Annotated in this window: 55 protein-coding genes (1 of these 55 running past the window's edge); 28 read left to right on the forward strand and 27 right to left on the reverse strand. The window is 68.9% G+C overall.

The annotated features are described in order from the left end of the window. On the reverse strand, positions 1-356 hold a 356-nt coding region (locus tag BLA15945_RS32230), incomplete at its 3' end, for a hypothetical protein (RefSeq protein ID WP_174994267.1). Between the two features lie 60 nt (positions 357-416). Next, a complete protein-coding gene (locus tag BLA15945_RS32235; RefSeq protein WP_059233391.1) occupies positions 417-1262 on the reverse strand; it encodes an aldo/keto reductase in 846 nt (281 codons plus the stop codon). Between the two features lie 166 nt (positions 1263-1428). On the opposite strand from BLA15945_RS32235, the gene BLA15945_RS32240 reads away from it, so the two are divergent. Next, the gene (locus BLA15945_RS32240; protein WP_011546029.1) at positions 1429-2175 is read left to right on the forward strand and encodes a GntR family transcriptional regulator; all 747 of its coding nucleotides are present in this window, start codon (positions 1429-1431) and stop codon (positions 2173-2175) included. Positions 2176-2196: 21 nt separating this feature from the next. Here BLA15945_RS32240 and BLA15945_RS32245 read toward each other — a convergent pair whose 3' ends face one another. Next, positions 2197-3588 carry a CoA transferase gene (locus BLA15945_RS32245; protein WP_174994268.1) on the reverse strand — a complete coding sequence of 464 codons (1392 nt, stop codon included), beginning with the start codon at positions 3586-3588 and terminating at the stop codon, positions 2197-2199. A 138-nt stretch (positions 3589-3726) separates the two neighbouring features. On the opposite strand from BLA15945_RS32245, the gene BLA15945_RS32250 reads away from it, so the two are divergent. Then, entirely contained in the window at positions 3727-4959 is a 1233-nt protein-coding gene (locus tag BLA15945_RS32250) for a citrate/2-methylcitrate synthase (protein ID WP_059233389.1), read from the forward strand. Here the strand turns inward: BLA15945_RS32250 and BLA15945_RS32255 are convergent. After that, positions 4932-5255, reverse strand: coding sequence for a DUF2917 domain-containing protein (locus BLA15945_RS32255; RefSeq protein WP_174994269.1), 324 nt, complete (start codon positions 5253-5255; stop codon positions 4932-4934). The two genes, BLA15945_RS32250 and BLA15945_RS32255, sit on opposite strands and share 28 nt — an antisense overlap. Before the next feature lie 224 nt (positions 5256-5479). Here BLA15945_RS32255 and mdtD point away from each other — a divergent pair, with 224 nt between their 5' ends. Together mdtD and BLA15945_RS32265 are read left to right on the forward strand one after the other, a co-directional pair. Beyond that, on the forward strand, positions 5480-6916 hold the full coding sequence (mdtD, locus tag BLA15945_RS32260; RefSeq protein WP_166963224.1) for a multidrug transporter subunit MdtD: 1437 nt from the start codon (positions 5480-5482) through the stop codon (positions 6914-6916). Between the two features lie 180 nt (positions 6917-7096). Beyond that, positions 7097-8371 (forward strand): EAL domain-containing protein, encoded by a 1275-nt coding sequence (locus BLA15945_RS32265; protein ID WP_059233386.1) that lies wholly within the window; start codon positions 7097-7099, stop codon positions 8369-8371. 19 nt (positions 8372-8390) lie between these two features. Here the strand turns inward: BLA15945_RS32265 and BLA15945_RS32270 are convergent, their stop codons facing one another. The 3 genes from BLA15945_RS32270 to BLA15945_RS32280 form a co-directional block, all read right to left on the reverse strand. Next, positions 8391-8996: a class I SAM-dependent methyltransferase gene (locus BLA15945_RS32270; RefSeq protein ID WP_174994270.1), complete on the reverse strand. Its 606-nt coding sequence runs from the start codon at positions 8994-8996 to the stop codon at positions 8391-8393. Between the two features lie 94 nt (positions 8997-9090). Continuing rightward, positions 9091-10137 carry a 2-dehydropantoate 2-reductase gene (locus tag BLA15945_RS32275; protein ID WP_174994271.1) on the reverse strand — a complete coding sequence of 349 codons (1047 nt, stop codon included), beginning with the start codon at positions 10135-10137 and terminating at the stop codon, positions 9091-9093. Beyond that, entirely contained in the window at positions 10130-10654 is a 525-nt protein-coding gene (locus tag BLA15945_RS32280) for an Mpo1 family 2-hydroxy fatty acid dioxygenase (RefSeq protein ID WP_059233384.1), read from the reverse strand. Before BLA15945_RS32280 ends, BLA15945_RS32275 begins: the two co-directional genes overlap by 8 nt. An 81-nt stretch (positions 10655-10735) precedes the next feature. On the opposite strand from BLA15945_RS32280, the gene BLA15945_RS32285 reads away from it, so the two are divergent. Further along, on the forward strand, positions 10736-11443 hold the full coding sequence (locus BLA15945_RS32285) for a Crp/Fnr family transcriptional regulator (RefSeq protein ID WP_059233383.1): 708 nt from the start codon (positions 10736-10738) through the stop codon (positions 11441-11443). 87 nt (positions 11444-11530) lie between these two features. Continuing rightward, positions 11531-12742: a chromate efflux transporter gene (gene chrA / locus BLA15945_RS32290; RefSeq protein ID WP_174994272.1), complete on the forward strand. Its 1212-nt coding sequence runs from the start codon at positions 11531-11533 to the stop codon at positions 12740-12742. A gap of 43 nt (positions 12743-12785) precedes the next feature. On the opposite strand, the gene BLA15945_RS32295 is transcribed toward chrA, so the two are convergent. The 3 genes from BLA15945_RS32295 to xseA form a co-directional block, all read right to left on the reverse strand. Continuing rightward, positions 12786-14006 carry an ISL3 family transposase gene (locus tag BLA15945_RS32295; protein ID WP_174994273.1) on the reverse strand — a complete coding sequence of 407 codons (1221 nt, stop codon included), beginning with the start codon at positions 14004-14006 and terminating at the stop codon, positions 12786-12788. Between the two features lie 151 nt (positions 14007-14157). Then, positions 14158-14736, reverse strand: a complete 579-nt coding sequence (sodB, locus tag BLA15945_RS32300) for a superoxide dismutase [Fe] (protein WP_011352986.1) — start codon at positions 14734-14736, stop codon at positions 14158-14160. 227 nt (positions 14737-14963) lie between these two features. After that, entirely contained in the window at positions 14964-16346 is a 1383-nt protein-coding gene (gene xseA, locus BLA15945_RS32305; RefSeq protein WP_059233381.1) for an exodeoxyribonuclease VII large subunit, read from the reverse strand. A gap of 449 nt (positions 16347-16795) precedes the next feature. Here xseA and lpxK point away from each other — a divergent pair, with 449 nt between their 5' ends. The 5 genes from lpxK (at position 16796) to BLA15945_RS32330 (ending at position 20981) form a co-directional block, all read left to right on the forward strand. Continuing rightward, the gene (gene lpxK, locus BLA15945_RS32310) at positions 16796-17824 is read left to right on the forward strand and encodes a tetraacyldisaccharide 4'-kinase (protein ID WP_059233380.1); all 1029 of its coding nucleotides are present in this window, start codon (positions 16796-16798) and stop codon (positions 17822-17824) included. Beyond that, positions 17805-17999: a Trm112 family protein gene (locus BLA15945_RS32315; protein ID WP_006482216.1), complete on the forward strand. Its 195-nt coding sequence runs from the start codon at positions 17805-17807 to the stop codon at positions 17997-17999. Before lpxK ends, BLA15945_RS32315 begins: the two co-directional genes overlap by 20 nt. A gap of 123 nt (positions 18000-18122) precedes the next feature. Then, on the forward strand, positions 18123-18914 hold the full coding sequence (kdsB, locus tag BLA15945_RS32320) for a 3-deoxy-manno-octulosonate cytidylyltransferase (protein WP_059233379.1): 792 nt from the start codon (positions 18123-18125) through the stop codon (positions 18912-18914). Positions 18915-19122: 208 nt separating this feature from the next. Beyond that, positions 19123-19785 carry an adenylate kinase gene (gene adk / locus BLA15945_RS32325; RefSeq protein WP_059233378.1) on the forward strand — a complete coding sequence of 221 codons (663 nt, stop codon included), beginning with the start codon at positions 19123-19125 and terminating at the stop codon, positions 19783-19785. A gap of 437 nt (positions 19786-20222) precedes the next feature. Beyond that, positions 20223-20981 carry an SDR family NAD(P)-dependent oxidoreductase gene (locus BLA15945_RS32330; RefSeq protein ID WP_059233377.1) on the forward strand — a complete coding sequence of 253 codons (759 nt, stop codon included), beginning with the start codon at positions 20223-20225 and terminating at the stop codon, positions 20979-20981. Positions 20982-21046: 65 nt separating this feature from the next. Here BLA15945_RS32330 and BLA15945_RS32335 read toward each other — a convergent pair whose 3' ends face one another. Beyond that, positions 21047-21889, reverse strand: coding sequence for a SirB1 family protein (locus tag BLA15945_RS32335; protein WP_059233376.1), 843 nt, complete (start codon positions 21887-21889; stop codon positions 21047-21049). Positions 21890-21897: 8 nt separating this feature from the next. Continuing rightward, entirely contained in the window at positions 21898-23448 is a 1551-nt protein-coding gene (gene murJ / locus BLA15945_RS32340) for a murein biosynthesis integral membrane protein MurJ (RefSeq protein WP_059233375.1), read from the reverse strand. A 305-nt stretch (positions 23449-23753) separates the two neighbouring features. Here murJ and rpsT point away from each other — a divergent pair, with 305 nt between their 5' ends. Next, positions 23754-24026 carry a 30S ribosomal protein S20 gene (gene rpsT, locus BLA15945_RS32345; RefSeq protein ID WP_059233374.1) on the forward strand — a complete coding sequence of 91 codons (273 nt, stop codon included), beginning with the start codon at positions 23754-23756 and terminating at the stop codon, positions 24024-24026. Positions 24027-24174: 148 nt separating this feature from the next. Here the strand turns inward: rpsT and BLA15945_RS32350 are convergent, their stop codons facing one another. Further along, on the reverse strand, positions 24175-24495 hold the full coding sequence (locus tag BLA15945_RS32350; RefSeq protein ID WP_048245154.1) for a DUF3579 domain-containing protein: 321 nt from the start codon (positions 24493-24495) through the stop codon (positions 24175-24177). 413 nt (positions 24496-24908) lie between these two features. Here BLA15945_RS32350 and argF point away from each other — a divergent pair, with 413 nt between their 5' ends. Then, on the forward strand, positions 24909-25838 hold the full coding sequence (gene argF / locus BLA15945_RS32355; RefSeq protein ID WP_059233373.1) for an ornithine carbamoyltransferase: 930 nt from the start codon (positions 24909-24911) through the stop codon (positions 25836-25838). A gap of 88 nt (positions 25839-25926) precedes the next feature. Here the strand turns inward: argF and murB are convergent, their stop codons facing one another. Then, a complete protein-coding gene (murB, locus tag BLA15945_RS32360) occupies positions 25927-26976 on the reverse strand; it encodes a UDP-N-acetylmuramate dehydrogenase (protein WP_174994274.1) in 1050 nt (349 codons plus the stop codon). Between the two features lie 137 nt (positions 26977-27113). Between murB and BLA15945_RS32365 the strand changes: the two genes are divergently transcribed. Beyond that, positions 27114-27599 carry a YajQ family cyclic di-GMP-binding protein gene (locus tag BLA15945_RS32365; protein WP_059233371.1) on the forward strand — a complete coding sequence of 162 codons (486 nt, stop codon included), beginning with the start codon at positions 27114-27116 and terminating at the stop codon, positions 27597-27599. 79 nt (positions 27600-27678) lie between these two features. Here the strand turns inward: BLA15945_RS32365 and plsY are convergent, their stop codons facing one another. Together plsY and ybaK are read right to left on the reverse strand one after the other, a co-directional pair. Then, positions 27679-28317: a glycerol-3-phosphate 1-O-acyltransferase PlsY gene (gene plsY / locus BLA15945_RS32370; RefSeq protein ID WP_059233370.1), complete on the reverse strand. Its 639-nt coding sequence runs from the start codon at positions 28315-28317 to the stop codon at positions 27679-27681. A gap of 116 nt (positions 28318-28433) precedes the next feature. After that, positions 28434-28925, reverse strand: coding sequence for a Cys-tRNA(Pro) deacylase (gene ybaK, locus BLA15945_RS32375; protein WP_059233369.1), 492 nt, complete (start codon positions 28923-28925; stop codon positions 28434-28436). A 242-nt stretch (positions 28926-29167) separates the two neighbouring features. On the opposite strand from ybaK, the gene BLA15945_RS32380 reads away from it, so the two are divergent. After that, the gene (locus tag BLA15945_RS32380) at positions 29168-30730 is read left to right on the forward strand and encodes a class I adenylate-forming enzyme family protein (protein ID WP_174994275.1); all 1563 of its coding nucleotides are present in this window, start codon (positions 29168-29170) and stop codon (positions 30728-30730) included. Between the two features lie 78 nt (positions 30731-30808). Here the strand turns inward: BLA15945_RS32380 and xerD are convergent, their stop codons facing one another. The 3 genes from xerD to queG form a co-directional block, all read right to left on the reverse strand. Continuing rightward, on the reverse strand, positions 30809-31759 hold the full coding sequence (xerD, locus tag BLA15945_RS32385; protein ID WP_174994276.1) for a site-specific tyrosine recombinase XerD: 951 nt from the start codon (positions 31757-31759) through the stop codon (positions 30809-30811). Next, positions 31759-32226 (reverse strand): methylated-DNA--[protein]-cysteine S-methyltransferase, encoded by a 468-nt coding sequence (locus BLA15945_RS32390; RefSeq protein ID WP_059233366.1) that lies wholly within the window; start codon positions 32224-32226, stop codon positions 31759-31761. Before BLA15945_RS32390 ends, xerD begins: the two co-directional genes overlap by 1 nt. A gap of 64 nt (positions 32227-32290) precedes the next feature. Then, positions 32291-33526 (reverse strand): tRNA epoxyqueuosine(34) reductase QueG, encoded by a 1236-nt coding sequence (gene queG / locus BLA15945_RS32395; protein WP_174994277.1) that lies wholly within the window; start codon positions 33524-33526, stop codon positions 32291-32293. A gap of 17 nt (positions 33527-33543) precedes the next feature. On the opposite strand from queG, the gene tsaE reads away from it, so the two are divergent. Continuing rightward, positions 33544-34098: a tRNA (adenosine(37)-N6)-threonylcarbamoyltransferase complex ATPase subunit type 1 TsaE gene (tsaE, locus tag BLA15945_RS32400; RefSeq protein WP_059233364.1), complete on the forward strand. Its 555-nt coding sequence runs from the start codon at positions 33544-33546 to the stop codon at positions 34096-34098. Continuing rightward, positions 34080-35606, forward strand: a complete 1527-nt coding sequence (locus BLA15945_RS32405; protein WP_059233363.1) for an N-acetylmuramoyl-L-alanine amidase — start codon at positions 34080-34082, stop codon at positions 35604-35606. The genes tsaE and BLA15945_RS32405 overlap by 19 nt, the downstream gene beginning before the upstream one ends. A 45-nt stretch (positions 35607-35651) precedes the next feature. On the opposite strand, the gene BLA15945_RS32410 is transcribed toward BLA15945_RS32405, so the two are convergent. Then, complete coding sequence (locus BLA15945_RS32410) at positions 35652-36530, reverse strand: EamA family transporter (RefSeq protein ID WP_174994297.1); 879 nt, start codon at positions 36528-36530, stop codon at positions 35652-35654. A 228-nt stretch (positions 36531-36758) separates the two neighbouring features. On the opposite strand from BLA15945_RS32410, the gene BLA15945_RS32415 reads away from it, so the two are divergent. Together BLA15945_RS32415 and trxA are read left to right on the forward strand one after the other, a co-directional pair. Then, positions 36759-37640, forward strand: a complete 882-nt coding sequence (locus BLA15945_RS32415; RefSeq protein ID WP_174994278.1) for a pirin family protein — start codon at positions 36759-36761, stop codon at positions 37638-37640. Positions 37641-37692: 52 nt separating this feature from the next. Next, positions 37693-38541 carry a thioredoxin gene (trxA, locus tag BLA15945_RS32420; RefSeq protein WP_174994279.1) on the forward strand — a complete coding sequence of 283 codons (849 nt, stop codon included), beginning with the start codon at positions 37693-37695 and terminating at the stop codon, positions 38539-38541. 103 nt (positions 38542-38644) lie between these two features. On the opposite strand, the gene BLA15945_RS32425 is transcribed toward trxA, so the two are convergent. Further along, positions 38645-39502: a tRNA threonylcarbamoyladenosine dehydratase gene (locus BLA15945_RS32425; RefSeq protein ID WP_059233359.1), complete on the reverse strand. Its 858-nt coding sequence runs from the start codon at positions 39500-39502 to the stop codon at positions 38645-38647. A 128-nt stretch (positions 39503-39630) separates the two neighbouring features. Between BLA15945_RS32425 and pdxH the strand changes: the two genes are divergently transcribed. The 3 genes from pdxH (at position 39631) to BLA15945_RS32440 (ending at position 42933) form a co-directional block, all read left to right on the forward strand. Next, positions 39631-40275: a pyridoxamine 5'-phosphate oxidase gene (gene pdxH, locus BLA15945_RS32430; protein ID WP_174994280.1), complete on the forward strand. Its 645-nt coding sequence runs from the start codon at positions 39631-39633 to the stop codon at positions 40273-40275. Positions 40276-40396: 121 nt separating this feature from the next. Further along, on the forward strand, positions 40397-41617 hold the full coding sequence (locus BLA15945_RS32435) for an SAM-dependent methyltransferase (RefSeq protein ID WP_059233357.1): 1221 nt from the start codon (positions 40397-40399) through the stop codon (positions 41615-41617). A 23-nt stretch (positions 41618-41640) separates the two neighbouring features. Then, a complete protein-coding gene (locus tag BLA15945_RS32440; RefSeq protein WP_174994281.1) occupies positions 41641-42933 on the forward strand; it encodes a DUF72 domain-containing protein in 1293 nt (430 codons plus the stop codon). A 34-nt stretch (positions 42934-42967) separates the two neighbouring features. Here the strand turns inward: BLA15945_RS32440 and msrA are convergent, their stop codons facing one another. Next, complete coding sequence (gene msrA, locus BLA15945_RS32445; RefSeq protein ID WP_059233355.1) at positions 42968-43528, reverse strand: peptide-methionine (S)-S-oxide reductase MsrA; 561 nt, start codon at positions 43526-43528, stop codon at positions 42968-42970. Positions 43529-44106: 578 nt separating this feature from the next. Between msrA and BLA15945_RS32450 the strand changes: the two genes are divergently transcribed. The 3 genes from BLA15945_RS32450 (at position 44107) to BLA15945_RS32460 (ending at position 46986) form a co-directional block, all read left to right on the forward strand. Then, a complete protein-coding gene (locus BLA15945_RS32450; RefSeq protein ID WP_059233353.1) occupies positions 44107-45513 on the forward strand; it encodes a selenium-binding protein SBP56-related protein in 1407 nt (468 codons plus the stop codon). Beyond that, positions 45510-46175 (forward strand): hypothetical protein, encoded by a 666-nt coding sequence (locus BLA15945_RS32455; protein WP_059233352.1) that lies wholly within the window; start codon positions 45510-45512, stop codon positions 46173-46175. Before BLA15945_RS32450 ends, BLA15945_RS32455 begins: the two co-directional genes overlap by 4 nt. A gap of 301 nt (positions 46176-46476) precedes the next feature. Further along, positions 46477-46986, forward strand: a complete 510-nt coding sequence (locus BLA15945_RS32460; RefSeq protein ID WP_059233351.1) for a flavin reductase family protein — start codon at positions 46477-46479, stop codon at positions 46984-46986. Here the strand turns inward: BLA15945_RS32460 and BLA15945_RS32465 are convergent. After that, positions 46973-47473: an Lrp/AsnC family transcriptional regulator gene (locus tag BLA15945_RS32465; RefSeq protein WP_006477992.1), complete on the reverse strand. Its 501-nt coding sequence runs from the start codon at positions 47471-47473 to the stop codon at positions 46973-46975. The genes BLA15945_RS32460 and BLA15945_RS32465 overlap by 14 nt on opposite strands. 130 nt (positions 47474-47603) lie before the next feature. On the opposite strand from BLA15945_RS32465, the gene kynB reads away from it, so the two are divergent. From kynB to kynA, 3 genes are all read left to right on the forward strand, one after another. Then, the gene (gene kynB, locus BLA15945_RS32470) at positions 47604-48245 is read left to right on the forward strand and encodes an arylformamidase (protein ID WP_174994282.1); all 642 of its coding nucleotides are present in this window, start codon (positions 47604-47606) and stop codon (positions 48243-48245) included. 25 nt (positions 48246-48270) lie between these two features. Next, entirely contained in the window at positions 48271-49524 is a 1254-nt protein-coding gene (gene kynU / locus BLA15945_RS32475; protein ID WP_407045122.1) for a kynureninase, read from the forward strand. A 78-nt stretch (positions 49525-49602) separates the two neighbouring features. Then, entirely contained in the window at positions 49603-50526 is a 924-nt protein-coding gene (kynA, locus tag BLA15945_RS32480; protein WP_174994299.1) for a tryptophan 2,3-dioxygenase, read from the forward strand. A 20-nt stretch (positions 50527-50546) separates the two neighbouring features. Here the strand turns inward: kynA and BLA15945_RS32485 are convergent, their stop codons facing one another. The 4 genes from BLA15945_RS32485 to mdlC all read right to left on the reverse strand — a co-directional run. Further along, on the reverse strand, positions 50547-51944 hold the full coding sequence (locus BLA15945_RS32485) for an MFS transporter (RefSeq protein ID WP_174994283.1): 1398 nt from the start codon (positions 51942-51944) through the stop codon (positions 50547-50549). Between the two features lie 255 nt (positions 51945-52199). Continuing rightward, the gene (locus tag BLA15945_RS32490; protein ID WP_174994284.1) at positions 52200-53144 is read right to left on the reverse strand and encodes a ketopantoate reductase family protein; all 945 of its coding nucleotides are present in this window, start codon (positions 53142-53144) and stop codon (positions 52200-52202) included. A gap of 14 nt (positions 53145-53158) precedes the next feature. After that, positions 53159-54610, reverse strand: a complete 1452-nt coding sequence (locus tag BLA15945_RS32495; RefSeq protein WP_174994285.1) for an aldehyde dehydrogenase — start codon at positions 54608-54610, stop codon at positions 53159-53161. A 31-nt stretch (positions 54611-54641) separates the two neighbouring features. Further along, positions 54642-55436: the final stretch of a benzoylformate decarboxylase gene (gene mdlC, locus BLA15945_RS32500; protein WP_059233344.1), read on the reverse strand. Its footprint extends 813 nt past the window's final position; 795 of the gene's 1608 nt are visible here — the last part of the coding sequence; its start codon lies off the right edge, out of view — the gene reads right to left on this strand; the stop codon is at positions 54642-54644.

A 55436-nucleotide genomic window follows, 5' to 3' on the forward strand; every position in this document is an offset into this window, starting at 1 on the left:
ATGGCGGCGGCAACGGCGGTGGAAACGGCGGCGGAAACGGCGGTGGCAACGGCGGTGGCAACGGCGGTGGCAACGGCGGCGGCAACGGCGGCGGCAACGGCGGCGGCAACGGCGGCGGCAACGGCGGCGGCAACGGCGGCGGAAACGGCGGCGGCAACGGCGGCGGAAACGGCAACGGCAACGGCAACGGCAACGGCGGCGGAAACGGCAACGGCAATGGCGGCGGAAACGGCAACGGTGGCCACGGCAACGGCGGCGGCAACGGCAATGGCAACGGCAGTGGCGGCGCCGGCAATGGCGGTGCCAACGGCGTCGGCAATGGCCACGGCACTGGCAACGGCAATGGCGGTGGTCACGGCAACGGCGGATCGTCCGGCGGCAACCACTGACCGGAAGCGTTGCCCGGCCAGGTGCGATCAGAGCATCTCGAGCGCGCGCTTGCTGCGTGGCGGACGGAAATACGCGTCAAGCTGCGCGCGCTCGTCATCGCTCAACTCGAAATCGAGCGCGGCGCGATTGTCGCGCACGTGCTCGATCCTCGACGCCTTCGGGATCGCGAACACACCCGGCTGCGCGAGCACCCATGCCAGCGCGACCCGCATCACCGACACGCCGCGCAGCCGCGCAATCTCGTCGAGCGGCGAGCGTTTCGGCAACCGCCCGTGGTCGACCGGGCTATACGCCATCGCCGGCATCCGGTGATCGGCGAGCCACGGCAGCAGGTCGAACTCCGGGCCGCGCCGCGCGATGTTGTAGAGGATCTGGTTGGTCGCGCACGCACTGCCGCCCGCTTCGCGGACGAGTTCGTCCATGTCGGCCGTATCGAAGTTGCTCACGCCCCAGTGACGGATCTTGCCGGCGCGCTGCAACGCCTCGAAACCCTCGACCGTCTCCTCGAGCGGCACCGAGCCGCGCCAGTGCAGCAGGTACAGGTCGAGACGGTCGGTACGCAGGCGCTTGAGACTCGCGTCGCACGCGGCGATGACACCGCGCCGGCTCGCATGATGCGGATAGACCTTGCTGACGAGGAACACGTCGTCGCGCAGGCCTGCGAGCGCTTCGCCGACGAGCGCTTCGGTCGCGCCGTCGCCGTACATCTCGGCCGTATCGACCAGCGTCATCCCGAGTTCGATGCCCTCGCGCAGCGCGGCGATTTCGTCCGCGCGCCGGGCCGGCCGCTCGCCCATTTCCCAGGTACCCAGGCCAAGCTTCGGAATCGTCTCACCGTCCGGCAGGACGACCGTGGCGATCGTGTCTGTCATGCGTTCCTCGTTGTGGATTCGCGGCCGCACACTGCGGCCGGAGCATGGAATACGACGCGTCAGTGTAGTCAATCGATGCGCCCGCGACCTATTACACGGCAAAAACCGGCTATAACGGCGCGGCATGATGACTTAGAATGGCCGCAACCTGATCGATACCCATTCCATGAAGGCACCCACGGACGACCGGTGGCAGGACCTGCGCCCCGACCCCGACAACGATACGCCGCTCTACCTGCAGCTCGCTCGCAAGCTCGGTGACGCAATCCACGACAACCGCTGGACGGCCGGCGAGGCGCTGCCTTCCGAGCGCGTGCTGTCCGAAGCGCTCGGCGTATCGCGCATCACCGCACGCAAGGCGATCGCGCTGCTCGTCGAGCAGGGCTTGATCCGCCGCACGCAAGGCGCGGGCAACTTCATCCAGCCGCGCTACGAGGATCCGCTGTCGCGACTGTCGAGCTTCAGCGAAATGCTCGAGCGCCGCGGCTTCAAGCCGAGCTCGCAATGGCTCGCGCGCGAAATTCAGCCCGCGAACCGCGACGAAGTGATCCAGCTCGGGCTGTCGCCGGCCGCATCCGTTACGCGCCTGAAACGCCTGCGTCTCGCCGACGGCATCGTGATGGCCGTCGAGAACTCGACGTTCCCCGCGACGCTGATTCCCGATCCGCAGGCGATCGCCGGCTCGCTGTACAGCTATCTCGAAGCGCGCGGCACGCCGATCGTGCGCGCGCTGCAGCATTTCCGCGCGGTCAACGCGACCGACGAGATCGCCGAACAGATGGGCATCGCGCCGCACGATGCGCTGCTGCTGATCACGCGGATCGGCTATACGTCAGACCAGCGCGCGATCGAACTGACCGATACCTACTGCCGCAACGACTACTACGATTTCGTCGTCGAACTGCGCAAGTAACGCACGTCGCGCCGCCGGCGCTCACAGCCAGCGTGCGTCGTCGGTGCCGAGCGGCACGGGCGGCCGCGCGAACGACGGCGGCGTCACCGACAAGCGCTCGGCCGGCCGCACGGTGTCGAGCGCCCCGAACGGCGACGCGATGCGCTCGATCCGGTCGCGCACGTCGGCAGGCGCGAGATCGGGTGCCCGCAGCCCGTCCGGCACGACGCCGAACGACTGCAGCCAGCGTCCCGTCTGCGCGAGCGACGTCCGCACGTGCCAGCTTCCCCCTTCACGCGCCCGCCGCGCGAGCGCAATCATCGCGCCGAACGCCGCGAGATAACCCGTCGCATGATCGAGCGCCTGGCACGGCAGATGGCGCGGCGCGTCCGCATGCGCGGCCTGCTGCTCCTGCCATGCGATACCGCTCGCCGACTGTACGAGACTGTCGAAACCGCGCCGCTTCGCCCACGGCCCCGCGTGCCCGTACGCCGACACCGACACGCACACGATGCCGGGCCGCAGCGCCGCGAGTGCCTGCGGCGCGAAACCACGTGCCGTGAGCGCGCCAGGCCGGTACGCCTGCAGAAAGACGTCGGCATCGCTCGCGAGTGCCTGCAGCGTATCGACGCCCGCCGCGTCGCGCAGATCGATCCACGTCGAACGCTTGCCGCGCCCGTTGTCGATCACGAGCGGCGCGATGTTCGGCAGATGCGGACCGTTGACGAGCAGCGTCTGCGCACCGTGCGATGCCAGCGTGCGGCCCGCGACCGGCCCCGCGATGATGCGCGTGAGATCGAGCACGCGCACGCCGGCAAGCGGCTGGCCGGCGTCGCCGCGGCCGACCGGCTCGGCCGGCGCATCGCCGATCCGCTCGATTTCGAACAGCGGCAACGACGCAATCGCACGCGCCTGCTCGTGTTCCGCCCATTCCTCAGGTGTTCTGATCAATGCCGCGCACAAGCCGGCCTCGGCCAGCGCGGTATCGAGCGCCACGCCGTCCCAGGTACGGATCGCCGCGGCGACATCGGCGGGTTGCGCGCCGCAGCCAAGCACGCCGAGGATGCCGTGCAAGTGATGCGGAAAGTTCGCGTGCAGCTGAATCCAGCGCCCGTCGCCGGTCTCGAAGAAACCCGTCACCGGATGACGCAACTCCGGCGGCGGGCCGTCGTCGACGCGCAGGTAGCGCTCGCTGCGGAACGCAACGAGCGCGTCGCGCACCGACACGTCGACGGCTTGCGCGACGCCCGTGCGAAGCCGGTGGCATTCGGCGGCCGCGAGCCCGGCTGCCGCGATCGTCGCGACGGCGAGCGTGCCGACCTTGAACGTCGACGGCAGCGTCGGGTCCCGGCCCGTCACGGTCGCGCGGGCCAGCGCGCCAGGATCGCCGTGTGCGAGTTGCCACAGATGCGTCAATGCGAGTTCGGGTGTCATGGTGCTGGGGAGTCGTTGAGGAGACGAAATCGAGTCTAGAATTCGCGACAGGCGCGATCAATCTTGATTGCGCGAATCAATACATAACGAATAGTTGTAGCGGGGCCGCGTTTCATGCCCCCGACAGGAGCCACCGGCATGAGATCCCTCAGTGCACCGGAAGCCGCCGGCATCCTCGGTGTCAGCGTGAGTACGCTGTATGCGTACGTGAGCCGCGGCCTGCTGCGCTCGCTGCCCGACGGCGCGACCAAGCGCCGCTGCTACGACGCGGATGAAGTGCGCCTGCTTGCGCGCCGCCGCGCCGACGCGAAACGCGCGGGCGGCGTCGCCGAACGTTCGCTCGACTGGGGCGTGCCGGTACTGGAATCGCGGATCACGCAGATCGCGGGCGGCCGCCTGCACTACCGCGGCGCCGATGCGGTCGCACTCGCCGCCGAAGCGACGCTCGAAGAAACGGCCGCGCGGCTCTGGGACTGTCCGCCCGCGCGGCTGGCACACGCCTCGCTCGCGTCGACCGGTTTCGACGCCGCGCAATGGGACGACTGGGCGCGTCGCTGGGCGCATCTCGCGCCGCTCGAACGCACGCTGGTGCTGCTGCCTGCCGCGGCCGCATCGTTGCCGCGCTTATGGGCGCAGGGGCGCGACGCGCAGCTTGATGCCGGCACGCTGCTGCTGCGCGTCGCAACGGCCGCACTCGCCGGCATCGCGCCGGGCGACGCGCCCGTACACCGGCAGCTCGCGACTGCATGGCGCGTGCGGCGGCGCGACGAAGCCGACCTGCTGCGGCGCGCGCTCGTGCTGTGCGCCGATCACGAACTGAATCCGTCGACCTTCGCGGTGCGCTGCATCGCGTCGACCGGCACCCACCTGTTCGGCGCAATTGCGGGCGGGCTCGCGGCGCTGTCGGGGCCGCGCCACGGCGGCGAGACGTTCCGAGCCGGTACGCTGCTCGACGAAGCGGCCCGCGCCGCCGACCTCGATCGCTACCTCGCCCTGCGGCTGGCGCACGACGAACGCACGGACGGCGGCCGCACCGCCCTGTCCGGCTTTGCGCACCCGCTCTACCCCGACGGCGACCCGCGTTCGCGGGCGCTGCTCGACGCGCTGCAGGCCGCAGTGCCCGACCGGCCGGCGCTGCGGGTGGCGCACGCGCTCGCCGCGCGCGTCGAAGCAGCCACCGGCCTGCGCCCCGCGATCGATTTCGCGCTCGCGGTGCTGGAACGCACGCTCGCGCTGCCCGACGGCGCGGCGTTCACGCTGTTCGCGGCCGGCCGCACGGCAGGCTGGATCGCGCATGCGCTCGAACAGTACGCGGACGGGAAGCTGATCCGGCCGCGGGCGCGCTACGTCGGCAGCGACGCGGCCGTGTGACGCCGGCCGTCGCGCCATGCGGCGAACGGACGCCACCACGCGTGCGCGGTGTGCGCGGCCGGCGCCGCGAGCGGACCGAACGCGAACGTCGCGCCGCGCCGCCCCGCGCTGACCCACGCGCGCGTGCCGGGCAGCAACGTCAGCGACGCGCCGGCGCCCAGCCAGTGATCGTCGGGCCGGCCCTCGACGGTCACCCACACCTCGCCCTCGGCCACTTCGAGCAGCGTGCGATCGACGATCCGCCACCGTCCGGCCGGCTCGTCGCCGTCCATCACGTAAAGTCGCAGTTCGCGCATGGCAGCCTCCTGGTCGCACGGGTTCGATGACACCAGTATTTCGGACAGTGGCAGCACACGGACAGATACGGCTGCAGACACTTTTAGCTGAACTGTACTGGCCGACCGACGGGGACAGGCATCGGCCCGCCGGGCCCGGCACCGCCCGGCATGCCGCCCCGAACCTGCACGGCGCGGCGGCTTTCCCTACAATGTCGGCTGTCCCGCGCCACCGTCCCGCCCTCATGTTCCAGCGCCCGCCTGCCGCCGCCCCCGGCGAAAAGAACCTCACCGTGATGCTCTGGCTCGTTGCGACGGGCTTCTTCATGCAGACGCTCGATTCGACGATCGTCAATACGGCACTGCCGTCGATGGCCGCGAGCCTCGGCGAATCGCCGCTGCGGATGCAGTCGGTCGTGATCGCGTACTCGCTGACGATGGCGGTGATGATCCCCGTGTCGGGCTGGCTGGCCGATACGTTCGGCACGCGGCGCGTGTTCTTCAGCGCGATCCTGGTGTTCTCGCTCGGCTCGCTGCTGTGCGCGAACGCGCATACGCTGACGCAGCTCGTCGCATTCCGCGTCGTGCAGGGCGTCGGCGGCGCGATGCTGCTGCCGGTCGGGCGGCTCGCGGTGCTGCGCACGTTCCCGGCCGAACGCTACCTGCCCGCGCTGTCGTTCGTCGCGATTCCGGGCCTGATCGGCCCGCTGATCGGGCCGACGCTCGGCGGCTGGCTCGTGAAGATAGCGTCGTGGCACTGGATCTTCCTGATCAACGTGCCGGTCGGCGTCGCGGGCTGCATCGCGACTTTCTATTCGATGCCCGATTCGCGCAACCCGGCCGTCGGCCGCTTCGACCTGAAAGGCTATCTGCTGCTGACGATCGGCATGGTCGCGATCTCGCTGTCGCTCGACGGGCTCGCCGATCTCGGCATGCAGCACGCGGCCGTGCTCGTGCTGCTGATCCTGAGCCTCGCGTGCTTCGTCGCGTACGGGCTGTATGCGGTGCGCGCGCCGCAACCGATCTTCTCGCTCGAACTGTTCAGGATCCACACGTTCAGCGTCGGGCTGCTCGGCAACCTGTTCGCGCGGATCGGCAGCGGCGCAATGCCGTACCTGATCCCGCTGCTGCTGCAGGTGAGCCTCGGCTACTCGGCGTTCGAGGCCGGGCTGATGATGCTGCCGGTCGCCGCAGCCGGGATGTTCTCGAAGCGGATCATCACGCGGCTGATCACGCAGCACGGCTACCGCAAGGTGTTGCTCGCGAACACGATCATGGTCGGCGTGATGATGGCCAGCTTCGCGCTGATGCGCGACACTGTGCCGGTGTGGGTGAAGGTCGTGCATCTCGCGCTGTTCGGCGGGTTCAACTCGATGCAGTTCACCGCGATGAACACGCTGACGTTGAAGGATCTCGGCACGGGCGGCGCGAGCAGCGGCAACAGCCTGTTCTCGCTCGTGCAGATGCTGTCGATGAGCCTCGGCGTCACGGTCGCGGGCGCGCTGCTCGCGACGTTCACGGGCATGCTGCGCACCGTGACCCCCAGCAACACGCTGCCGGCGTTCCATGCGACGTTCATCTGCGTCGGGATCATCACGGCCGCGTCCGCGTGGATCTTCGCGCAGCTCGCGCCCGAGATCCGCAGCACCGCGCGCAAGACCGACCCGTCCGAGCGCGCGTGACGCGCGGCGCGCGCCGAACCGGGTCGGCGCGCACCATCGCGGTGCAGCCGGCCCCGCCGATGCGCGCCGCGATGCCCGGCTCCCCGGCCGCGACGGGCCGCCGCACGTGGCACGGTGCCGTGCATGCTTCTTGCTCGCCTATTCTCTAGGTAAACTGGCAGTCTTCCTTCGGCCGACATCATGAGCATGATCGAAATCGATCCCCCCGGCTTTCAGCCGCCCCGCCCCGTCGCCGGCGACGACGGGAACCGGCGCACCGTGCTGTACGGCGGCTACACCGTGTTCAGCGTGTTCCAGCCCGTTTTCTCGGTGTCGCACCGTCGCGCGATCGGCTATCACGCGTCGCTGCGCGCGCACGACGAGGAAAGCCGCCAGGTGGCGTCGCACGAGGTGTTCACGCAGGCGGCGCGCCGCGGCGACCTGCTCGAACTCGGCCGGCTCGCCGAATCGTTGCATCTCGGTAACTTCCACGCGTTCGACAGTCACGACGAGTGGCTCTTCCTGAGCCTGCATCCGGCCGCGCTGATGGACACCATCTACGGCGACGCGCTGCTCGCGAACCTGAAGGCGCTCGGGCTGCCGCCGCACCGCGTGGTGCTCGAGGTGCCGGAGCAGGCCGGCGGCGAGACGCCGCGCTACGCGGCGATCATCGACGGGCTGCGCAAGGCCGGCTTCCTGGTCGCGCTCGTCGGGTTCGGCGCGAAGCATTCGAACGTCGACCGCGTGTGGCACCTGCATCCGGACATCGTCACGCTCGACCGCGGCATCCTCGCGCAGGCAAGCGAGCACTCGCATCTCGAACGCGTGCTGCCGGGGCTCGTGTCGCTGCTGCACGAATCCGGACAGCTCGTGCTGATGGGCGGCCTGTCGACCGAACGCGACGCGCTGATCGCGCTCGAATGCGACGTCGATTTCGTGCAGGGCCAGTATTTCGCGGGGCCGAGCGTCGATCCCGTGCAGCCGCAGGCCGCCGCGGGCTGCATGGATACGCTGTCGGCCGCGCTGCGGCTGCGCGTCGCGCAGCGCGAGCGCACGCAGGCGGAACGGCTCGCACCGTACGTCGCCGCGCTCGAGGAAGCGAGCCAAAAACTCGGCGCCGGCGAATCGCTCACCGATGCGGCCGGCGCCGTGCTCGGGCTGCCCGAAACTGCGCGCTGCTTCCTGCTCGACGCGTCGGGCCGCCAGATCGGCGACAACGTGCTCGCGCGCGGCAGCGTGTCGCAACGCGCCAAGCGCTTCCGGCCGTTGCTGCACTCCGAAGGCGCCAGCTGGGAACGCCGTCCGTACTTCATCGACGCGATGCGCGCGCCGGGGCGCGTGCATCTGACACCGCCCTACCTGTCGATCAACGAGGCGCACCTGTGCGTGACCGCGTCGATCGCCGCACCGGCCGCAACCGGCATGCAGGTGCTCTGCGTCGACATCAACTGGGAAGCGGCGCTCAGCCGCGAGTAAGCGCGATGGCGCGCCGCCCTCACGCGGCGCCGCCCGCCTTGCGCACGATCAGCCGGTGCACGCGCTTGCCGGACGATGCGCTGACGACCTCGTGCTCGTCGATCACGTGCATGCTTGCGCCCAGCGCCGCATGCATCCGCGCCGAATCGAGTGCCGTATAGAGACGGCCGCGCTCGTCGCGCAACGTGCCGTTTCCGGCCACCCGCCAGCTCAGGTACAACGTGCCGCCCGGCATCAGCAGATCGGCCAGCCGCGCGGCGGCGGCCGCCGCGTCCGCCTGTTCGAGATGCATGACGACCGTTTCGCACAGCACGTTGCGAAACGCGCCGGACGGCACGCCGGCCAGCGCCGGCAGCGCGGCCAGCTCGAAGGTCAGGCCCGGATGGTGCCGCCGCGCCTCGTCGAGCAGCGCGGCGCTCGCGTCGTAGCCGCGCACGTCGAAGCCGCGCGACGCGAGCCAGGCCGTGTCGCGGCCCGCGCCGCAGCCGACGTCGGCGGTCGGCCCCGGCGAGAAATGCTGTTCGAGCAGCGCGTACATGTCGTCGGGCGCGGCCTGGTCGAGCCAGTCCTGCGCGTATTGCGCGGCATGGGCGTCGTAGGCGTCGAGAGTCGGGCGATCCACCATGGCGATTGCTCCGCAAAGGCGTCGTATGACGCACCCCGCATCTTAGCCGTTGCGCCCGGCCCGTGGCGTCGTGCGGGTGGCGGCGTGACGCGCGTTACGCTGGCCGCACGTGGCCTGCGCGCGGCGCGTGCGCGGTCAGCTCGGCCCACAACGCATCGCCGCGCCACGCCGGGCGCGCCGCCGCGCTTTCCGCGTCGTGAACGAGCGCGCACAGCCGCGCATTGACGGGCGCCGGCGCACCGAAGCGCGCGGCCAGCCGCACGATCTCGCCGTTGATCCACTCGACTTCCGTCGCGCGCCGCGCCGCGAGATCGTCGGACATCGACGAACGCGCGAGCGGATCGATCGCGAGCATCCGGCCGCCGAGCACGCGAAAGGCCGCATCGGGCAGATCGAGCACGGCCGGGATCCACGCGGCCGGCAGCGGCGTCACCCGCGCGGGCCGGATCGCGGCGCGCGCCAGCCAGTGCAGCGCTTCGCGCTGGGCCAGCGCGACACAGCGCCGGTACGCGCGTTGCGCGAGTTCGTCGCGCAGCGGCAGGTTCGCGAGCGCATTGACCGCGTTGTTCAGGTTGAGCAGCAGCTTCGCCCACTGTACGGCCCGCATGTCGCGATGCAGCACGAGCGGCAGCCCGGCGCGCGCGAAGGCGCCGGCGAACGGCCGCAGCGCAGGCGACGCGTCGGCCGCGAGCGCGCCGGCCGAACCCTGGTGAAACGCGCCTGGCCCGCGCTCGATCACGTTGAACGGCACCATGCCGGCCAGCACGGTCGCTTGCGGCAGCGCGTCGCGCAGCACGTCGGCGTTGTGCAGGCCGTTCTGGAAGCTGATCACGACCGTACCGGGCCGCAGCACGCCGGCCAGTTGCCCAGCGGCCTCGTGCGTGGCGGCCGACTTCACCGCGACGAGCACGAGCCGTGCGTCGGCGGCGGCGGCCGGATCGGTCGCAAACGCGACATCGGCCGGCGCGAGCGTCGCCCGATAGCCGCGCTGGTCGGTCAGCGTGAGCCCGTGCAGATGAATCGCATCGCCGATCCGCGCGCGACCGACGAGCGTCACGCGCGCGCCGGCCGCCGCGAGGCGGCCGCCGAGATAGCAGCCGACGGCGCCTGCGCCGACCACGCAGACCGGCGCGTCAGACATGCGAGTGCGCGCCGCCGTGCACGGGGCCGGCACGCCGCTCGACTTCGCGACGCACATCTCCGCGCAGCCCCGCGAAGAACGCGATTTCGGCCACGACGAACAGCGGTCCGACCATCAGGCCGACCAGATCGTCGACGAACGCGGGCTTGCGCCCTTCGAACCAGTGCCCGACGAACTGCACGATCCAGCCGACGACGAATGCGCCGATGCCGATCGCGAGCCATTGCGCGGTCGGCAGCAACGCGAGCGACTGCGCAGCCCACAGGCCGAGCGCGAACAGCGCGGCCATCACGATCCCGAACCGCAGGTCGAGACGCAGGTAGAACACGACGAACGCGACGGCCAGCAGCAGCGCCGGCGACAACGCGATGCCCGCCGCCATCCCGACCGCCGGCCGCGACAGCAGCACTTCGGCCGCGAACACGATCATCGGGATGCCGACCAGATGCGTCGCGATGTTGCGCGCGTCGCGATGGTAGGCCGCATACTGCGAAAGGTGGTCTTCGAGCGTCTTCATCGCGTCTCCTGGTCGGCTATTGAGCGCTATGATGCGCGTCACGCCCGAGAACCTCTGTCAGCTACCCGACATCGCGTGTCCATGCCCTCTCCGCTCGCCCCGTACCTGCCGCAGATCGAAGCGAACCCGTGGTTCGCCGCGCTGCCGCACGCGTTGCGCGCGGACCTGCTCGCCCGCGCGGCGCTGCGCCGCCTGCCGGCCGGCCACGCGCTGTTCCGGCGCGGCGACCCGCCATGCGGGCTGTACGCGGTCCTGGCCGGTTCACTCACGATAGGTGCGGTCGACCCGCAGGGCAAGGAAGCGCTTCTGACGGTGGCCGAGCCCGTCACGTGGTTCGGCGAAATCGCGCTGTTCGACGGCCAGCCGCGCACGCACGACGCGATCGCGCTCGACGACGCGCTGCTGCTGCACGTGCCGCAGGCCGCACTGCTCGCGATCCTCGATGCGACGCCGCAATACTGGCGGCAGTTCGCGCTGCTGATGGCGCAGAAGCTGCGCCTGAGCTTCCTGACCGTCGAATCGATGAGCGTGATGCCGGCCGCGCAGCGGCTCGCCGTGCGCCTGCTGATGATCGCCGAGGGTTACGGCGGCATCAGCGCCGGCCGCACGCGCGTGCGGCTGTCGCAGGAAACGCTCGCGTCGATGCTGTCGATCACGCGGCAGACCACCAACCAGTTGCTGAAGGCGCTGCAGGCCGACGGCGTCGTGCGGCTGCATGTCGGCGAGATCGAGCTCGTCGACATCGACGCGCTGCGCCGCGCGAGCGGGCTGGGCGACGGCACGCACTGAGCAACGCGCAACGCGCCGCTGCACGTTGCCCCGCCGCCGCCGCGTTGCGCTATCGTTGCTGCTCGTTCGTCCGCCACACACCTCGTCTTGAATACCTCGACCGCCCCCGCGCCTTCCCGTCATCCGTGGCCCGTCTTCGCCGCGTTCCTGCGGCTCGGCCTCACGTCGTTCGGCGGCCCGGTCGCGCACCTCGGCTACTTCCGCGCCGAATTCGTCACGCGGCGCGGCTGGCTCACCGAGCGCACCTATGCCGATCTCGTCGGGCTGTGCCAGTTCCTGCCGGGGCCCGCGAGCAGCCAGGTCGGGATGGCGATCGGCCTCGCGCGCGCCGGCTATGCGGGCATGTTCGCCGCCTGGCTCGGCTTCACGCTGCCATCGGCGCTGCTGATGATGCTGTTCGCGCTCGGCGTTCACGCAACGGGCGCACCGATCGAAGCCGGCGCGCTGCACGGGCTGCGCATCGTGTCGGTCGCGGTGATCGCGCAAGCGGTCTGGGGAATGGCACGCACGCTGTGCCCGGATGCGCGCCGCGTCACGCTGATGGCCGCGGCCGCTTGCGTCGCGCTGCTCGCGCCGGCCGCCTGGACGCAGATTGCGGTGATCGTCACGGCCGGCGCGGCCGGTCTCGTGCTGCTGCCGCAACCGGCACGCGACGCGCACGATCCGTTGCCGCTGCACGTGTCGCCCCGCTCGGGCATGGTGTGGCTCGCGCTGTTCGCGGCGCTGCTCGTCGTCTTGCCGGTTGCGGCCCGCGCGCTCCACTCCGATACGCTCGCCGTCGTCGATGCGTTCTTCCGCACCGGCGCACTCGTGTTCGGCGGCGGCCATGTGGTGCTGCCGCTGCTGCAGGCGGCCGTGGTCGCGCCCGGCTGGGTCGGCGATTCGGCGTTCCTCGCCGGGTACGGTGTCGCGCAGGCCGTGCCGGGGCCGCTCTTCACGTTTTCGGCGTATCTCGGCGCGTCGCTGCGCGATGCGCCGAACGGCTGGCTCGGCGGCACGATCGCACTGGTCTCGATCTTCGCGCCGTCGTTCCTGCTCATTGCCGGCACCGCACCGTTCTGGGAGCGCCTGCGCCGCAGCGCGCGCATGCAGGCGGCGCTCGCGGGCGTGAACGCGGCCGTCGTCGGGTTGCTGTTCGCCGCGCTCTATCACCCGGTCTGGACCGATACGATCGTCGCGCCGCGCGACCTGGCCGCCGCGCTCGCCGCCTACGTCGCGCTGGTGTTCTGGCGCGTGCCGCCATGGGCCGTCGTGATCGCGAGTGCCACGCTCGGCTGGGTGTTCGGCATGGTCGCCTGATCTGGCCAACTCGACGCGCCTGCGGGACAAAAACAAAAAAGGTTCATCGAGGATTGCCGGGGAACGCGGCGCGGATCTTGAGGAAGAAGTATTCCTCGTCGCGGTACCCGTAAGCCCGACGCTTGATGACCTTGATAGTGTTGTTGATGCCTTCGACGACGCTGGTATTGAGTGGGTGTCGGCAACGTGCGAGGATTCCGTGCCAGTAACCCTGTAGGCGCTGAGCAAACAGTTGCAGTGCTGCGATCCCGCTTTGCCGGGCTTGCTCAACCCATTGTTCCCAAGCCTTTTGCGCCCAAGCTGGCTTCCGGTAGAACCAGAGCCGTTTGAGTTCATCGCGTAGCACGTAGACGCACAACAACGGCTGGTTGGCGGCCAGCAGTTCCTTCAGATGCACAGCCTGTTCCTGCTTCAGGTTGCGGCGGTTGCGCAGCAGCAGCCAGCGACTGGACTTCAGAACCTTCCGGGCCGGCCGGTCATGGCGTAGCTGATTGGCCTGATCCACCCGTACCCGATCGATCACTTCGCGCCCGTACTTGGCGACGACGTGGAACAGGTCGTAGACCACCTCGGCCTGCGGACACTGCGCCTTGATCTCCAACTCGTAGGCCGTAGTCATGTCGATCGCGACCGCCTCGATGCGCTCGGCAACGCCCGCGGGTAGCTGTTCGAAGAAGGCTCGAGCTGTTTCGCGCGAGCGTCCCGCTCCAATCCAGAGCACTTGCCGGCCGATCGGATCGACCACCACCGTGGCGTAACGATGGCCTTTATGCAGCGCGAACTCGTCCATCGCCAGATAGCGGATCGTTGACCAGTCCGGCTCGGCCACGCGTGCGCGCAAGCGCATCTTGTCGATCGATTTGACCGTATGCCAGCCCAGGTCGTAGAAGGCCGCTACGGCCTGCACGCTGGCCGCTTGCAGCAACTTCTCGCAGGCCTTGGCGAATCGCTCGGTCACTCGCTGGTAGCGGCCCAGCCAGTCCAGCTTCTCCAGCCTCGGCCCGCCGCAGTGTTCGCACCAGACCCGGCGACGGGGGACATGCAGTACCACCCGATACTCGAACAGCGGCAAATCGCGCACCCGCCGCACCGTCGTTTCATGAATCTGCTGGCAACGCGCTCCGCATTGCTCGCAGTACATGACCTTGCTGACCGGCTTCAAGTGCAGTGACAGCGTGCGGCTTTCGCCCGCCGGCCACTCCACTCGCTCCAGCCGATAGCCTGTCCAGCAACCCAGTGCCTGAAGTGCCTTGCGATCGAGCAATTCTTCCTCCTGACCTCCATAAAGTCAGGCGTCAGGTTACGCAATCGCCCCCCAAGGCTCCACGGTTTCCTGCGATGAACCACAAAAAAGCCCTCGAAACGAGGGCTTTTTTTGGGGTGCTGCGCGCCGTGGCGGCGCGCCGGCGCCGGACTTACGCGAAGTTCTTCGCTGCGAAGTCCCAGTTCACGATGTTCCAGAACGCTTCGACGAACTTCGGCCGTGCGTTGCGGTAGTCGATGTAGTACGCGTGTTCCCACACGTCGATCGTCAGCAGCGCCTTGTCGGCGGTCGTCAGCGGCGTCGCTGCGTTGCTCGTCGACACGATGTCGAGCGAACCGTCAGCCTTCTTCACGAGCCATGCCCAGCCCGAACCGAACGTGCCGACTGCGGCCTTCGTGAACGCTTCCTTGAATGCGTCGTACGAACCCCACTTCGCGTTGATCGCGTCGCCCAGCGCGCCCGTCGGTGCGCCGCCGCCGTTCGGCGACAGGCTGTTCCAGAAGAACGTGTGGTTCCAGATTTGCGCGGCGTTGTTGAAGATGCCGCCCGACGACTTCTTCACGATCTCTTCCAGCGACAGGTTTTCGAATTCCGTGCCCGGGATCAGATTGTTCAGGTTCGTCACATAAGCCTGATGGTGCTTGCCGTAGTGGTACTGGATCGTCTCGAGCGAGATGGTCGGCGCGAGTGCGTCTTCAGCGTACGGGAGCGGCGGGAGCGTATGAGCCATGGCGATTCCTTCGTTGAGTATGTAGGGAGGCTGTGTTGGATGCTGCCGAGCGTCCGATTGTAGGCGAGGACGAATAACCCCGCAAACTCACGGGCCATTTATCCGCGGTATGCGGAAAAGCGATGTTTGCGCAACGTCCGTCAGGACGAGCCCGACGCTGCGCAGCATCCGTTCCCGTGCACGATGCGTCCGTTGCGACACCCTTCGCTCCGCTTGCAGCGGTTATGTCAGATCGTATCGGTCAGCCGCGGCTGCACGTCGGCGAGCGACACGTCGGCCGAGCCTTCGGCCAGATGCACGGTCAGGCGCCGCTGCGGCTTCAGCGCGTTCGGCGCCCGTACCGCACGGCCCGTCTGCGTATCGATCAGCGCCGCATAACCGCGCTCGAGCGTGCGCTGCGGGCTCAGTACCTCGAGCCTCGCAGCACAGGCTGACACACGCGCCGTGTCGCGTTCATGACGGCGCTGCAACGCAACCGCGAGACGTTGCGACAGCCCCGCGAGCGCCTGGCGCGCCTGCGACGCATCCGGCCGCGCGCGCTGCCAGCGCAGCTGTGCCAGGGCGAAGCGCGCGCGTGCGTCGCGCACCGGCCGCGACGCCGCCGACGCAAGCCGCACCGCGAGTTGCTCGACGTGCGTGCGCTGCCGCTGCAGCCGCTCGGCCGGGCTCACGAGCCGGCGCGCAAGCCAGTCGAGCTGCTGCGCACGTTGTTCGAGCCGGCGCGCCATGCCGCGCGCGAGCGCACGCTGGCGCTCGTCGACCTCGCGCAGCAGCAGCGCGCGCTGCGGGCTCGCGAGCTCGGCCGCGCCGGTAGGCGTCGGCGCGCGCAAGTCGGCCGCGAAGTCCGCGATCGTGAAATCGGTTTCGTGCCCGACGCCGCTGACGACCGGCAGTTCGCTCGCCGCGATCGCGCGCGCCAGCGCTTCGTCGTTGAACGACCACAGATCCTCGATCGAGCCGCCGCCGCGGCAGACCAGCAGCACGTCGACCTCACGGCGCGCATTCGCGGCCTCGACGGCCGCGACGAGCTTCTCGGCGGAACCGGCACCCTGCACGGGCGCCGGATAGACGATCACCGGAATGTGCGGCGCGCGCCGGGCGAGCGTGGTCAGCACGTCGCGCAGCGCGGCGGCCTGCAGCGACGTGACGATGCCGATCGCGCGCGGGTGGGCCGGCAACGGCCGCTTGCGCTCGGGGGCGAACAGGCCCTCGCCTTCGAGCTGCGCCTTCAGCCGCAGGAACGCCTCGTACAGGCGCCCCTGCCCGGTGCGCCGCACGGCTTCGACGTTCAACTGCACTTCGCCGCGCGGCTCGTACATCGTGACGACCGCGCGCACCTCGATGCGGTCGCCTTCGCGCGGCGTGAATTCCGCATATTGCGCACGGCCGCGGAACATCACGCAGCGCATCTGCGCCTGCTGGTCCTTGATCGAGAAATACCAGTGGCCGCTCGCGGCACGCGTGAAATTCGATACTTCGCCCGAAATCCACAACAGCGGAAACGAGCGCTCGAGCATCGTCGAAATCGCACGATTGAGCGCCGAAACGGGAATCACTTCGTCGCCGCCGCGCGTCGCGCCGGGTGCGGAAAAAGGAGAGTCGGAAAGCATGGACGGTCGGATGAATGCTGGCGGCGTCACGATAGTCCGACATGCGCGCGACGTCCAGCGCCGCCGCACTTGCCGTCGCGCGCGGAAGGTGTCCACACTCTGGCATTCGTCCGCCTAAAACGCTTGGAAACCGCTAAAAAAGCCAGACAATTCCTCATAACACATTGATTTTTATAGATTTTTAAACCTTTCAAAACAATTCGCCTCCGATTCGAGGCCCGCCCGGTGGGCGTTTGATGCGATCGACCGAGGAGTTTTTCACAGAGTTATCCACAGGCCGCCGCGATCCGGCCCCGCAGGCTGCGTCGGCCGGTCGCGCTTGCCGCGCCTGCGTGCGGCGCGCTAGAGTGCCGCCTTCCGCAGACCCCGCGGCATGCGCCGCCCAACGGAGAATCCGCCTTGACGAATCCGTCCCACGCCGCGGCGCACGACGCGCCGCGCCCGGCCCGATGAGCGCGCCCGGCGGCCCGCTCGCGCGACTCGAAGCGCGCCTGACTCGCGAATGGCAGCGGCGCGGCGCGCTCGCCTGGGCGCTCACGCCGTTCGCCTGCGTGTTCGGCCTGTGCGCGGCGCTGCGGCGTACCGCTTACACGCAGGGCTGGAAAAAGCCGGTCGACGTCGGCGTGCCCGTCGTCGTGGTCGGCAACGTGACCGTCGGCGGCACCGGCAAGACACCGACCGTGATCGCGCTCGTCGACGCGCTGCGCGCGGCCGGCTTCACACCGGGCGTCGTGTCGCGCGGCTACGGCGCGAACGTGACGGCGCCGACCGCCGTCACGCCCGCGTCGCGCGCCAGCGTCGGCGGTGACGAACCGCTGCTGATCGCGCGCCGCACCGGCGCGCCCGTCTGGGTGTGCCCCGACCGCGTCGCGGCCGCGCAGGCGCTGCGCGCCGCGCATCCGGACGTCGACGTGATCGTCAGCGACGACGGCCTCCAGCACTACCGCCTCGCCCGCACGGTCGAGCTCGTCGTGTTCGACCACCGGCTCGGCGGCAACGGCTTCCTGCTGCCGGCCGGCCCGCTGCGCGAGCCGTTGTCGCGGCACCGCGACGCGACGCTCGTCAACGATCCGTACAGCGGCGCGCTGCCGCCGTGGCCCGACACCTACGCGCTCGCGCTGACGCCGGGCGCCGCGTGGCACCTCGACCAGCCCGCGCTGCGCCGCCCGTTGTCGCAGTTCGCGAACGAACGCGTGCTCGCCGCGGCCGGCATCGGCGCGCCGGAACGCTTCTTCGCGACGCTGCGCGCGGCCGGTCTCGCGCCGGCGACGCGCGCGCTGCCCGACCATTACGCGTTCGCCGACAATCCGTTCGTCGACGATGCCGTCGATGCGATCCTGATCACCGAGAAGGATGCAGTAAAATTGGGCGCTTCCTGGCGCGACGCCCGACTGTGGGTTGTCCCCGTCGAAGCCGCGCTCGACCCTCGCCTCATTGCCCTCGTTGTGGAGAAACTCCGTGGACGCTCGCCTGCTTGAAATCATTGTGTGCCCTATCTGCAAAGGCCCGCTCCACTACGACCGTGCCGCGCAGGAGCTGATCTGCAACGCGGACAAGCTCGCCTACCCGATCCGCGACGGCATCCCCGTGATGCTCGTCGACGAAGCGCGCCAGACCGTCGAAGGCACGCCGGTCGATCCGGCCGGCCGCTGAGCCGCCAGGCCGCTCGCACGGCGCAACGATTCGAAACAGGCGGCCCGGCCCCGGCCGGGCCGCCGCCCCCGCCGGGCGACCGGCTCCCGGCGTCGCCCGCCCCGTCTTTCTCACCGCTCCCCGATGACTCACCCGCAACCCTTCATCGCCGTCATCCCCGCCCGGCTCGCGTCGACGCGACTCCCGAACAAGCCGCTCGCCGATCTCGGCGGCAAGCCGATGGTCGTGCGCGTCGCCGAGCGCGCGCGCGAAGCGGGCGCGCAGCAGGTGCTCGTCGCCTCCGACGCGCAGAGCGTGCTCGACGCGGCGCGCGATCACGGCTTCGAAGCGGTGCTCACGCGGGCCGACCATCCGTCCGGCACCGACCGGCTCGCGGAAGTGGCAGCGGCCTTCGGGTGGAGCGACGACACCGTCGTCGTCAACGTGCAGGGCGACGAACCGCTGATCGACCCCGTGCTGGTGCGCGACGTGGCGTCGCACCTGGCCGCGCATCCGGCCTGCGCGATCGCGACCGCCGCCCACCCGATCCACGACGCGGCCGACGTGTTCAACCCGAACGTCGTGAAGGTCGCGCTCGATGCGCAGAGCGTCGCGCTGTACTTCTCGCGTGCGCCGATTCCGTGGAGCCGCGACGCGTACCAGCCGCACTGGCCGGACGTCGCAGCCATGCCGGCGCCGGCCTTCCCGGTCTACCGGCACATCGGGCTCTATGCGTATCGCGCGCGTTTCCTGCGCACCTATCCGTCGCTCGCGCAGGCGCCGATCGAACAGGCCGAGCAGCTCGAACAGCTGCGCGCGCTGTGGCACGGCGAGCGTATCGCAGTGCTGATCACCGAGTCCGCGCCCGAAGCCGGAATCGACACGCCGGCCGATCTCGCGCGCGTGCAGGCCCTTTTTCAGCCGGGTTCAAAATAACCCGTGGCATAATCAGGCGATTGTGCGAGCCGTCCGCGACCAGCGCGTCCTCGCTTGACCCCGCCCGCGGCCCTGCCGGCAGCCGCGCGTCGCCCAAGCCGACGCGCCGCATCAGACCGGTCCGCCACGCGCCAGGCAAGCCCCGCGCCCGCCGTCGCCGACGCCTTTGTGTCTCGCCACACGAATCTACATACTTGGAGATATCACCATGCGTTTGATCCTGTTGGGCGCGCCCGGCGCGGGAAAGGGCACCCAGGCAAACTTCATCAAGGAAAAATTCGGCATCCCGCAAATCTCGACGGGCGACATGCTGCGCGCGGCCGTAAAGGCCGGCACGCCGCTCGGCGTCGAGGCGAAGGGCTACATGGACGCCGGCAAGCTCGTGCCGGACGCGCTGATCATCGGCCTCGTCAAGGAACGCCTGAAGGAATCCGACTGCGCGAACGGCTACCTGTTCGACGGCTTCCCGCGCACGATCGCGCAGGCTGACGCGATGAAGGAAGCCGGTGTCGCGATCGACTACGTGCTCGAGATCGACGTCCCGTTCTCGGAAATCATCGAGCGCATGAGCGGCCGCCGCACGCACCCGGCATCGGGCCGCACGTACCACGTCAAGTTCAACCCGCCGAAGGTCGAAGGCCACGACGACGTGACGGGCGAACCGCTGATCCAGCGCGACGACGACAAGGAAGAAACCGTCAAGAAGCGTCTCGAAGTGTACGAAGCGCAGACCAAGCCGCTGATCACGTACTACGGCGACTGGGCGCAGCGCGGTGAAGAAAACGGCCTGAAGGCACCGCAGTATCGCAAGATCTCGGGCCTCGGCGCCGTCGAGGAAATCCGCGAGCGCGCGTTTGACGCACTGAAGTAAGCAGCGCGTCGCGCACCCGCAAGCCGCCCTTTCCGGGCGGCTTTTTTTTGCGCGGACGGGATGCGCACGACCACACCGGTGTCGCCGCCGCGCGATGGCACCCCGTACAATCGGTCGAGCGCGTGCCCCGCCCTCGCGGCGCACCGGCTTTTCAGCCGATGGGGCAACATCGGACGGAACAACCGCTTTGCATGGGACCTCCCTAAACGCTGAAGCACCAAGGGCAGTCGACGCTTTGCATGGGACCTCCCTAGGCGCTGAAGCGCCAAGGGCAGTCGACGCTTTGCATGGGACCTCCCTAGGCGCTGAAGCACCAAGGGCGGTCGACGCTTTGCATGGGACCTCCCTAGGCGCTGAAGCGCCAAGGGCGGTCGACGCTTTGCATGGGACCTCCCTAGGCGCTGAAGCGCCAAGGGCGGTCGACACCGGAGAAAGTCATGGACATTCGCGGCAACGTCTTTCTGATCACCGGCGGTGCATCGGGCCTCGGCGCCGGCACCGCGCGGATGCTCGCGCAGGCCGGCGGCACGGTCGTGCTCGCCGACCTGAACGAAGCGGCGGGCACCGCGCTCGCAACCGAGCTGGGCGGCGTATTCGTCCGCTGCGACGTGTCGAGCGAGGCCGACGCGCAAGCAGCCGTCGACGCGGCAACGCACGCGGGCACGCTGCGCGGCCTCGTGAACTGCGCAGGCATCGCGCCGGCCGCGAAAACCGTCGGCAAGGACGGCGCGCATCCGCTCGACGTGTTCGCGAAGACGATCAACGTGAACCTGATCGGCACGTTCAACATGATCCGGCTCGCGGCCGCCGCAATGGCCGCGACCGCGCCGACCGCGGAAGGCGAGCGCGGCGTGATCGTCAGCACCGCGTCGGTCGCCGCCTTCGACGGCCAGATCGGCCAGGCCGCCTATGCGGCGTCGAAGGCCGGCGTCGCGGGCATGACGCTGCCGATCGCGCGCGACCTGTCGCGCAGCGGCATCCGCGTGATGACGATCGCGCCCGGCCTGTTCGAGACGCCAATGCTGCTCGGCATGCCGCAGGACGTGCAGGACGCGCTCGGCGCGATGGTGCCGTTCCCGCCGCGGCTCGGCAAGCCGGCCGAATATGCGATGCTGGTGCGCCAGATCGTCGAGAATCCCATGCTCAACGGCGAAGTGATCCGCCTCGACGGCGCGATCCGGATGCAGCCGAAGTAAGCACCCAAGCAAAACGCCCGCGATGCAGGCGTTTTTTCCGGTTCCGGCAACGGCTCGATCGCGGCTCAGTCCTCGCCGTCGCGCTGCATCCGCTGCCGCAATTCGCTCACCTGCGACTCGACGACGGTCGCGTCGTCCGCTTCCGGCCGCTCGCCGAGATACTGCTCGAGATCCTCGAGCGCGGGGCGCAGGTAATCGAGCCGCGCATACGCGAAGCCGCGGTCGCGCACCTCGTCGAGCTGCTCGGGCAACAGGATCACGAGCCGCTGCTGCACCGCGAGCAGCCGCTGCCAGCGTTCCGTCTGCAGATAGATCGTCTTCAGGTTGCGCAGCATCCGCGCGATGATCTCGCGGCTCGTCGCCGGTTGCAGCAGCGCGCGCAACGCGCTGTCGACCGCACCGGCCGCACGCGCGACGTACGGCTCGAGCATCTCGACCATCTCGGCTTCGGACAGCGAATGGCCATTGGTCGGATCGATGATCAGATCGCCGTCCGGCAGCGTCACGCGCAGCAGGAAATGGCCGGGGAACGATACGCCGCGCGCCGGCACGCCGACCTGCTCGGCGAGCTCCAGATACAGCACCGACAGCGAGATCGGAATCCCGCGCCGCCGTTTCAGCACGGCGTTCAGGTGGCTGTTATCGGGGTCGTAGTAATCGTTGTGATTGCACGCGAAGCCGAGCTCGCGGAAAAAGAAATCGTTCAGCGCGGCGACGCGGCCTTTCAGGTCCGCATCGTCAGTGAAGCGCCGGCGCAGCCGCGCCGCCAGCATGTCGAGTTCGGCCAGCGTGCCCTGCAGGTCGAGGTCGGGATACGCGTCCTGCGCCAGCGACAGCGCGGCCTCCGTGACGGGCAGGCTGTCGTCGTCCGCCACGAGCGTGCTGAAGTAGTCGAGGACGCGGGTCATTGCGGTCGTCACTTGGCGCGCCTTCTGAAGTAAGCGTATTTGAAGCCCATCACCCACAACATACCGAAATATAGTGCAGCGAACAGCACGAGGCACGCGGCCATCAGCGCAATGCGGTCGAGCGGCTGCGCGCGCATCCCGGTCCAGTCGAAGCTGATCGAGCACCAGTGCATCAGGCCCGCGAGCACGAGCGTCGCGCCGACGAGCTGCACGAAGAAGCGCAGCCAGCCCGGCGACGGCTGGTAGATGCCGCGCTTGCGCAGCCCGATGAACAGCAGCAGCGAGTTCAGGCACGCGCCGACGCCGATGCTCAGCGTGAGGCCCGCATGGCCGATCAGCGGCACGAACACGTAGTTCGAGATCTGCGTGACGATCAGCACGCCGATCGCGATCTTCACGGGCGTCTTGATGTCCTGCTTCGCATAGAAGCCAGGCGCGAGGATCTTGATCAGGATGATGCCGACGAGGCCGATCCCGTAGGTGGCGAGCGCCCGCGCGACCATCGTGACGGTATGCGCGTCGAACTTGCCGTAGTTGAACAGCGTCGCGGTGAGCGGCGTCGCGAAGAAGAACAGCGCGAGCGCGCTCGGCGCCGCGAGCAGGAACGTGACGCGCAGCCCCCAGTCGAGCAGCGCCGAATACTCGTGCGAATCGGCGTCGACGTGGGCCTTCGACAGGCTCGGCAGCAGGATCGTGCCGAGCGCGACGCCGAGCAGCGCCGTCGGGAATTCCATCAGGCGGTCGGCGTAGTTGATCCACGACACGGCGCCCTGCCCGAGCCGCGACGCGATGTTGGTGTTGATGATCAGCGACAGCTGCGCGACCGACACCGCGAACGTCGCGGGCACCATCTTCGCGAGCACGCGCTTCACGCCCGGGTGACGCAGCGCGCGCAGCGGGTTCAGGCCGATCAGCGGCACCATGTCGATCTTCTTCAGGCCCGGCAGCTGCACGAGGAACTGCAGCACGCCGCCGACGATGACGGCCCACGCGAGCGCATAGACCGGCACCTTCAGGTGCGGCGCGACGAACACGGCCGCGCCGATGAACGCGACGTTGAGCAGCACCGGCGCGAACGCGGGCAGCGAGAAGCTCTTGTACGTGTTGAGCACGCCGGACGCGAGCGTCGTCAGCGAGATGAACACGATGTACGGGAACATGATCTGCGTCATCGTGACCGCGAGCGGGAACGCCTGGCCATCCTTGTGCAGGCCGGACGCGACCGCGAACACGACCCACGACGCGCCGGCGATCCCGGCGACCGACAGCACGGCAAGCGCCCACGCGAGCACGGTGGACATCGCGTCGACGAGCGCCTTCGTCGCATCGTGCCCCTGCTGGTTCTTGAACTCGGCGAGGATCGGCACGAACGCCTGCGAGAACGCGCCTTCGGCCGACAGGCGGCGCAGCAGGTTCGGAATGCGGAAGGCGACGTAGAACGCGTCGGTATATTGACTGGCACCGAACGCACGGGCGATCAGCGTCTCGCGGGCCAGTCCGGTCACGCGCGACAGCAGCGTGAAGCCGCTGACCGTCAGCAGGGCTCGGAATAGATTCATGGGGCGCTTATTATACGGACGTTGCGCGACCCGGCCAGCGGCGTGATGCCGAAAAGCGCGCACGCCGCCGGCACTCCGTCCGGCGAATGTCACTTCGAACTTGCCACTCGCTTGATTTTGTTGCTATAATCGCCGGTTTCTGGGCTCGTACATGCACGGCAACTGCCGTTTTCATGTCCCTGCCTCGGTTAAAATCACCGTTTTTTTATGCGCCCCTGGGCAATCGTTCTCAGGGGACGGATCGAAAAGCAGCGCTTGGCCGTCAGGCTCCAAGCTCTGGAAACAGGACAGGATAAGGAACCGTCATGGCTAACTCCGCACAAGCACGCAAGCGCGCCCGCCAGGCCGCGAAGGCAAACTCGCACAACTCGGCGCTGCGCTCGAAATTCCGTACCGCGATCAAGTCGGTTCGCAAGGCTGTTGACGCCGGCGACCAGGCAAAGGCTGCCGAGCTGTTCAAGGCTGCCGTTAAGACGATCGACACGATCGCCGACAAGAAGATCGTTCACAAGAACAAGGCCGCTCGCAGCAAGAGCCGCCTGGCCGCAGCCGTCAAGGGTCTGCAGGCAGCAGCGTAAATCCGGTGCGCCCGCTCGCGCGGGCGTTCCTGTTTCCTGCGATCGCAAAAAAGCCCGCCTAGGCGGGCTTTTTTGTTGCCTGTCGCCTGCGCATCACGCGGGCGACGGGTTTTGCCGCGGCGAGCGCATGCGCCCTCGCCGGCCGGCCTTACTTCTTCGCGCTGTAGTCCGGCAATTCGCACGCCTCGGTGACGACGAGGTTGTTGTCCTTCGCGAAATTCAGCACGAAATCGAAAGCCATCGGTTCGATGTCGCGCAGCCGCGAATCGAGGATCACGCATTTCAGGTCGCCGAGCATCGTCGGGCGCACGTACAGCGAATACTTGAGACGCGCATTCGGCCCGCTCGCCCCCGGCCCGAAGCAGGCCATCACACCGGCCAGACGTTCCGACCAGTCGCTCGGGCGAAACTTTTTCCCGTCTTTCGTGATGCCCTGGATGAAGAATTCGGTCGGAGGGGTTTCAGCCATGTGGTTACCCAAGTGACGGCCCGGCGATGTCCAGGCAACGGCGCCTGGATACGCGAACACAAAGCTGGAACGGACGGCGGCACAAGCATTCCGATATCCCCAAAACGGGACGTCGATGCGCGCCGCCGGTAGACTGCACCGGATTTGTGCAGCGCACGGCTTGTGTCCGGCAGAGCGCGAAAAGCCTTGCCTGCCGGGCTGGAGAAAACTTTCGAATTATACCGCAGCGCGCCATCGCGCGTCGTCCCGACGGCCTCCTTCCCGCGCCGTCCGCCCCCTGTCGCGATCGTGCCCCGCTTCGTGCCACGGCTCGTCAAAGCACAGAAAATCCTTTATGCTGCTTTGAGTTATCCACACCCGACGGCGGCGCCGTCCGGCCTCGCTGCCGGGTGAAACCCGCCGTATTTCGCTTCATGACCGCCAAAACCATTCGTCACTACCTGCAGTTCAAGGATTTCTCGCTGGAAGACTACGAGTACGTGCTCGAACGCACGGGTATCCTGAAGCGCAAGTTCAAGAACTACGAGACCTATCACCCGCTGCACGACCGCACGCTCGCGATGATCTTCGAGAAGAGCTCGACGCGCACGCGCCTGTCGTTCGAGGCCGGGATCTTCCAGCTCGGCGGCCACGCCGTCTTCATGAGCACGCGCGACACGCAGCTCGGCCGCGGCGAACCCGTCGAGGATTCCGCGCAGGTCATCTCGCGGATGGTCGACATCATCATGATCCGCACGTTCGAGCAGGAGGTCATCACCCGCTTCGCGGAAAACTCCCGCGTGCCGGTGATCAACGGCCTGACGAACGACTACCACCCGTGCCAGGTGCTCGCCGACATCTTCACGTACTACGAGCACCGCGGCCCGATCGCCGGCAAGACCGTCGCGTGGGTCGGCGACGCGAACAACATGCTCTACACGTGGATCGAAGCCGCGCAGATCCTCGGCTTCAAGCTGCGCCTGTCCACGCCGCCCGGCTATGCGCTCGACATGAAGCTCGTGTCGCCCGGCAGCGCGCCGTTCTACGAGGTGTTCGACGATCCGAACGAAGCCTGCAAGGGCGCCGATCTCGTCACCACCGACGTGTGGACGAGCATGGGTTTCGAGGCCGAGAACGAGGCACGCATGCAGGCGTTTGCCGACTGGTGCGTCGACGAGGAAATGATGGGTCACGCGAACCCGGACGCGCTCTTCATGCACTGCCTGCCCGCACACCGCGGCGAGGAAGTGACGGCCGGCGTGATCGACGGCCCGCAGAGCGTCGTGTGGGACGAAGCGGAAAACCGCCTGCACGTGCAGAAGGCGCTGATGGAGTTCCTGCTGCTCGGCCGCCTCAAGCACTGACGCGCCGGAACGCACACGCGTAAAAAAAGCGCCGATCGACGATCGGCGCTTTTTGTTTGGGCGCGCGGAAAACGGTGCCGTGCCCGCGCTACAGGCAGACCGGTTCCGCCTCCAGTTCGACGCCGAAGTGCGCGCGCACGTCGGCCTGGATCGCCTGCGCCAGCGCGAGCACGTCGGCGCCCGTCGCGCCGCCGCGATTGACGAGCACGAGCGCCTGCCGGTCGTGCACGGCCGCCGCGCCGAGTGCGCGGCCCTTCCAGCCGCAGCGGTCGATCAGCCAGCCGGCCGCGAGCTTGACCCGCCCGTCCGGCTGCGGATACGACACGACTTCGAGGGCGCGGGCGCGCAGCGCCTCGAACTGCGCGGCGTCGATCACCGGATTCTTGAAGAAACTGCCCGCGTTGCCGAGCACGAGCGGGTCGGGCAGCTTCGCGCGGCGAATCGCGACGACTGCGTCGAACACGTCGCGCGGCGTCGCCGCATCGGGTGCGATGCCGCGCGCGTCGAGCTCGCGCGTGACGTCCGCGTAGCCGAGCCGCGGCGTCCATTGTTTCGGCAGACGGAACGTCACCGATACGATCGCGAACCGGCCACGCCCGTCCCGCTTGAAGAAGCTGTCGCGGTAGCCGAACGCGCAGCGCGCGGCGTCGAAGCGCTCGCTGCGCCCCGTCGCCAGTTCGACCGCGACCAGCGAATCGAAATACGCCTTCATTTCGAGGCCGTATGCGCCGATGTTCTGGATCGGCGCGGCGCCGACGGTGCCTGGGATCAGCGCGAGGTTCTCGAGGCCCGGCATCCCGTGCTCGAGCGTCCATGCGACGAATGCGTGCCAGTTCTCGCCGCCGCCGGCCTCGACGTACCACGCGTCGCCGTCCTCGCGCACGACGCGGCGGCCGGCGATCTCGTCGAGCAGCACGACGCCGTCGAAATCGCGCGTGAACACGACGTTGCTGCCGCCGCCGAGCACGAGCTGCGGCAGGTTCGCGACGCGCGGGTCGCGGTGCAGCGCCTCGAACTGCGCCGCGTGCGTGACGCGCGCGGCAAAGCGCGCGCGCGCGGCGATGCCGAACGTGTTGTGCGCGGCAAGCGCATGGTCGGGAAGCAGCGACAGGGTGGAATCGTCAGGAGGCATCGGCATTCGCGGTCACGTCGGCCCGGTCCGGCAAACGGCCGGTCTTGGGCAAACGGAGGGGCATCGGTAAAATGGCAAACAGTCCGCAATTATAGCGAGTGCCCGCGCGCGAGCCGGGTGCCCGCATCTCAAGGGAGAATGCCATGCCATCGTTCGACGTCGTTTCCGAAGCGAACATGATCGAAGTGAAGAACGCCATCGAGCAGTCGAACAAGGAAATTTCGACGCGCTTCGACTTCAAGGGCTCCGACGCGCGCGTCGAGCAGAAGGAACGCGAGCTGACGCTGTTCGCCGACGACGATTTCAAGCTCGGCCAGGTCAAGGACGTGCTGATCAGCAAGCTGGCCAAGCGCAACGTCGACGTGCGCTTCCTCGACTACGGCAAGGTCGAGAAGATCGGCGGCGACAAGGTCAAGCAGATCGTCACCGTGAAGAAGGGCGTGAGCGGCGATCTCGCGAAGAAGATCGTGCGCCTCGTGAAGGACAGCAAGATCAAGGTGCAGGCGAGCATCCAGGGCGACGCGGTGCGCGTGGCCGGCACGAAGCGCGACGACCTGCAGAACGTGATCGCGATGCTGCGCAAGGACGTGACCGACACGCCGCTCGACTTCAACAACTTCCGCGACTGATCGCCAGCCGATCCGTCACGTCATTCGGCCGGGCCCCGCATGCGCGGCGCGCCCGGCGCGCGGCAAGCGCCGCGCTTTCTCAGGCTTTCCCGCCGTCCTGCGCGCCGCCGTCCGCGGCCGCCTTCTTCTTGTCGCCGATCCGGCTCTCCTGCCCCGCGAGCAGCTTCGAAATGTTGCCGCGGTGACGCCACACGAGCAGCACGCTCATCGCGAGCACGGCCCACGCGACCGGGTTGTGGCCCGTGCCGAACAGGAACACGTCGAACACCGGCGCGAACACGGCTGCCACCAGCGCCGCAAGGGACGAATAGCGGAAGAAGAACGCGACGATCAGCCAGGTCAGCGCAGTCGCGAGCCCGAGCACCGGGTGCACGGCGAGCAGCACGCCGGCCGCGGTCGCGACGCCCTTGCCGCCCTGGAAGCGGAAGAACACCGGATACAGGTGGCCGAGGAACACGGCGATCGCAACCCACGCGACCGCGACGTCGGGCAGGCCCAGGCGTCGTGCGAGCCAGACGGCAAACCAGCCCTTGAACGCGTCGCCAACGAGCGTCAGGATTGCGGCCTTCTTGTTGCCGCTGCGCAGCACGTTGGTCGCGCCGGGATTCTTCGACCCGTACGAACGCGGGTCGGCCAGGCCCATCGCAGAACTGACGACAACGGCGAACGACACCGAACCGATCAGGTAGGCAACGAGGGCGGCGAGCAGGATCTGCATGCGGAGGACTCTTCTTTCAACGTATCGGTAAAGGGACGGCCGTGCGCGGCAAGCCGGCAAGCCGAAACGGCGCCCATTCTACCGAACGGGCGCGGGGTGCCACGAAGGTGAAACCCTCAGTCGACACTCGCGCACTGCACGGGCTGCGCGCCGAGCAGCGATACGAGTACCGCCGGCGCGAGGCTGACGAGGTAGCCGCGGCGGCCGCCGTTCAGGTAGATCGTCGGCAATTCGAGGATCGTCGCCTCGACGTAGACGGGCATCGTCTTGCGCGTACCGAACGGCGACGTGCCGCCGACGAGATAGCCCGAATGGCGGTTCGCGACCTCGGGCTTGCACGGTTCCACGCGCTTCGCGCCGATCTGCCGCGCAAGGTTCTTCGTCGACACGGTACGGTCGCCGTGCATCAGCACGATCAGCGGCTTCGCGTGTTCGTCTTCCATCACGAGCGTCTTCACGACGCAGTGCTCGTCCGCGCCGAGCTGGCGCGCCGATTCGCCGGTGCCGCCGTGCTCGACGTAGTCGTACGGATGCTCGCCGAACGCCACGCCATGGCGGCGCAACAGCTGGGTCGCGGGGGTTTCGGACACGTGTCTGGATTTGCTCATGGCGGCATTTTAATGGCGAACGACCGGCAGGCGGGCGGCGACGTGCGCAGGCCGGCGGTATACTCGCGGCCCGTTTTCCGCCGGACGGCCGCCTGAGCCGCCGCCCCGATTCCGCCCGCCATCATTGCGGACATCGCGAAGGGCTATTGCCCGATTGGCCGATTGTCGCGCGCGCGACGTCATGGCACGATCGTTCGCAAACAACGTCGCGCCGCCGCCCGGCGCCCTTTTCTGGAGACGCCATGTCCTCGCCCATTCGTTCGTCCGAGTCGCTCGACGTCGACGCCCTGCTCGCCGCGCTGCCGCGCCGCATCGCCGACGTGCCCGCGCGCTGGGCCGCACAGGCGCCCGCGCACCCGGCGCTGATCGAAGACGCGCGCCGCCTGACGTACGGCGAGCTGGCGCAGGCCGTCGATGCGGCGGCCGCGCGGCTCGCGAGCCTCGGCGTGCAAGGCGGCGACCGCGTCATGATCGTCGCGGAAAACTGCGTCGCGCAGATCGTGCTGCTGTTCGCGGTGGCCCGCCTCGACGCGTGGGCGCTCGTGTCGAACGCGCGGCTGTCCGCCGGCGAACTCGATGCGATCGCCGCGCATGCGCGCCCGAAGCTGGCCGCATTCGCGACGGACGCATCGCCCGACGCGCGCGCGCATGCCGCGCGGCTCGGCGCGACACCCGCCGGCGCGCTGCCGGTCGACATCGGCGCGTGGTCGTATCGCGTCGACGCGAGCGCGCCCGCCGAACCGGTCACGGCAGACGGCGCCACACAATGCGCGGCGCTGATCTACACGACCGGCACGACGGGCACACCGAAAGGCGTGATGCTGTCGCACCGCAACCTGCTGTTCATCGCCGCAACGTCGAGCACGCTGCGCCGCGTGTCGCCCGACGACGTCGTCTACACGGTGCTGCCCGTGTCGCACGTGTACGGGCTCGCGTCGGTCTGCCTCGGCAGCCTGTACGCAGGCGCGACGCTGCGGCTCGCGCCGCGCTTCTCGCCGGAGGCCGTGCGCGTCGCGCTCGCCGACGAAGGCGTGACGATCTTCCAGGGCGTGCCCGCGATGCACGCGAAGCTGCTCGAGCACCTGCACACGCACGGCCACACGTGGCATGCGCCGCGCCTGCGCTTCGCGTATTCGGGCGGCTCGCCGCTCGACGCGAACCTGAAGGCGCGCGTCGAGCGTCAGTACGGCGTGCCGCTGCACAACGGCTACGGGATGACCGAAAGCAGCCCGACGATCACGCAGACGCCGCTCGGCGCGCCGCGGGCCGACAGTTCGGTCGGCGTGCCGATTCCGGGCGTCGACATGCGGATCGTCGCGCCTGACGGCACCGACGTGGCGCCGGGCGACGTCGGCGAGATCCGCGTGCGCGGGCCGAACGTGATGCTCGGCTACTACCGCAACGCGGACGCGACGCGCGCCGCCGTGTCGCCGGACGGCTGGCTGAGCACCGGCGATCTCGCGCGGCAGGAGCCGGACGGCGCGGTGACGATCGCCGGCCGCAGCAAGGAACTGATCATCCGGTCGGGCTTCAACGTGTATCCGGTCGAGGTCGAGCAAGTGCTGAATGCGCATCCGGACGTCGTGCAGGCGGCCGTGATCGGCCGCGCGGTCGAGGGCAACGAGGAAGTGCTCGCGTTCGTCGAGCTGGTGCCGGGCGCGACCGCGGACGAAGCCGCGTTGCACGCGTGGTGCGCGGAGCGGCTCACGCCTTACAAGCGCCCTGCGTACATCCGCGTGCTCGATGCGCTGCCGGCCGCATCGACCGGCAAAGTGCTGAAGCACAAGCTGCGCGAGCTGGTCTGACGCCGGCCGCTGCGCGCCTGCGTACGCGTCGAGCGCGTACCGGCGCCCGCGCGGCGCCGGATGCGCGCGCCCCGCGTACTAACCGCGCGGGTGGTGCTGCGCGTGCAGCGTCTTCAGCCGCTCGCGCGCGACGTGCGTATAGATCTGCGTGGTCGAGATGTCGCTGTGGCCGAGCAGCAGCTGCACGACGCGCAGGTCGGCGCCGTGGTTCAGCAGGTGTGTCGCGAATGCATGCCGCAGCGTATGCGGCGACAGGTGCGCGCGCACGTCGGCCTGCTGCGCGTGACGCTTGATGATGTTCCAGAACTGCTGGCGCGTCATCCCGTCGCCGCGCGCGGTCACGAACAGCGCGTCGGCCGCGCGCGCGCCGAGCAATGCCGGCCGTGCACCGCGCAGGTAGCGCTCGATCCAGCCGTGCGCCACTTCGCCGAACGGCACGAGCCGCTCCTTCGAGCCCTTGCCCATCACGCGCACGACGCCTTCGTTCAGGCCGACCTCGACCGTCTTCAGCGTCACGAGCTCGCTCACGCGCAGCCCGCTCGCGTACATCAGCTCGAGCATCGTGCGGTCGCGCAGGCCGAGCGGCGTGCCGACGTCGGGTGCGCCGAGCAGCGCCTCGACCTGCGCCTCCGACAACGTCGACGGGAACCGCGCCGCCTGTTTCGCGGACGTGATCCGCAGTGTCGGGTCGGCGCTCGCGCGATGCTCGCGCACGGCCCAGCCGTAATAGCGACGGAACACCGACAGCCGCCGGTTCGACGACGTCGCCTTGCCGTCGCTGCGCGCGGCGATGTAGCCCGTCACCATCGCTTCGTCGGCCGCATCGAGCGGCGCATCGTGCGTCTCGGCCAGCCATTGGGAAAACAGCACCAGATCGCGCCGGTACGCGTCGAGCGTGTTGCGCGCGAGCCCGTGCTCGAGCCACAGCGCATCGCAGAACACGTCGATCGACGCGCGGCTCGCGAGCAGCGCGGGTGACGCCGCGGCGGCATCGCCGTCGGCTTCGGGGGAAATCATGGGTTCACTCATCAGTACGGCACGCCTTCGTGCGCCAGCAGCCAGCGCTTCACTTTCTGGTAATAGCCGTTGTCGTCGTGGTTCGCGAAGCCGCCGAGGCCGCCCGCCGCGACGACGCGATGGCACGGAATCACGAGCGGGAAGTAGTTCGCGCCGCACGCCTGGCCGACCGCGCGCGGTGCGCTGCCGATCCGCTTCGCGACCTGGCCGTAGGTCAGCACGGTGCCGGGCGGGATATCGCTGATCACGTCCCACACGCGGTGCTGGAATGCGCTGCCGACTTCCGCGAGCGGCAGGTCGAAGCGCGCCGACGCACGCTCGAAATAACGCTCGATCTGCTTGACCGCGCGCTTCGCGAGCGCCGAATCCGGATCGACCGACTTCACCGATTCGGGCAGATAGACGATCTCGCGCACCACCGCGGCATCCGTACGGATGCCGACCTTGCCGAACGGCGCGTCGATGACTGCGTTGAACATTGCCTTCTCCTGACCGGGGGATGCGCGCGGCCCCGCCACGCGCCGACGACACTTTACGCCGCCTTCACGCGGCACGCAGCGCCCATTCGACATGCTCGCGCACAACCGGCGACGGGTCGTCGGCCCGCGCGCGCAACGCGGCGACGATCGCGTCGCGCGCCGGCGGCGCGAGCCGGTCCGGACCCACGCGCAGCGCATTGCCGAGCCCGACCGCGAGATTGCGCAGCCAGCTTTCGTAGCCGATGCGCCGGATCGCGCTGCCCTGCATCCGCGTGTCGAATGTGTCGGCATCCCATGCAAACAGATCGACGAGCGTCGCGCGGTCGAGACCGTGCCGCACGTCGAAATCGGCGACGGGCGCGGCCTGCGCGAACTTGTTCCACGGACACACGAGCTGGCAGTCGTCGCAGCCGTACACGCGATTGCCGATCATCGGCCGCAACGCTTCGGGGATGCTGCCTTTCAGTTCGATCGTCAGATACGAGATGCAGCGGCGCGCGTCGACGCGGTACGGCTCGACGATCGCACCGGTCGGGCACGCGTCGATGCAGCGCGTACAACTGCCGCAGTGCGCGCCGGGCGTCTCGGGTGCGGTGTCAGGCGACGTGTGCGCGTCGGCCGGCAACGGCAGGTCGACGTAGATCTCGCCGAGGAAGAACAGCGAACCGGCATCGCGCTGCAACAGCAGCGTGTGCTTGCCGCGCCAGCCGACGCCCGCCTTCTGCGCGAGTTCGACCTCGAGCACGGGCGCCGAATCGGTGAACACGCGGTAGCCGAATGCGCCGATCTCGCCCTCGATGCGCTCCGCGAGCGTCTGCAACCGGTTGCGCAGCACCTTGTGATAGTCGCGGCCACGCGCATAGATCGACACGACGGCCGCCTGCGGATCGTCGAGCCGCGCCCGTTCGCGTGCGCGCCAATCGTGCGGCACGAGCGCGCCGGGCTCGCCGCCCGGTGCATCGCCGGCGAGCGTTTGGGCCGGCAAATAGGCGAGCCGCACGGAAATCACGCGTCGCGTACCGGCCACAAGTTCGGCCGGACGCGCGCGTTTCATCCCATGTTTCGCCATATAATCCATTTCGCCGTGGTATCCGGCTTCCAGCCAGGCGGCGAGGCCTGCTTCGGCATCCGAGAGATCGGTATCGCTGATGCCGATCGCCCCGAAACCCAATTCGCGCCCCCACGCCCTGATGCGAGCGGCAAGCGCAGTCAACGCCGCATCATCGAGCGCGCACGGCGCCGCGCCTTCGGCTTGAGTCGAAGGCCTGTCGGATGCGGCGAGTTCCGGTAATCGGTTCATCGCACTATTTTACGAGAATGCCAGCCACGTCCAGCCAATCGCCTCATGACGCCATGCTGCCCGCCCCGCTCGCGGAGCGCGTGATCGCGCTCGCCGACGAAGCGGCGACCGAGGCCTTCGGCACCCGCTTCGCGCACGCGCTCGACGCGGCGCGCATCGAACTCGACCGCGCGCATGCGTTCGACGGGCTGCAAATCCAGCTGGTCGGCGATCTCGGCGCGGGCAAGACGACCCTCGTGCGCGCGATCCTGCGCGGCCTCGGCCACCCGGGACGCGTGCGCAGCCCAACCTATACGCTCGTCGAGCCATACGCGCTCGAACGCGACGATGGGGAACTCGAGGTCTATCACTTCGATCTGTATCGATTCAACGATCCGGCCGAATGGTCCGATGCAGGCTTTCGCGAATATTTCAATTCCAGCGCGATCTGCCTCGTCGAATGGCCGCAACAGGCGGGCACCCTGCTCGGCGTGCCCGATCTGGTTTTCTCGCTCGACGTGGATGGCGACGGCCGCGCCCTCACCGTCCGGGCGTATAGCGCTTCAGGAAAGGCATGTCTCGAAAGATGTTGATCAAACCGTTCCGCTCGATCGAATCGGCGGCCACCGCGACGCACAACTGGCGCCGCCGCCAGATTCTGTGCGCGGGCGCGTCGACGCTGGTGCTCGGTCTCGTCGCGCCGCGGCTCGCGCACGCGTCGTCGGTGCTCGGCGTGCGCGTGTGGCCCGCGCGCGATTACACGCGCGTCACGATCGAATCCGACCAGCCGCTGCAGAATAGCCAACAGCTGCTGCAGGGTCCCGACCGTCTCGTCGTCGACCTGACCGGCCTCGACCTCGACCAGGCGCTGCGCGACCTCGTGTCGAAGATCGCGCCGAACGATCCGCAGATCCAGTCGGTGCGCGTCGGCCAGTATCAGCCGCACGTCGTGCGGATGGTGTTCGACCTGAAAGGCTCGGTGAAGCCGCAGGTGTTCACGCTGCCGCCCGTCGGCACCTACAAGTACCGGCTCGTGTTCGACCTGTATCCGGCCGTGGCGCCCGATCCGCTGTCCGACCTGATCGCGCAGACGGAACGCAAGGAGCAGGCGCTCAACGATACGGCGCGCGCGCAGCAGATGCAGCCGCCGACCACGCTGGCCGGCCCGGGCACGCCGCCGCCCGGCGCGGGCGACAACAGCGACGCGTTCTTCCAGCGTTTCGCGCAGAACACGCCGGCCACGCCGCACACGCCGCCGGCGGCCGGCACGCCTTCGACGCCCGCGAAGCCGGCCGTCAAGCCGCCGCCCGTCATCGCGCGCCGCGACGACAGCGACGACGACGGCGACACCTACAAGTTCACCGCGCCGAAATCCGGCAAGGGCAGCACCGTGCGCCTGCTGACGGTCGCGATCGATCCGGGCCACGGCGGCGAGGATCCGGGCGCGATCGGCGGCGGCGGCACCTACGAGAAGCACATCGCGCTCGACATCGCGAAGAAGCTGCGCGCGAAGATCGACGGCGCGCCGAACATGCGCGCGATGATGACGCGCGACGCCGACTTCTTCGTGCCGCTGAACGTGCGCGTGCAGAAGGCGCGCCGCGTCGGCGCCGACCTGTTCGTGTCGATCCACGCGGACGCGTTCACGACGCCGTCCGCGCGCGGGTCGTCGGTGTTCGCGCTGTCCGACCACGGCGCAACGAGTGCCGCGGCGCGCTGGATGGCGAACAAGGAGAATTCGTCCGACCTGATCGGTGGCATCAACATCAAGACGGCGGACGCGGCCGTGAACCGCGCGCTGTTCGACATGTCGACGACCGCGCAGATCCGCGACTCGCTGCGCTACGGCAACTACGTGCTGAAGGAAGTCGGCGGCATCAACAAGCTGCACAAGGGCTCGGTCGAGCAGGCCGGGTTCGCGGTGCTGAAGGCGCCCGACATTCCGTCGATCCTCGTCGAGACCGCGTTCATCAGCAACCCGGACGAAGAGCGCCGGCTCAACGACGACAGCTATCGCGACGAGATGGCCGACGCGATCTTCCGCGGCATCAAGCGTTACTTCTCCGCGAATCCGCCGCTCGCGAAGAACCGGATGGCCTGACGGCCGCCCGTTCCCTGCCGCCGGCACGCGCTGCGTGCCGGCGCGTCACGACGCCGCGAAGCGGCGCACCAGTTTCCCGCCGAACACGTTCACCGCGAGCCCGCCCATCACGAGCGCGGTGCCGATCAGTTGCGTGCGCGTCAGATGTTCGTCGAGCAGCAGCGCCGACGACGCGAGCCCGACGACCGGCACCAGCAGCGAGAACTGCGCGACCTGCGCGGCCGGGTAGCGCGACAGCAGCCGGCTCCACAGCCCGTAGCCAAGCAGCGTCGCGACGAACGCGAGATAGACGACCGCGAAGATCGACGCGCCGTTGAGCCCGGCGAGCGCGGTCGCGATGCGCTGCGGCCCTTCGAACCACAGCGACAGCAGGAAGAACGGCACGGGCGGCACGAGGCTCGCCCACACGACGAGCGACACGAGATTCGCCTTCCCGACCTTCTTCGTGACGATATTGCCGAACGCCCACATCGCGGCCGAGCAGATCGTCAGCAGGAAGCCCGCGAGCGTCATCGCGCGGCCGCCCTGCGCGGCGATCACGACGAGGCCGCCCGCGGCGATCGCGAGCCCGATCAGGTTCTGCACGTGCAGCCGCTCGCCGAGGAACAGCATCGCGAACACGAGCGTGAAGAACGCCTGCGACTGCAGCACGAGCGACGCGAGGCCGGCCGGCATGCCGACGTACATGCCGGTGAACAGGAACACGAACTGGCCGAGCTGGATCGTCGCGCCGTACAGCACCAGCAGGCGCCACGGAATCTGCGGCCGGCGCACGAAGAACACGGCGGGCACGGCCGCGAGCGTGAAGCGCAGCGCGCCGAGCAGCATCGGCGGCATGCCATGCAGGCCGACCTTGATCACGACGAAGTTCACGCCCCACGCCAGGATCACGACCAGCGCGAGCAGCAAGTCCTTCGGGGCCATCATCGGCGTCTCCTCGATTCGAATCATTGTGCCAGGCCCCCACCCTGTCGCTTCGCGCCAGGCACTCCGAGGGGGTCAGGAAAACTTGGGGCGGCCCGGCGTTTTCCCGAGAAGCGCGTCAGTCTACCGGGTTTCGCCGGGGGCCCGATACCCGCGCGGCGCGCATGGAATCGGCGGCGGGCGGCCAGTACAATGACCGGCATCCCCCGCCGCCCCACTGGAGCCGCCATGACCGACTCGATCAAAGCCCTGCTGAAGCCGCACGTGCGCGACATCGGCAACCTGCAGGTACGCCGCACGCTGCCCGCGCTCGCCGCACGTCTCGTCGGCCCGTTCATCTTCTTCGATCACATGGGCCCCGCTACGCTGCCGGCCGGCACGGGGCTCGACGTGCGCCCGCATCCGCACATCGGGCTCGCGACCGTCACCTACCTGTTCGACGGCGCGATCCTGCACCGCGACAGCCTCGGCTCGCTGCAGGCCATCGTGCCGGGCGACGTGAACTGGATGACGGCCGGCCGCGGGATCGTCCACTCCGAACGCACGCCCGACGCGCAGCGCGCCAGCGGCCATACCGTGCACGGGATCCAGACCTGGGTCGCGCTGCCGCAAGCGCACGAGACGACCGAGCCGTCGTTCGAGCACCATCCGGCCGACACGCTGCCGAAGCGCAACGAAGACGGCGTATCGCTGACGGTGATCGCGGGCGACGCGTTCGGGCTGCACTCGCCCGTCACGACGTTCTCGCGCACGCTGTACGTCGCGGCCGAATTCGCGGCCGGCGGCCGGCTCGAACTCGACGCGTCGCACGAGGAGCGCGCGGTCTACGTGGTCGACGGCGAGCTTGCGATCGACGGCACGCCGGTGCCGGCCGAACAGATGGCCGTGCTCGCACCGGGCGCGACGGTCACGCTGACGAGCGGTAGCGGCGCACGCGCGATGCTGCTCGGCGGCGACAAGATCGACGGCGAACGCTTCATCGAATGGAATTTCGTCGCCAGCAGCCGCGACGCGATCGAGCGCGCGAAAGCGGCCTGGACGCGCCAGGAAATGGGCAAGGTGCCGGGCGAGACCGAGTGGATCCCGCTGCCCGAGTCGAAACCGCGTTGAAAAAGGGGCGCACCGCCCCCATCCTGACGATATTCGAACCGAAGAGAACGACATGGACACCACGCTTGCCACTTTCGAGAAAGACGTCATCGAGGCGTCGCTGGACACGCCCGTGCTGGTCGACTTCTGGGCGCCGTGGTGCGGCCCCTGCAAGACGCTCGGCCCGCTGCTGGAAAAGCTCGAAGCCGACTACGAAGGCCGCTGGAAGCTCGTGAAGGTCAACGTCGACGAGAACCAGGAACTTGCCGCGCACTTCCAGACGCGCAGCATCCCGCACGTGATCGCATTCGCCGACGGGCGCCCGGTCGACCAGTTCGTCGGCGTGCTGCCCGAAGGCCAGTTGCGCGCGTTCCTCGACCGGCTGCTGCCGGCGCCCGAGGAAGCCGAGCGCCGCGCCGCGCAGTACGCGATGGCCGAGCAGCGCTTCGACGATGCGCTCACGCACCTCGAAGCGGCGCTCGCGCTGAACCCCGGTTTCGACGACGCACGCCTCGACCTGATTGAACTGCTGCTCGCGAGCAACCAGGTCGATGCCGCCCGTGCGGAGACCGAACGCCTGTCGCCGCAGACCGTGCAGAACGGCGATCCGCGCTACCAGGCGATCAAGACCCGTTTCGACGCGCTCGAAGCCACGGCCGACCTGCCGCCGACCGACGCGCTCGAAGCACGCATTGCGGCGAACCCGGCCGATCTCGACGCGCGCTTCGACCTCGCGCAGAGCCTGATCGCGCGGCGCGCGTACGAAGGTGCGGTGGAGCAGTTGCTGGAAATCGTCACGCGCGACCGCGCGTACGGCGACGATCTCGGCCGCCGCACGCTGATCTCGGTGTTCGAACTGGCCGGCGATCGCCCGGACCTCGTCGCCGGGTGGCGACGCAAGCTGAGCATGGCGCTCAACTGACGCGCGGCACGCCGGGCCGCAATGGCCCGGCCGGGCCGCCGTCTCGCTTGCGGCGCACTACCCGCGCCGCAGCCTCATCCCGCTACGCCCGCGCGGCGCGGGCTCAGCCGGCCGCCTGCGCCGCGATCGCGCGCAGCGCATGCGCGGCGGCCGCGAACCCGAAGCTCGCGGTCACGCACACGCTCGAACCGAATCCCGCACAGTTGAGCCCCGCGACATGCGCCGCGGCGGACGGCTCCGCACCGTCCTCGATGTCGCACGCGGCGGCTTCCGGATAGATCAGCGGCTCGTCCGAATACACGGCGCTGACCTTGAAGCGCGCCTTCGGCCCGCGCGGAAAGCCGTGCTGCTTGCGCAACTGCGCGCGCACCTTCGACAGCAGCGGATCCTGGATCGTCAGCGCGAGATCGTCGATGCGGATGCGCGTCGGGTCGAGCTGCCCGCCCGCGCCGCCGACGACGACGAGCGGCTGCCGCTTCGCGACGCACCACGCGATCAGCGCGACCTTCGTGCGCACACTGTCGATCGCGTCGATCACGTAGTCGAAGCCGCCGCCGAGCAGCGCGTCGAAGTTGTCGGGTTCGACGAAATCCTCGATCCGGTTCACGCGGCACGCGGGATCGATCAGCGCGATCCGCTCGGCCATCGCGTCGACCTTCGGCTTGCCGTAATTGCCGTCGAGCGCGTGGATCTGCCGGTTCGTATTGCTTTCCGCGACGTTGTCGAGATCGATCAGCGTCAGCGTGCCGACCGCGTTGCGCGCAAGCGCCTCGGCCACCCACGACCCGACGCCGCCGATCCCGATCACCGCGACGTGCGCACGCTCGAACGCGGCGGCGGCCGGCGCGCCGTACAGGCGCGCGACGCCGCCGAAGCGCCGGGCGCGATCCACGTCAAGCTGGATTTCCGGGGTCGGGGTAAGATCAGAAGAACTGGGCGGGGAAGCTTCGGCAGCGGACATGGCAGCAAGGAAAACGTAAGTCGTGCAGCCCTCTATTTTGCCTGAACTCCCCGCTCGCACGCGCCACTGTGCACGCACGATTCTCGCGCGTTCGCTATACTGGCCCCAGATTGAAGCGTTTGCATAACATGACGACTCTCGCCGATCTCCGCATCAACTATTCACGTGCTTCGCTCGACGAAGCCGATGCTGCCCCCGACCCCCTCGCCCAGTTCGATCGCTGGTTCAAGGAGGCGCTCGCCGCCAAACTGCCCGAGCCGAACACGATGACGCTCGCGACCGTCGGCGCCGACGGCCGGCCGTCGGCACGGATCGTACTCATCAAGGGCGTCGACGAACGCGGGTTCGTCTTCTTCACCAATTACGAAAGCCGCAAGGGGCACGACCTCGCCGTGCATCCGCAAGCCGCGCTGCTGTTCTACTGGATCGAGCTCGAGCGCCAGGTGCGCATCGAAGGCCGGATCGAGAAAACCAGCGCCGAAGAAAGCGACCGCTATTTCGCGTCGCGCCCGCTCGGCTCGCGCATCGGCGCGTGGGCATCGGAGCAGAGCGCCGTGATCGACAGCCGCGCGACGCTCGAAGCGCGTGAAAAGGCCATCAGCGAACGCTACGGCGACAACCCGCCGCGCCCGCCGCACTGGGGCGGCTACCGCCTCGTGCCCGACGCGATCGAGTTCTGGCAAGGGCGCCCGTCGCGGCTGCACGACCGTCTGCTCTATACGCGCGACGCCACGGCGTCGCCGGGCTGGACGATCTCGCGCCTGTCGCCGTAAGCGCGGCGCCGGCGCACGCCGGTCGTGTCTCGTGTTGCATCCGGGTGCCCGCTTCGCAAGCGGCGGGCGCCGGTCAAGATACTTGGCTGTATTCGATTCAACGAACAAACGGAGAATCCAAATGTTCTGGGAAAAGAAGCTGGCACAGTGGGCGGACGAAGTACGGGCGAAAGCGAACATACCGGCGCGCCTCGTGCTGTGGAACGGCGATCAACTCGATTTCGGCACCTTCAGCGCACCGCAGGTCACGCTGAAGGTGAACAGTGCGTCGGCGTTGCCGCTGCTGCTCGATCCGAGCCTCGACAATCTCGGCGAAGCGTACGTGAAGGGCAAGATCGACATCGAAGGCAGGCTGTCGGACATCATCAACATCAGCTACTCGCTCGCGCGCAGCACGGTAACGAGCGCGAGCAAGCTGGCGCGCGTGAAGCGCTACTTCAATCACTCGAAGAGCACCGACAAGAAGGCGATCCAGTATCACTACGACGTCTCGAACGAGTTCTACCGGCTGTGGCTCGACGAGAACATGGTGTACTCGTGCGCGTACTTCGAGAACGGTGACGAGGATCTCGCCACCGCGCAGATCAAGAAAATCGACCACATCCTGACGAAGATCCGGCTCGAGCCCGGCCAGCGCCTGCTCGACATCGGCTGCGGCTGGGGGGCGCTCGTGCTGCGCGCCGCGCAGAAGTTCGGCGCGACGTGTCTCGGCGTGACACTGTCGCAGAACCAGTTCGACCTCGCGACTGCGCGCGTGAAGGCCGCGGGGCTCGAAGACAAGATCGAGATCCGCCTGCAGGATTACCGCGAGATCGACGGCCAGTTCGACCGCATCACGAGCGTCGGGATGTTCGAGCACGTCGGCCGCAAGAACCTGCCGCTCTACTTCTCGCGCGTGCATGACCTGCTCGCCGACGACGGCATCGCGATGAACCACGGGATCACGTCGACCGATGCGGAAAGCGGCGAAACGGCGCTCGGCGGCGGCGAATTCATCGACCGCTACGTGTTCCCGGACGGTGAGCTGCCGCACATCAGCCTCGCGCTCGAAGCGGCGCAGCGCGGCGGACTCGAGGCGGTTGACGTCGAAAGCCTGCGGCGGCACTATGCGCGCACGCTCGAGATCTGGACGGAGAACTTCGAGGCGAAGGCCGACCAGGCGAAAGCCCTCGTCGACGACGAAAAATTCCGCATCTGGCGCGTATATCTTGCCGGCTGCGCGTATGCATTCGAGCACGACGACGTGTCGATCTTCCAGATCGTGTGCCGCAAGGCCGGACGCAGCGCGAAAACGCTGCCGTGGTCGCGGCGCTATATGTACGAACACGCGCTGCCGCGCTAGGCGGCGCTTCACGCTGGGCATGCATGGGTGACGGCAGGACGCGGCGCAAGGCGCCGCCGGAACGACAGCGGCGCGACGATGCGGACGAGTCGCACGCCGACGGGCAATTCGACCTGTTCGGCGTGCCGGCGGATGGCGTACGCGCGTCGCCGGCGCCGGCGGACGATGGCCGCCCCGCCAGCCCCGATGAGCACGTAACACCGCACGGGCAGGACGATCCGCGGCCTTCCCCTACTCCCCCGCGCCCTGTCGACGACGAACCGGCACCTGCCTCCGGCCTGCTGTGGGACGAGCCGTCGCCGCCCGCCGCGCCGCCGAAGAAAGGCCGGCGCAAGCGCGGCGTGCTGCCCGCGCCGATCGCGGCGGACGTCGCCGACGCCGCGGCCGGCCTGCCGCCGAACGTCCGGCTCGGCACGTCGTCGTGGTATTTCCCCGGCTGGAACGGCATCGTCTACGACGGCGATTTCGCGCAGACGAAGCTGTCGCGCGAAGGGCTCGAAGCATACGGCGCGCATCCGCTGCTGAGGAGCGTGAGCCTCGACCGGTCGTTCTACGGCCCGCTGTCGGTGGCCGACTACCTGCGCTACGCGCAGCAGGTGCCCGACGATTTCCGCTTCGTCGTGAAGGCGCCGGCTTCGGTGACCGATGCGGTGATCCGCGGCCGCCGCGGCGAGCCGTCGGGGCCGAACCCGACCTTTCTCGACGCATCGCTCGCGACCCGCGAATTCGTGCAGCCGTGTCTCGAAGGGCTCGGCCGAAAAGCGGGCGTGCTCGTGTTCCAGTTTTCGCCGCTGCCCGATCAATTGCTTGCCGAACCGGCTGCGCTGATCGACCGGCTGACCGCGTTTTTCGCGGCGCTACCGCCGCTGCCGCCGGAAGCCGACGGCACGCGCTACGCAATCGAGATTCGCGACGCGAGCCTGCTCACGCCGCGCTTCATCCGTGCGCTCGCCGCGCTCGGCGTGCGCTACTGCGTCGGCCTGCATGCGCGGATGCCCGACCCGTTGCGCCAGGCCGCCGCGCTCGCGCTGCTCGACGGCGACGCGCCGGGGCCGCTGATCGTGCGCTGGAGCCTGCACGGCGGCTTCAAGTACGAACAGGCGAAAGCGAAATACGAGCCGTTCGACAAGCTCGTCGACGAAGATCCGGCCACGCGCTCGGCGCTCGCCGAACTGGCCGCGCGCTACGCGCTGGCCGGGCAGCCGGTGATCATCACGATCAACAACAAGGCGGAAGGCTCCGCGCCGTTGTCGTGCATCGCGCTCGCGCGCGAAATCGCCGCCGCGTGCGCGCAGTGGCGCAACGAGGCGGCGTAACGCGTGTTTCCGCCGGCTGTCGCCGGTCATGCGCTTACGCGCCGCGCAGCGACTTCAGCCGGTGCGAGAACTTCTGCCGGAACTTCGCGAGCTTCGGCCCGATCACGACCGAGCAATAGCCCTGCCCCGGGTTCTGCGCGTAATAGTTCTGGTGATAATCCTCGGCCGGCCAGTAGTTGCCGTCGAGCGGCACCACCTGCGTGACGATCGGCTGCCCGAACACCTGCTCGCGTTCCAACTCGCGGATCACGTCGAGCGCGGTGTCGCGCTGCGCATCCGAATGCGTGAACACGACCGACCGGTACTGCGTGCCGACGTCGTTGCCCTGCCGGTTCAACTGGGTCGGATCGTGCGTCGCGAAGAAGATCTCGAGAATCTCGCGATAGCCGATGCGCGCCGGATCGAACGTCACGTTGACGACTTCCGCGTGGCCCGTATCGCCTTCGCAGATGTCGCGGTAGCCGGGATTGCGCGTATGGCCGCCCGCGTAACCCGACTGGACGGCCGTCACGCCGTCGACGTCGAGAAACACGGCCTCCGTGCACCAGAAACACCCGCCTCCCAACGTCGCGGTTTCAAGCATCTCGTTCCCCATGAAATCAGTCCCTCGTTGATGACGGCAACCGCTACGCATGTACCGGCGCCGCCGTTTCGTCTCGCCGCCGCCCGCACGCGGTGCGGACGCAGCGGCACTCCGGCAAGTATCTCACTCGCGCGCGAACCTGGCAGAGCGGACAGGTGCCGCACGCGACCGTGCCGCACATTTCTCGTCTACACTTAGGCACGCGCAAGCGGCGGCAAACCCGTCGCGCCAGCCAAGCGTCCGATGCACGCCCGACCCTGATGCAAACATCATCTGCCGGAACATCGATATGCATGCCTTAGCAGACATCCCCCGCATCGCGGGCCCGGTCGCCGCCACCTCGCGCGCCGGCACCTCAATCGCACCATCGCGATGCCGCACGGCCGTCCCGCCCCGGGCACGGCGGTCCAGTACCTCGTCTTTTCCCGCTTTCACGATCTGATGCACGGCGCCGTACGCGTCGCCGACGCGTGCATCCGCCTGCCGATCGCGCCCGCCGGCGCCATCCACGCCGAACGGCACCCGCAGTCCGCACGCCCGCAACGAACGGCCGTGCGTCCACGATCCCAACCCATCGAGAGGGCATCACCATGAGCATGCGGCCTGACCCGACGTTTCACGCCTCGCCGGCGCTTGCGATGCAGGCACCCGCCGAAGAATTTGCCTATACGTTGTTGCTGAGCCCCGATTTTTCCAGACCCGACGCGCTTGCCGTGATCGACGTGAAGCCCGGTTCGCCGACTTACGGAAAGATCGTGCATACGGTAACGATGCCGAACACCGGCGACGAGTTTCACCACTTCGGCTGGAATGCGTGCTCGTCGTCGCTGTCGCCGCTGACCGGCCATGCGTTCCTCGAACGCCGCTTCCTGATCATCCCCGGCCTGCGCTCGTCGCGCATCTACGTGATCGACACGAAGCCGCATCCGACACAGGCGCGCATCCACAAGATCATCGAGCCCGACGAGATCTTCGCGAAGACCGGCTATTCGCGTCCGCACACCGTACACTGCGGCCCCGAAGGCATTTACGTGAGCACGCTCGGCGGCGCGGGCAAGGACGGCACCGACGGCGCGCCCGGCATCTTCATCATGGATTGCGAAACCTTCGACGTGCTCGGCCGCTGGGAGATCGACCGCGGCCCGCAGGACAAGCACTACGACTTCTGGTGGAACCTGCCGCGCGACTACATGGTGTCGAGCGAGTGGGCGCTGCCGCCGCAGTTCGAAAACGGGATCGTGCCGGCAGACCTGCTCGAGAACAAATACGGGCACCGGCTGCATTTCTGGGACCTGCGCGCGCGGCGCAACGTGCAGACGATCGATCTCGGCGCGCAGCACCAGATGGCGCTCGAGGTGCGGCCCGCGCACGACCCGGCGCGCGAATACGGGTTCGTCGGCGTCGTGGTCGATACGACGAATCTCGAAGGCTCGATCTGGACCTGGTGGCGCGAAGGCGGCAAGTTCCATGTGAAGAAGACCGCGACGATCCCGGCCGAGCCGGCCGCGGCCGACGAGCTACCGCCGCTGCTGAAATCGTTCGGCGCGGTGCCGCCGCTCGTGACCGACATCGACCTGTCGCTCGACGACCGCTTCCTGTACGTGTCGTGCTGGGGGACCGGCGAGATGCGCCAGTACGACGTGTCGGATCCGCACAACCCGGTGCTCGCGGGGTCGGTACGCATCGGCGGCATCGTGCGCCGTGCGCCGCACACGAACGGGCGCAGGTTCGCGGGCGGCCCGCAGATGGTCGAGATCAGCCGCGACGGCCGGCGCGTGTACTGGACCAATTCGCTGTATTCGACGTGGGACGACCAGTTCTATCCGGACGGCGTGCCGGGCGCGCAGGTGCTCGCGCATGCGGGGCCGGAAGGCGGGCTGACGCTCGCCGAAGATTACTGGGTCGAATTCCCCGACGGCTACCGTGCGCACCAGATCCGGCTCGAAGGCGGCGACTGCTCGACCGACTCGTTCTGCTATCCGTCGGTCCGGCGTTGAGCACCGGCCTGCACGCGCAGGCCGCCCTGTGGGCGGCCGTGCTCGCGAGCGGCATCTATCACGGGCTCAATCCCGCGATGGGCTGGCCGCTCGCGGTGTCGAACGCGCTGATGACGCGCCGCGGCGCCGCGCTCGTCGCGGCGCTCGGCTATCTCGCGCTCGGCCATGCGCTCGCGGTGTTCGCGGTGATGCTGCCGTTCGGGCTGCTCGCCGCGCTGCTCGCGTGGCAGTCGGCGATCCGGATCGGCGCGAGCGCGCTCGTGATCGGCTTCGGCGCCGTGCTGCTGATCCGGCGCAGGCATCCGCGCGCGCTCGCGCGGATCCCGCCCGCGCGGCTCGGCCTGTGGTCGTTCGCGGTCGCGCTCGCGCACGGCGCGGGGCTGATGCTGGTGCCGATCTATCTCGGGCTGTGCGGGCTCGACGGCGATGCCGGCCACCGCGCGGCCGCGATGCTCGTCGATGCGCATCTCGGGATGGCGCTCGTCGTCGCGGCCGTGCATGCGGCCGCGATGATCGCCGCCGGCGGCGGGCTCGCGTGGCTCGTGTACCGCTATCTCGGACTGAAGTTCGTATCGCGAAGCTGGTTCAATCTCGATGCGGTGTGGGCATCGAGCCTGATCGTGACAGGCGCGCTGTCCCTCGGGCTGGCAGCGGCGCGCTAGCGCGGGGATCGATGGCAGGCATGATGCGGCGCTGCCGGTTGGCGCAGCAGGCCTGCTTGAAAAACGCGACAGAACGGCGATGCCGGCCGCCCGCGATGCGCATCGAGCAGCGCGCCGCAGTGTTCGGTACGCCACCTTGCCCCCGCAATGCACCGTCCGGCCGGGCCCGGCGGCTGCGATTCCGCTAAAATCGGGCCATGCGCACCCCTTCCCAATCGACCGCCTTGTCGCCTTTCGTCCGCCGTGCCCGCCCCGTCCGCGTCGCGCCGCGCCTGCCCGTCTCGTTCCGGATGGTGGCCCGATGAGCCGCGCCAACCCGCCGGATTTCGACGCGGCCGCGTTCCGGCAGGCACTCGGCCAGTTCGCGACGGGCGTGACGGTGATCACGACGCGCGCGCCGTCCGGGCAGCTGATCGGCATCACCGCCAGCTCGTTCAACTCGGTCTCGCTCGATCCGCCGCTCGTGCTGTGGAGCCTCGCGCACAAATCGGCGTCGACGCCCGTGTTCCGCGGCAACAGCCATTACGTGGTGAACGTGCTCGCGGCGTCGCAGCTCGACCTGTGCAAGCGCTTCTCGACCTACAAGGGCGACCGCTTCGAAGGGATCGCGCATGCGGCCGGCAACTCGGGGATGCCCGTGCTCGACGGCGCGCTCGCCTGGTTCGAATGCCACAACCGCAGCCGCTACGATGAAGGCGACCACGTGATCTTCGTCGGCGAAGTCGAACGCTGCGGCGTGCGCGCGGTATCGGACACGGCCCCGCCGCTCGTCTTCCACGGCGGCGGCTTCCACGGCCTCACACCGCTTTGATCGCCCCCGTGCGCGCCAGCCCGACCGGCGCGCCCGCTTCATCCTTCAGCGTCTGCAGCACGATGTTCGAACGGATGTCCATCACCCCGGGCGCCTTGTAGAGCCGGTTCAGGACGAAATCCGAATAGTGCTTGAGGTTGTGCGCGAGCACGCGCAGCAGATAGTGGCTCTCGCCCGTCACGACGAATGCGCCGACCACCTCCGGCCATTCGCGCAGCGCTTCCGCGAAGCGCTCGTGCCATTGATTCTCTTCGTTGCGCATCGACACCTGCACGAATGCCTCGAGCTCGAAGCCGAGCTTCTCGCGGCTCAGGCACGCGCGATAGTGCTCGATCACGCCCTGCTCCTCGAGCAGGCGCATGCGGCGCAGGCAGGCGGATGGCGAAAGCGAAATGCGTTCCGCCAGGTCGAGATTGCTGATTCTGCCCTCCTCCTGCAGTACCGCCAGAATCCGGCAGTCGGTGGCATCGAGCGTGATCGCGTGCATTTTTGGTCCCCGTTTTCCCTCTGAGTCGAATTATCTGCCAATCCGGCGGATTGTCCATGTTTATTTCGCAAGCACTTTCTGCGAGCGTCCACCTATCATTCGAAGGATCGATTCACCGATTCGTCATGCCATGGACACTCTCTGGGACATCTCGCCGCCTGTCAGCCCCGCCACCCCCGTGTGGCCGGGTGATACGCCGGTTTCCGTCGAACGCGTGTGGCGGATGGAGGCCGGCTCGCCGGTCAACGTCGCGCGCCTGACGTTGTCGCCGCACACGGGCGCGCATTGCGACGCGCCGCTGCACTACGACGCCGACGGCGCCCCGATCGGCGCCGTGCCGCTCGACACCTATCTCGGCCCGTGCCGCGTGATCCATTGCATCGGCGCGTCGCCGGTCGTGCAGCCGGCCGACATCGCGACCGCGCTCGACAACGTGCCGCCGCGCGTGCTGCTGCGCACGTATGCGCGTGCCAACGTAGAACAGTGGGACAGCCATTTCTGCGCAGTCGCGCCCGAAACCGTCGATCTGCTCGCCGCGCATGGCGTGAAGCTGATCGGCATCGATACGCCGTCGCTCGACCCGCAGGAATCGAAGACGATGGATGCCCATCACCGCGTGCGTGCGCACCGGATGGCGATCCTCGAAGGCATCGTGCTCGACGACGTGCCGCCCGGCGACTACGAACTGATCGCACTGCCGCTGAAGTTCGCGACGCTCGACGCGAGCCCGGTGCGCGCGGTACTGCGCGCGCTGCCTGCACGTGCCTCCTGATTACCCCGACCCACGACCCCACATCATGATCAAGACCCGTGAAGACGCGCTCGCGCTCGACCGCGATGACCCGCTCGCCCCGCTGCGCAGCCAGTTCTCCCTGCCCGATGGCGTAATCTACCTCGACGGCAACTCGCTCGGCGCGCAGCCAAGCGCCTCGGCCGCCCGCGCGCAGCAGGTGATCGGCGCCGAATGGGGCGAAGGCCTGATCCGCAGCTGGAACACGGCCGGCTGGTTCGCGCTGCCGCGCCGTCTCGGCGACAAGCTCGCGACGCTGATCGGCGGCGCACCGGGCGAAACGGTCGTCACCGACACCATCTCGATCAACCTGTTCAAGCTGCTGTCGGCGATGCTGCGCCATCAGGCCGAACGTGCGCCCGAGCGCCGCGTGATCGTGTCGGAGCGCTCGAACTTCCCGACCGACCTGTATATCGCGCAGGGGCTGATCGAACAGCTCGGCGGCGATTACGAGCTGCGCCTGATCGACGATCCGGCCGACCTGCCGGCCGCGCTCGGCGCGGACACGGCCGTCGCGATGATCACGCACGTGAACTACCGCACCGGCTACATGCACGACATGCCGGCCGTCACGCAACTCGTGCACGACGCGGGCGCGCTGATGCTGTGGGATCTTGCGCACTCGGCCGGCGCGGTGCCGGTCAATCTCAACGGCGCGCGCGCGGACGGCGCGGTCGGCTGCACATACAAGTACCTGAACGGCGGCCCCGGCTCGCCCGCGTTCGTGTGGGTGCCGCAGCGCCATCTCGCGCATTTCTCGCAGCCGCTGTCGGGCTGGTGGGGCCACCGCGCGCCGTTCGCGATGCAGCCGGCCTTCGCGCCCGATCCGGGCATCGCACGCTTCCTGTGCGGCACGCAGCCGATCGTGTCGATGTCGATGGTCGAATGCGGGCTCGACGTGTTCCTGCAGACTGACATGCACGCGATCCGCCGCAAGTCGCTCGCGCTGACCGACGCGTTCATCGCGCTCGTCGAAGCGCGCTGCGCAGGCCTGTCGCTCAAGCTCGTCACGCCGCGCGCACATCACCAGCGCGGCTCGCAGGCAAGCTTCGAGCATCCGCACGGCTACGAAGTGATGCAGGCGCTGATCGCGCGCGGCGTGATCGGCGACTACCGCGAGCCGTACGTGCTGCGCTTCGGCTTCACGCCGCTCTACACGCGTTTCGCCGATGTGTGGGATGCCGTCGAGACGCTGCGCGACATCCTCGCCACCGACGCGTGGAAGGCGCCCGAGTTCGCCGAACGCGGCGCGGTGACCTGACCGGTTTTGCCCGGCGCGCGCGCCGCGCGCCAGGCCCCCCGTCATTCAAATCTGGAGAGAGTCGTGAATTCTGGTCATATGCAGCCACCCGGCGAAGACGCGCCGGCGGGCTGCCCGTTCTCGGGCGCACGCGCCGCACAACCGGCGCAGGCCGCGCACGAGGCGCCGCACGTGCCGGGCGATGCCGGCTGGCACAACGCGCAGCTCGATTTCTCGAAGTCGATGAGCTATGGCGACTACCTGTCGCTGAATTCGATCCTCGACGCGCAGCATCCGCTGTCGCCCGATCACAACGAGATGCTGTTCATCATCCAGCATCAGACGAGCGAGCTGTGGATGAAGCTCGCGCTGTTCGAACTGCGCGGCGCACTCGACGCGGTGCGCACCGACGCGCTGCCGCCCGCATTCAAGATGCTTGCGCGCGTGTCGCGGATTCTCGAGCAGCTGGTTCAGGCGTGGAGCGTGCTGTCGACGATGACGCCGTCCGAATACTCGGCGATGCGTCCGTATCTCGGCCAGTCGTCCGGCTTCCAGTCGTACCAGTACCGGCAGCTCGAATTCCTGCTCGGCAACAAGAACACGCAGATGCTGCAGCCGCACGCGCACCGGCCCGACATCCTCGGACAGGTGCGCGCAACGCTCGAAGCGCCGTCGTTCTACGACGAAGTCGTGCGCCTGCTCGCGCGGCGTGGTTTCCCGATCGCGCCCGAGCGGCTCGAGCACGACTGGACGCAGCCGACGCGGCACGACGAAACCGTCGAAGCCGCGTGGCTCGAGGTGTATCGCCACCCGCAGCAACACTGGGAGCTGTACGAGATGGCCGAGGAGCTGGTCGACCTCGAAGACGCGTTCCGCCAGTGGCGCTTCCGTCACGTGACGACGGTCGAACGCATCATCGGCTTCAAGCAGGGCACCGGCGGCACGAGCGGCGCGCCGTACCTGCGCAAGATGCTCGACGTCGTGCTGTTCCCGGAACTCTGGCACGTGCGCACCACGCTGTAACGCGCGTCCCGCGCCCGCCGTCACGACGACGTGCGGGCCAGCTCCTCCCCTTCGCGCGGCGCCGCCTGCGCGCGCGACAGCCGCGGAATGTGCCGCCGCACCGCGAGCAGCGCGATGCACACGACACCCATCGCGACGGCCAGCATCGTCAGATACGCGCCCGCGCCGCCCGTCGTGATCACGATTGCGCCCGCGAACGCGCTGAGGATCGCGCCGAGCCGGCCGAACGCAAGCGCACTCGCGGTGCCCGTCGCACGCACGGCCGTCGGATAGATGTACGCGCAAAGCGCATACATCGTCGACTGCACCGCGTTGACGAACAGCCCGTGCAGGCCGAGCCCGACGATCAGCCAGCTCGTATGGCGGCTGGCATCGACCCCCATAAGCCACACCGCACTCGCCGCGCCGCCGATGCTGCACAGCGCGAGCGGCCAGCGCGACCCCGCATGCGCGATCGCCCATGCGCACAGCAGCGCGCCGATCACGCCGCCGAGGTTGTACGCGGTGAGCCCCGCCCCCGCGACCGACACGCTCAGCCCGCTCGCCGCGAGCATCGTCGGCAGCCAGCTGAACGCCGCGTACACCGCGAGCAGGCACATGAAGAACGCACACCACAGCGCGATCGTGTCGCGCGCCTGACCGCTCGCGAACAGCGCGCCGAAGCCGCTGCGGCCGCCGGCCGCGCGCGCGTCCTTCATGTCGGTGAACACGGTGCCCGGTGCGACCGGCCGCTGCATCCTGGCGAGCAGCGCGGCGAGTTCCGGCCAGCGCGCGGAACGCCGCGCGAGATAGCGCGGCGATTCCGGCAGCGCACGCACGAGCACGAAACCAAGCACGAGCGGCAGCGCGCCGCCCGCGAAGAACAGCCCGCGCCAGCCGTAGCGCGGCAGCACCTCGTGCGCGAACAGGCCGGCCAGCATGCCGCCGAGCGGCACGCAGACGATCGTTGCCGTCACCATCATCGTGCGGCGCCGCGCAGGCGTGTATTCGGCCGTCATCGTCGTGGCTGTCGGCAGCGCGCCGCCGATCCCGAGCCCCGCGACGAAGCGCAGCACCGCGATCGCCGCGACGTCGGGCGCGAAGCCGATCGCGCAGGTCGCGATGCCGAACAGGAACACGCTGCCGATCACGGCCTGGCGGCGGCCGAAGCGGTCCGCGACGATCCCCGCGCACGCGCTGCCGATGCCCATCCCGATCAGCCCGGCCGCGACGGCCGGCGCGAACGCGCCGCGCGTAATGCCCCATTCGCGGATCAGCACCGGAATCGCGAAGCCGATCAGTTGGCCGTCGAAGCCGTCGAGCACGATCGCGAGCGCGGCAAGCAGCACCACGCAGCGCTGCATCGTCGTGAACGGCCCGTCGTCGAGCGTCGTGCCGATGTCGACCGACGGCGCCGGCAATCCGTCGCGCGTGCTCATGCGGCCTCCCGTGCACCGCCCATCGGCGGCAACGTGCGCGACCGGCGCGCGGCAAGACAACGGCATTCGATGGCTTTCATGGCGTCTCCAGTTGCCCGGGCTGGCGCGCGCACGCGTGCCCGGATCGCTTGCAGCGCGGCCGGCGTCGATGCGCCGGTGCCCGCGCGGTGTCCCATCCGTGTCGATCCGGCGCCATCGGCCATAGGTCGTGCGCGCGGCTCGTCATGCGGCGCCAGCCGGCCGCCGGCCTGATGCTCAGTTCATCCGTGCGTCGATCAGCCGGACGAGCGCGAGCATCGTCTCCGCATGCGGCACGGGGACACCCGCTTCACGCGCGGCCGCGACGACCTTGCCGCCGATCGCGTCGATTTCCGTACGGCGGCCCGCCAGCACGTCCTGCAACATCGACGGGCGATGGCCGCGATGTTCGCGAATGGCATGTTCGACGTTGCGCGCGATGCGCTCGTCATCGACGGCGATCCCTTTCGCACGCGCGACCGCTGCGGTCTCGGCCGCGATCGCCAGCGCGAGCCGCGGCCCGTCGTGATGATTGCCGAGCTGGTCGACCGTGCAGCCGGTCGCCGCGCACAGCGTGTTGAGCGCCGCGTTGAACGCGACCTTCTCCCAGATCGCGGCCCACACGTCGGCGTCGAGCGTGCACGCCAGCCCCGCGCGCGACAGCGCATCGGCCACGGTCGCCGCGAACGGGCGTACCGCGCCGTCGGCCGTCATCATGCGGATCGTGCCCGCGCCGTGCGAGCGCACGTGTGCAGGCCCGGCCGCATCGGCCGGCCACGTCGTCACGCCGACCAGGATGCGGTCGAGCGGCACGAACGCATTCAGCGCCTCGACATTGCCGAGCCCGTTCTGCAGCGTCAGCACGGCCGTGTCCGGCGTCAGCAGCGCGTGCACGCCTTCGAGCGCCGCGCGCGTGTGCAGCGACTTCGTGAAAACGATCAGGAGGTCGAACGGTGCATGGGGCGACGCAAGCGCTTCGGCGTTCGCCGCTTCCGGCCGCACGGCCTGCAATGTGCGGATACGTCGCTCGCCGTGGTCGTCGTCGATGCGCAGCCCGTCGCGGCGAATCGCGTCGAGATGCGCGTCGTTCACGTCGATCAGCGTGACGGCCTCACCGCTTTCGGCGAGCAACCCGCCGAACAGCGAGCCCATCGCGCCCGCTCCCAGAATCGCGATCCTCATCGTCGGCAGCCTCGTCAGAACGGATAGTGGCGCGGCGCGGTCTGCACGGTGATCCAGCGCAGGTCCGTGAATGCGGCGATGCCGGCCTTGCCGCCGAAGTGGCCGAAGCCGCTGTCCTTCACGCCGCCGAACGGCATCTGCGCCTCGTCGTGCACGGTCGGGCCGTTCACGTGGCAGATGCCCGATTCGATGCGCGCCGCGACGCGCAGCGCACGCGCGACGTCACGGCTGAACACGGCCGACGACAGCCCGAATGCGTTGTCGTTCGCGCAGCGGATCGCGGCCTCCTCCCCGTCGACGCGCACGATGCCCTTCACCGGGCCGAACGATTCTTCCGCATAGATGCGCATTGCGGGCGTCACATGGTCGAGCAGCGTCGCGGGAAACAGCGTGCTGTCCGCGTTGCCGCCGCACAGCAACGTCGCGCCATGCGCGAGCGCATCGTCGATCAGCGCGTTGCAGCGCTCGACGGCCTTCATGTCGATCAGCGAACCGAGCACGACGGGCCCGTTGCGCGGATCGCCGAGCGGCAGCGACGCGGCCTTGTCGGCGAGCTTCGCGACGAACGCATCGGCGATCGACGCATCGACGACGATACGCTCGGTCGACATGCAGATCTGCCCGGAATTCGCGAATGCGCCGAACGCGGCCGCCGCGACCGCCGCGTCGAGATCGGCGTCGTCGAGCACGACGAACGGCGCCTTGCCGCCAAGCTCGAGCACCGACGGTTTCAGGTGGCGCGCGCAGGCTTCGGCGACGATCCGTCCGACACGCGTCGAGCCCGTGAAATTCACGCGGCGCACGGCCGGATGCGCAATCAACGCATCGACGACGGCGCCTGCGTCGTCGGGCGCATTCGTGACGAAGTTGACGACGCCCGGCGGCAACCCGGCTTCCTGCAGCGCCTCGACGATCAGCCCGTGCGTGACGGGACACAGCTCCGAGCCCTTCAGCACGACCGTGTTGCCGCATGCGAGCGGCAGCGCGAGCGCGCGCGTCGCGAGGATCACCGGCGCGTTCCACGGCGCGATGCCGAGCACGACGCCGGCCGCTTGCCGCACGCCCATCGCGAGCGAGCCCGGCACGTCGGACGGAATCAGCTCGCCGCCGACCTGCGTGGTCAACGACGCGGCCTCGACGAGCCCGCTCGCGGCGAGGTGCACGTTGAAGCCGGCCCACAGCGCGGACGCGCCCGTCTCGGCCGCCATCGCGGCGACGAACTGCTCGTGCTTCGCTTCAAGTGCGGCGGCCGCCTTCAGCAGCAGCGCGCGACGCGCGCCGGGGCCGAGTGCGGCCCAGCCGGGAAACGCGCGGGCGGCCGCGTCGGCCGCCGCACGCGCATCGTCGACGGTGCATGCGGGCGCTTCGGACGCGACTTCGCCGTCGAGCGGATTGCGGCGCACGAAGGTCGCGCCACTGGACGCATGACGGCGTTCGCCGTCGATCAGCATCGATACGGTTTGCATGAATTCTCCGGAAGGACGCGCGCGGGGCGTGTCAGGCAATCTCGACTTCGACGACGACCGGCGTCGCGGCGCGCAGCGCGTCGGTCAGCGTGTCGCGCAATTGCGCCGCATCGGACACGCGCACACCGCGGCAGCCCATCCCTTGCGCAAGCGCGACGAAATCCAGGTCCGGCAGATCGGTGCCCTGCACCGGGTCGTCCGGGCCGAAGCCGAACACGGGCGCGAAATCCTGCAGCGCGGCGTAACGCCGATTGCTCAGGATCACGAACGTGATCGGCAACTTCAGCTGCGCGGCGCTCCACAGCGCCTGGATCGAATACAGGCTCGAGCCGTCGCCGATCAGCCCGATCACCCGCCGCGCCGGGTGCGCAAGCGCGACACCGACGGCGGCCGGCATCCCGTAGCCGAGCCCGCCGCTGTCCATCGTGTAGAACGTGCCGCTGCGCGTGAACGGCAGGTGTTCCTGCATCACCGGCCGCGCGCTCGGCGCCTCCTCGACGACGATGTCGTGCGCGTCGCGCACGTCGGCAAGCGTCTGCAGCGCGAATGCGACCGACATGCGCTCGCCGGCAGCGGGTGCGTCGACGCGCACGCGCGGCGCGCGCGGCGCGGGCATCGGCCGCTCGAGCGGCGCCGGGCGCGCCAGCAGGTCGCGCGCGGCCAGCCGCAGGTTGCCGACGACGGCATCGCCCGACGGCGTCCACGCGGCGACGCCCGGATCGTCGACGAGCTGCACGAGCGTCGCGCCCGGCGGCACGTGCGGACCGAAGCCTTCGATGTGATAGGTGAACGCGGGCGCGCCGAACGCGAACACGAGGTCGTGCCC

The organism is Burkholderia arboris (assembly GCF_902499125.1).
Classification (GTDB): domain Bacteria; phylum Pseudomonadota; class Gammaproteobacteria; order Burkholderiales; family Burkholderiaceae; genus Burkholderia; species Burkholderia arboris.

Coding starts and splice junctions, on each gene's coding strand:
- pdxH (WP_174994280.1), top strand. CDS start 39,631: ATGACGACTCTCGCCGATCTCCGCATCAACTATTCACGTGCTTCGCTC.
- BLA15945_RS32425 (WP_059233359.1), bottom strand. CDS start 39,502: ATGTCCGCTGCCGAAGCTTCCCCGCCCAGTTCTTCTGATCTTACCCCG.
- BLA15945_RS32390 (WP_059233366.1), bottom strand. CDS start 32,226: ATGTTCAACGCAGTCATCGACGCGCCGTTCGGCAAGGTCGGCATCCGT.
- trxA (WP_174994279.1), top strand. CDS start 37,693: ATGGACACCACGCTTGCCACTTTCGAGAAAGACGTCATCGAGGCGTCG.
- plsY (WP_059233370.1), bottom strand. CDS start 28,317: ATGCAGATCCTGCTCGCCGCCCTCGTTGCCTACCTGATCGGTTCGGTG.
- murB (WP_174994274.1), bottom strand. CDS start 26,976: ATGCCGATGCCTCCTGACGATTCCACCCTGTCGCTGCTTCCCGACCAT.
- BLA15945_RS32365 (WP_059233371.1), top strand. CDS start 27,114: ATGCCATCGTTCGACGTCGTTTCCGAAGCGAACATGATCGAAGTGAAG.
- BLA15945_RS32415 (WP_174994278.1), top strand. CDS start 36,759: ATGACCGACTCGATCAAAGCCCTGCTGAAGCCGCACGTGCGCGACATC.
- murJ (WP_059233375.1), bottom strand. CDS start 23,448: ATGAATCTATTCCGAGCCCTGCTGACGGTCAGCGGCTTCACGCTGCTG.
- BLA15945_RS32335 (WP_059233376.1), bottom strand. CDS start 21,889: ATGACCCGCGTCCTCGACTACTTCAGCACGCTCGTGGCGGACGACGAC.
- mdtD (WP_166963224.1), top strand. CDS start 5,480: ATGTTCCAGCGCCCGCCTGCCGCCGCCCCCGGCGAAAAGAACCTCACC.
- BLA15945_RS32240 (WP_011546029.1), top strand. CDS start 1,429: ATGAAGGCACCCACGGACGACCGGTGGCAGGACCTGCGCCCCGACCCC.
- BLA15945_RS32265 (WP_059233386.1), top strand. CDS start 7,097: ATGAGCATGATCGAAATCGATCCCCCCGGCTTTCAGCCGCCCCGCCCC.
- BLA15945_RS32270 (WP_174994270.1), bottom strand. CDS start 8,996: ATGGTGGATCGCCCGACTCTCGACGCCTACGACGCCCATGCCGCGCAA.
- BLA15945_RS32435 (WP_059233357.1), top strand. CDS start 40,397: ATGTTCTGGGAAAAGAAGCTGGCACAGTGGGCGGACGAAGTACGGGCG.
- BLA15945_RS32245 (WP_174994268.1), bottom strand. CDS start 3,588: ATGACACCCGAACTCGCATTGACGCATCTGTGGCAACTCGCACACGGC.
- BLA15945_RS32235 (WP_059233391.1), bottom strand. CDS start 1,262: ATGACAGACACGATCGCCACGGTCGTCCTGCCGGACGGTGAGACGATT.
- kynU (WP_407045122.1), top strand. CDS start 48,271: ATGATCAAGACCCGTGAAGACGCGCTCGCGCTCGACCGCGATGACCCG.
- BLA15945_RS32280 (WP_059233384.1), bottom strand. CDS start 10,654: ATGAAGACGCTCGAAGACCACCTTTCGCAGTATGCGGCCTACCATCGC.
- BLA15945_RS32485 (WP_174994283.1), bottom strand. CDS start 51,944: ATGAGCACGCGCGACGGATTGCCGGCGCCGTCGGTCGACATCGGCACG.
- kynA (WP_174994299.1), top strand. CDS start 49,603: ATGCAGCCACCCGGCGAAGACGCGCCGGCGGGCTGCCCGTTCTCGGGC.
- BLA15945_RS32275 (WP_174994271.1), bottom strand. CDS start 10,137: ATGTCTGACGCGCCGGTCTGCGTGGTCGGCGCAGGCGCCGTCGGCTGC.
- BLA15945_RS32440 (WP_174994281.1), top strand. CDS start 41,641: ATGGGTGACGGCAGGACGCGGCGCAAGGCGCCGCCGGAACGACAGCGG.
- BLA15945_RS32285 (WP_059233383.1), top strand. CDS start 10,736: ATGCCCTCTCCGCTCGCCCCGTACCTGCCGCAGATCGAAGCGAACCCG.
- queG (WP_174994277.1), bottom strand. CDS start 33,526: ATGAACCGATTACCGGAACTCGCCGCATCCGACAGGCCTTCGACTCAA.
- BLA15945_RS32405 (WP_059233363.1), top strand. CDS start 34,080: ATGTCTCGAAAGATGTTGATCAAACCGTTCCGCTCGATCGAATCGGCG.
- xerD (WP_174994276.1), bottom strand. CDS start 31,759: ATGAGTGAACCCATGATTTCCCCCGAAGCCGACGGCGATGCCGCCGCG.
- BLA15945_RS32460 (WP_059233351.1), top strand. CDS start 46,477: ATGAGCCGCGCCAACCCGCCGGATTTCGACGCGGCCGCGTTCCGGCAG.
- BLA15945_RS32410 (WP_174994297.1), bottom strand. CDS start 36,530: ATGGCCCCGAAGGACTTGCTGCTCGCGCTGGTCGTGATCCTGGCGTGG.
- BLA15945_RS32380 (WP_174994275.1), top strand. CDS start 29,168: ATGTCCTCGCCCATTCGTTCGTCCGAGTCGCTCGACGTCGACGCCCTG.
- kynB (WP_174994282.1), top strand. CDS start 47,604: ATGGACACTCTCTGGGACATCTCGCCGCCTGTCAGCCCCGCCACCCCC.
- argF (WP_059233373.1), top strand. CDS start 24,909: ATGACCGCCAAAACCATTCGTCACTACCTGCAGTTCAAGGATTTCTCG.
- BLA15945_RS32495 (WP_174994285.1), bottom strand. CDS start 54,610: ATGCAAACCGTATCGATGCTGATCGACGGCGAACGCCGTCATGCGTCC.
- kdsB (WP_059233379.1), top strand. CDS start 18,123: ATGACTCACCCGCAACCCTTCATCGCCGTCATCCCCGCCCGGCTCGCG.
- BLA15945_RS32250 (WP_059233389.1), top strand. CDS start 3,727: ATGAGATCCCTCAGTGCACCGGAAGCCGCCGGCATCCTCGGTGTCAGC.
- rpsT (WP_059233374.1), top strand. CDS start 23,754: ATGGCTAACTCCGCACAAGCACGCAAGCGCGCCCGCCAGGCCGCGAAG.
- sodB (WP_011352986.1), bottom strand. CDS start 14,736: ATGGCTCATACGCTCCCGCCGCTCCCGTACGCTGAAGACGCACTCGCG.
- BLA15945_RS32450 (WP_059233353.1), top strand. CDS start 44,107: ATGAGCATGCGGCCTGACCCGACGTTTCACGCCTCGCCGGCGCTTGCG.
- tsaE (WP_059233364.1), top strand. CDS start 33,544: ATGCCAGCCACGTCCAGCCAATCGCCTCATGACGCCATGCTGCCCGCC.
- lpxK (WP_059233380.1), top strand. CDS start 16,796: ATGAGCGCGCCCGGCGGCCCGCTCGCGCGACTCGAAGCGCGCCTGACT.
- BLA15945_RS32350 (WP_048245154.1), bottom strand. CDS start 24,495: ATGGCTGAAACCCCTCCGACCGAATTCTTCATCCAGGGCATCACGAAA.
- BLA15945_RS32490 (WP_174994284.1), bottom strand. CDS start 53,144: ATGAGGATCGCGATTCTGGGAGCGGGCGCGATGGGCTCGCTGTTCGGC.
- ybaK (WP_059233369.1), bottom strand. CDS start 28,925: ATGAGCAAATCCAGACACGTGTCCGAAACCCCCGCGACCCAGCTGTTG.
- msrA (WP_059233355.1), bottom strand. CDS start 43,528: ATGGGGAACGAGATGCTTGAAACCGCGACGTTGGGAGGCGGGTGTTTC.
- xseA (WP_059233381.1), bottom strand. CDS start 16,346: ATGCTTTCCGACTCTCCTTTTTCCGCACCCGGCGCGACGCGCGGCGGC.
- BLA15945_RS32465 (WP_006477992.1), bottom strand. CDS start 47,473: ATGCACGCGATCACGCTCGATGCCACCGACTGCCGGATTCTGGCGGTA.
- BLA15945_RS32255 (WP_174994269.1), bottom strand. CDS start 5,255: ATGCGCGAACTGCGACTTTACGTGATGGACGGCGACGAGCCGGCCGGA.
- adk (WP_059233378.1), top strand. CDS start 19,123: ATGCGTTTGATCCTGTTGGGCGCGCCCGGCGCGGGAAAGGGCACCCAG.
- BLA15945_RS32330 (WP_059233377.1), top strand. CDS start 20,223: ATGGACATTCGCGGCAACGTCTTTCTGATCACCGGCGGTGCATCGGGC.